This window comes from Caproiciproducens lactatisolvens, assembly GCF_052443335.1.
In the GTDB taxonomy this organism is placed as follows: Bacteria; Bacillota; Clostridia; order Oscillospirales; family Acutalibacteraceae; genus Caproiciproducens.
The window spans coordinates 2,702,751-2,759,757 of sequence record NZ_CP195750.1 but is presented as its reverse complement, the minus strand read 5'-3'; the positions used below and the strand labels follow the sequence as shown (position 1 = coordinate 2,759,757).

The window sequence follows — 57,007 nt, the reverse complement described above, 5'->3', positions numbered from 1 at the left end:
GGAGCGACTTATATTCGATATGTTAACTTGCCTTGTTCAATAATTTCAATCCACGCTCCCGTGTGGGGAGCGACCTCAGAAAAGCATGGAGATAGGCTTGTTTAGGGTATTTCAATCCACGCTCCCGTGTGGGGAGCGACTGAACCTAACGGAGTTCCTACTTTGGAAAAAGTATTTCAATCCACGCTCCCGTGTGGGGAGCGACAATACAAGTGCTGCGTTTGTGGCAAATCGATCAAATTTCAATCCACGCTCCCGTGTGGGGAGCGACTCATAGTGCTTTACGGCGCGATACATTGTTTTCATTTCAATCCACGCTCCCGTGTGGGGAGCGACGGTAAGACTGTTGGAGGTAGTGGAATGACAGACATTTCAATCCACGCTCCCGTGTGGGGAGCGACAAAGGGATTTACCGTTTTTCTTGCCGATGATTAATTTCAATCCACGCTCCCGTGTGGGGAGCGACTGCATCGTACCGCCCGGCCCGTTTTGGGAGAATGATTTCAATCCACGCTCCCGTGTGGGGAGCGACCTATCTGGCAAAGAAATTTCCAAAGGCTATACCAATTTCAATCCACGCTCCCGTGTGGGGAGCGACGTGTCAACACGAAGGTGTTTTCAGGTGCAATAGCATTTCAATCCACGCTCCCGTGTGGGGAGCGACTTGTACACCAATTGTGACTTTATCCGGTCAGGAATTTCAATCCACGCTCCCGTGTGGGGAGCGACGAGTACGACTCAATCAATTACGCGGTCAAGAATATTTCAATCCACGCTCCCGTGTGGGGAGCGACCGTTGTATTCTATTTGGTGTTAAGTCAATCGAATATTTCAATCCACGCTCCCGTGTGGGGAGCGACCCCATGCGAGCGCTGCCCGTGCATCCTGCGGCAAATTTCAATCCACGCTCCCGTGTGGGGAGCGACCAAGTGTCGTACAAGTGTCGTACGGCAGGAAATTATTTCAATCCACGCTCCCGTGTGGGGAGCGACTTATTGCCGTGAATCCTATGAATGGGATTATGAATTTCAATCCACGCTCCCGTGTGGGGAGCGACCAATACGACCGGCAGGAAGGACCAGACCCTTCTGAATTTCAATCCACGCTCCCGTGTGGGGAGCGACCTATCGACTTCATTCGCTATGTCCTGCGCGGAATATTTCAATCCACGCTCCCGTGTGGGGAGCGACCGTGGACGGAGGAATCTGCCTTGTGGTCATTAATTATTTCAATCCACGCTCCCGTGTGGGGAGCGACGGATGTTGTTGGCAAGATCAGACCACGCCTGTGCATTTCAATCCACGCTCCCGTGTGGGGAGCGACATATTGTCCCGATTGTGCTGAAAAGGCCGTCAAATTTCAATCCACGCTCCCGTGTGGGGAGCGACTCATCCAGTGCGGAAGATGTGTTTCCCATTGCATTTCAATCCACGCTCCCGTGTGGGGAGCGACGATGGGATTATAGCTACTATATATAATATATATAATTTCAATCCACGCTCCCGTGTGGGGAGCGACCTCCGCTGCGGGGGAGGTTCATCCTTTTGGTGTAATTTCAATCCACGCTCCCGTGTGGGGAGCGACCTCATGGGTCTGCGGTTTCGCCGTAACCTTTTGCATTTCAATCCACGCTCCCGTGTGGGGAGCGACGAAAAAGCGCCCTGGTCTGACCCTTGAATTAATATTTCAATCCACGCTCCCGTGTGGGGAGCGACTATTGATCGAGGTGGAGTGGCAATAGGCAAAGAATTTCAATCCACGCTCCCGTGTGGGGAGCGACAATAAAATCCCTGCATAACACCATGCCGCCTCCAATTTCAATCCACGCTCCCGTGTGGGGAGCGACCTCAATTTTCACTTTTGAGAGTGCCATGCAACACATTTCAATCCACGCTCCCGTGTGGGGAGCGACCTGCTTGCTGGTCTTCATCGACCATCGGTCATATATTTCAATCCACGCTCCCGTGTGGGGAGCGACTGAAATTCCTCTGCAATTTTGCTGCTTGCTTTAATTTCAATCCACGCTCCCGTGTGGGGAGCGACCTACGAGTAGAAGTGCTACGGGAACAGAAAAACATTTCAATCCACGCTCCCGTGTGGGGAGCGACGCGTATATTCACGCTCAAAATTGGCCGTCGAATTATTTCAATCCACGCTCCCGTGTGGGGAGCGACCTGTGGTTAAGCCGCAAGCCATAGAGCAATTCAATTTCAATCCACGCTCCCGTGTGGGGAGCGACGTATGTTACGCCCTGTACGCAGTCATCACTTTTCATTTCAATCCACGCTCCCGTGTGGGGAGCGACTTGTGTTGCATGGTTCTTTTGGAAGCAATTTTTCATTTCAATCCACGCTCCCGTGTGGGGAGCGACGCGGTGAATGATATTTTTCTCCGCCAGTAGTGACATTTCAATCCACGCTCCCGTGTGGGGAGCGACGGGAATTAGAGTTATTGACAAAGATGGAAATATTATTTCAATCCACGCTCCCGTGTGGGGAGCGACACAACAGCTATTCAAACTGACAGTAAACAGATTATTTCAATCCACGCTCCCGTGTGGGGAGCGACGGGGCAGGAGTCATGATGTTGTTGCTCATTTTCCATTTCAATCCACGCTCCCGTGTGGGGAGCGACTATCCATCAAGTCGAGAATTGCATTGGTATCATAATTTCAATCCACGCTCCCGTGTGGGGAGCGACGGGTAACGGCAGAGGTTCTTCCACAAATTCGTCATTTCAATCCACGCTCCCGTGTGGGGAGCGACAGCAAAAAGTAACAAATGAATCGCATATTATCAAGAAAGATAGCAGCGATTTTCCTATAAATTGGCTGGAGATCATATCAAAAAATCAGAATATAATTCCTAATAAAAATAATAATAAAACATTAGAAGGTGCGAACGGCAGAGTAAAAGCATGTGTGCTTACCGTTCGCACTTTATAAAATAAGCGGTTCCGTAACATCAAAAGAGGGTTTTGCTCCCATGTGTTCGATCTTTGTTTTGTAGTGATCGCCAAGGTAGTAAAAACGGAGGCTGTCTTTTTCCGGGTTGATTATTTTTTCGAGCTGATGCTTGACCGTGCAGCACAGGGCGGCGTCCATAATACATTCAAATACGGAATTTTGGACGCGCTGTCCGTAATTTACGCATACTTTTGCGACCTTGCGCAATCGTTTTTGCCCGGCTGGGGTTTCCGTATTTACATCATAAGTAATTAATACGAGCATATGACTTCTCCTATTTCCATAAAAACGGCGGATAAACATCCATGTCTCCGCGCAGGTACCGCGCAAGAAGCAAAGCCTGCGAATACGGGACAAGGCCCCACTCCATTTTTTCTCCAAGCATTGGGTGGGTGATCTGTTCCTGTTTTTTCTTTTGCCAGGCAGTCAGAATGGTTTTTCGCGTATCATCGTCCATCAGGACGGCGCCGTTTTCTTTCTGGATAAAACCTCCGCCGTTGACCTGCTTCGTATTGATCAGAGTCAGAACAAAGCGGTCTGCCAGAACCGAACGGAACTCCTCCATCAGATCCAGCGCGAGGGAAAGCCTTCCCGGCCGGTCGCGGTGCAGAAACCCGACATAAGGGTCCAGCCCCACGGTTTCCAAAGCGGAGGCCGTATCGTGGGCGAGAAGGGTGTAGACAAAGGATATCATCGCGTTGACGTTGTCCATGGGAGGGCGGCGGTTGCGGCTGCGGAAGAAGAAGTCGTCCTTCTGCTGCAGGATCATATCGTCCAGCACGGAAAAATACTGTGTCGCCGCTTTTCCCTCGATCCCCCGGATATCCTCAAGTGTTTCCACACGCGGAAGGCTTCGGATCGCGTCCGCCAGAGAAGCGGAAACGCCGCTCAGTTTTTCCTTGTCCAGTCTCAGGGGATAATCCCGGGCGGCCCTCTCGACAATCCAGCGGGAATTAAATAGTTTTCCGGTGATAAAACCTCGGGCGATCCCCGCGCTTTGCGCCTCGTCATCGGAAAAGCGGTACTGGGTTTTGCGCAGCAGCACGTTTCCCTGTTCCGTTCCCGATACGCGCGCCAGAAAACGCCCGTGCATGGTGAGAAAGGTCAGCGCGACGCCGCGTTCGGCGCAGGCCCCCATCAGGGCGGGGCTGGCGCCCGTATAGCCGAAGGTGACGATTCCGTCCAGATTATGCAGCGGAATCCTCCGGGTTTCGCTTTCTTCCCTTTGTATGACCACGTTTTCACCGTCCAGCGCCAGATAGGCGTCCTGTGAAGTAACATACAGCGTGTTTCCCAATATCTTCACGAAAATTCCTCCAGACGCTTTTTCAGATAATCCGCCGCAGAACCGCCGCGGCACAGCTTTGGCAAGCAAAGCCCCTTCAGTGAGCAGGCGTTGCAGCTTTTTGCCGGCTTTACGCGCGGTGTATAGTTCCGGCGGGAAAGCTCGTGCATTTCCGAAAGCATGGCGGAAACTTTCCCGCGCAGGACTTCGTCCAAAGGAACGGCTGTCCTGCGGGCGGTTTCTCCGTAATACAGATAGGCCTTTGGAATTTCTCCGCACAGGAGCATTTCTTCCAGGCACATGGCCTGACAGCACAGCTGCAGACGGTCGGCGTCGTTTTCTTTCGGCGCCCCGCGCTTATATTCCACCGGCACGGGAAGCCACTTCCCTTCGCGGCCAAAAATGGGCACGCCGTGGGGAGACGCGTGAAATTCCACGATGTCACAGACTCCGTTTACGCCGAGTCTGCGGGAAAACACAGCCATCCCGCGCGAAATAATCCGGTCCCCGCGCTTTTCAGCGGAGAAGGAGTCGTGCGCGTTCTCGTGCAGGATGTGGCCCTCGGCGGTGCGCAGGTTTTCGTTCCACTGCATCTCAAGATAGGCGAGCGCCCACTGGCGGCGGCAAAAAGCGAAATGCTGGAGGCCGGCGATGCTCAGAAATTCCTCCTCGCTATATTCCATCGTAAATTTCAGGGGTGAGTCCGTCCAGCGTATCGACCGTGACGGTATAGTAATCCTCCATACGGAAAGGCAGATTGCCGCCCGGGGCCTTTTTGCCTTCGATCTGGTCAATGTGTAGGGAACGGTGCACCTTGGCGGAAGAGTACTGTCCGGTTTTACAGTTGTGCTTCCACCAGAATACCTTGCAGATTTCCATGCTTCCGTCCGGCCGCGCCGAAGAGCTGTCGTTTTCAAACAGAGAAATCAGCGCTTTGCGGATGAGCTCCGCATCCTCTTCCGTAAATCCCGTCTTTTCCGCCAGCTGGCAGTTGATACTGCCGTAAAACACGTAGACGCCGAAAGGAACGCAGTGCTTCATCCCCATGGTGTCGGAGGATTTCTTATCTCCCGTCACGCTGTTGACGCTTTTGGTGATCTGGATGCTGGCGATGTCGATGGGGTCGACGCTGAAGGCCGGGTGGACGGAAACGGGACCGCGTACGCCGACGGAGACGTCGTTGCCTTTGAAAGCGAAGACCTGCCCGAAGGAACGCACATCCATCCATTTTTCACAGGCGATTTTCGCATAGAGCTCACTGTCTTTTGTCTTTTTCAGCTCGTCTACGGAATCCGCGCGTTCCTTCAGGCTTTTGAAGCCGTCCGCGCGTTTGTCGTCGGACTGGACGAAAACAGGCTGCCCCATGTCCATCAGGCGGTTGCGGATTTTCCGTTTGATGCATACGTCCGAAATTTCGCCGATGCCGTCATAGGTCTCGCGGGGACGGTTGCCGTTCAGCGGGTCGCCGTTCGGGTTTGCATTTTTTACGGACAAAATTACCGCGAAATCAATCTTGTTGGCCAGTGTGCTCATTTATTTTCCTCTCCTTTTGTACTGCTTTCAGCAGCTTCCATTTTTTTACGGATGTTTTCCTGCTTTTCCTCATGAAATTTCTGCATCTGGCACGCATAGCCCAGCAGATAAATTTCGGAGAGCGAAGCGTTTGAAAATTCATTGACGGGAATACGGGAAATCACTTCGTCCAGCTCCTCCCGGTACCGTTTCCCCCTGTCGCCGAGCTTCTGCAGATAGGGCAGAAGCTGATGGTATAACGTTTTCCATGTTTTCGCGGGGTGCTGGCTGAACGCCGCCTGCACCCGCTCCGCGTTGGTGCTGCGGGATGTTTCCGACAGCCCGAGCGAATAGCTTTCGATCTGTTGCGCGTAGGCGAGCGCCCTGCCGAACAGGTAGCTTCTGTCGTTTTCCTCCGGATTCAATGCCATGGTCCAAACCTCCCTGTATGTTTCATCCTTGATTTGTTTATGGTTGATGCGGTCGTTACGGTATTTGCGGATTAAGGCGCAGGCGACCCCGAGCGTCATTCGGTATTCCCCTTTGTCCATTGCCTCGGGGTTGGAGGCGCGCCGGGCCGCGCAGAGCATCAGGTCTCCGGGCAGGGACGCGCCGTCCACGATACACGGCAGCAGGCGCTGTACGGCGCTTTTCATAAGCTTGTCGTCGACACGGCTTCCGTAGGCCGCTTTCACGATGGATTTTGGGGAAGGCGCGCCCCGGAAAGGCATCGGCCTTGTTTTTTCGCCCGTCTTAAAAGCGGCCTCAGGAAAGCCGTACAGCTCCCAGGAACAGGTGTCATGCCAGCTTTTCACGCGCGTAAAAAGGTCCTTCGCCTGCATTTCACGGTAGTAAAAAACGGAAAGCCGGCCCGGTGTGGCGGAGTCCAGCCCGATGACGCACATGTCCTCCCAGCCTTTCAAGTTGCCGCCGTATCCTGCCATCGCTTTTGTAAAACGCGCCGCGAATTCCTCCCCGGTCGTGACCGGCGGCGGGTCGGGCTCAAGGTCGAACAGCAAATCCAGCGCTCCTTCGCACGGGTCGATCGCTTTGCTGCCGTCCGTCCTCCACGAAAGGATGACCTGGTCCCCGTTGACATAAGCCTGCCGGGGAATCAGCCATTTTAGGGCGTTGTGGGCTTTTTCCGTCGTTTCCCGCCCGACGCAGAACGCCTGGGAAGGCGTTTCAAATCTGCCGCGGTAGGTGAAACCGCCGTCGTCGTTGGCGGAAATCAGCTTTGCGCCGTCGCCCGGCCGCCGGATATATTTCGGGCTGAAGGAAGATACGGGCATCTCTTTTCCTAAAACATAGCAGTAGCCCCGGTCCGCCTGCAGGCTGTTCTGATAGTCGATAAAGCTTTTCCAAACGGTTTCATCCTCCCATGGCCGGCTCTGCAAATCCTCCGAGCCGTCCGCCGGAACCACCCAAAATCGGACAAAGGCATCGGCCTGGTCCTTGGAGCACACTTTGAAAATGGGAGGGGTATCTTCTTTTTTGCCGTCCCAGCTTTCCGGCAGCCGCCCGGATTCCTCCCGGTATAAAATATTGTCGCGAATCAAATCGGCCATCAGCGTTCCCTTTTTCAGATATTCCAGAATGGCGCGGACCTTCGGATGGACGTACGGCGAACCGCACCATGCGGAAAGCTGCTCAATATATTCGGCGTAGTGGCTGCTTTTCGGGTCACGGTAGTTTCCGTAGTCCCCCGCAATGTATTTCAGACCGTCAAACAGCGGGTGGGGTACGGGGCCGCTGGTTCTGACGGACGACTGTTCCGTACAGGGAATCAGCGTGGCCCGGTCCCTTTTGTCGGCCAGGACCTTCGCGCGGCCGGGCCGCCAGCAGCCGTTGGTGTCGATGACCGCTTCCACGTGCGCCTGCTGGATGGTGTGGTAAATGGGCATGAGGGGAGGGAGCTCGCCTTCCTTTACGCCCACAAGGCTCTGGCAGTTTTCATAGGTTTCATAGAGTTTCTGCATCCAGCCCATTCGGTGCCGCCTCCTTTTCCGGACCGTCGCAGCCGGACATGTTCTGCCCGATTACAAACGCCTTTGGCTTTTGCTTTTTAATGACCCTTACCACGGGGCAGTCCCCGGGGGTACAGAATTCGATGACGCCGTTTCTCATTTTCGGATACCAGAAGCGGCTTTCCAGCTGATTCCGCCCGGTTTCGTCGGGATAATTGAATCCGTGGAACATCAGGCCGAAGGAAAGCTCGGGCGTATCGCGGTAATATCCTTTCGCCGTATCGGAAAAACCGGCTTCGCAGGATTCGACATACGCCTGGCATTCCCTTGTGCCGAGGAATACGTCGCGCCGCCCGCCGCGTTCGATCATGCGCTTCGCGATCAGGTAATGCTTGTTTTCATTGCGGTCGCCCGAAAGGTCGGGCCTGTTTTCGTTCCACTCAAAATGGGCTTTTACCTCATAGGCGACGTCGGTCAGGTACGTGTAAATGGAAAGCGTGTTCCCGCCGGTATAACCGATGGGGCGGATCCCCTCCGACCGGCTGCAGATGGGGTTCATGACCCGCACCGCGTCCACATGCCAGATAAAGGTCGGTTTCCAGTACACGGATTCCAGAATACCCTTGAGCGCCTGATAGGTCGGTACCTGATAGCTGCACTTTTCCCCTCCGGCCCTTGTGACCGGGTCGCTGAAAAGCGCCATTTTGCCGGAAACCAGAAAACTTACGCTGTTTTCATATTCCAATGATGATTCTCCTTTCTGTAAACAGATTATTCGATCAGTGTGTCCATTTCCGCGCGGCGTGTCTGTACGCCGAGGTCGGGGTGGTAAAACCCTTCGCGCAGAATGGCCGCGCCGCTGTCGGGCAGGATACGGATCGCTCCCAGATTGCTGAGCTTTCGTCGCTCGCCGTCGAACAGGTGGACGGTAAAACGCTGCGCCCGCCGGATCAGCCCCGGCAGCTCGCGCAGATCGGGTTCCGCGCACAGCTCCGCGATCAGGTTTTTTCCTTCCCCATACGGAACGATCACGTCAAGGCCGCCCTTTTCAATGGCTTCAAAAAGCTTTCCCGCCGTTTCAAACGCCTGATGCATCGGGTGCGGCGGGCGGGGAACACGGTTTTCCGCACTGCTTTTTCGGGACAGGGAATTTTCGGATAAGAGATCGAACAAATCGGTCGGAGCGAAGAGCTTGGGATCGTCTTTTTCGCTGACGGGATAAGAAAGCTGCTGATCCTGTAGATGATAGTAGTCGTGGTAATATCGCCTGACCGCCCGGGGGGAAAGCGGATCGTCCCCGAATTGCCCGGAATTGATCCGAGAGGCGTCCAGCACTTCGGCGGCGGCCTCTTGTGCCTTTTGGATATCCGGAAGCGAGGAGAGATTTTCATCCGCGCATTTTACAATGAAAATATCGCGGCAGGCGCTTTCCCCGTGGCGGTTGCAGCGCCCGGCGGCCTGCGCAATGCTGTCCAGCCCGGCGAGAGAGCGGATTACGCACTGGAAAGACAGGTTGACCCCGGCCTCGATCAGCTGGGTGCTGACGCAGACCATCCGGCCGGCGCCCGGAGCCTTGAGCCTGTCGCGGATTTCCCGGATCCGGTCGATCCGGTGCTGCGGGCACAGGCTGGTGCTCAGAAAATAGACCGGCACACGCTCTTCCTGCGAACGTTCCTCCATGCGGGTCTGCAGAGCGCGGTACAGGGAAGCCGCGGCGGACTTTGTGTTCAGAATTGCCAGCAGGTTTTCGCAGCCGGTCAGCCTGTCAGCGCTGAATTCCGCCAGCTGATCCGCGGAAAAAGCGCCTTGGGCGGTTTTGTCCACGACCCGGGTGCGTCGGAAGGCCGCGAACGTCTCTTCCAGATTTTCGGTCATCTGCGCTGGCTCGCCCGGAATAACCGGAACTTTTAGCTCCTCCGAACTCGGCTGGGTCGCGGTGCAGAGAACGACCGCGCAGTTGCAGACGTACGCGAGAAAATCCAGCGCCGCGTTGAGCAGAAGCGTGCATTTCACAGGGATCGCCTGAACCTCGTCCAGAATAATCACGGAATTTGCCAGACTGTGCATGCGTCGTACGCATCCGGTCCTCCCGTCGAAAAGCGTGTTGAGAAACTGTACCGTGGTGGTGAGGATCACCGGCGGCGACCACCGCTGGGTCAGGAGCTCGCGGCGGCCGGCCTCCTCCTTTTCCTCGTCGTCAACAACCACGTCGCTGTGGTGTTCCAGCAGGATTCTGGCCGTCTGTGCATTCTCGTCATCCAGGCCGAGGGCGGCCCGGATATCCGAAGCGTTCTGCTCCAGAATGCTTTTATAGGGGGCTATGTAAAAGACGTGCTCCTTGCCGTTTTCCTTTGCGCAGTTCAGGGCGTAGCGCAGGGAGCTGAGCGTTTTTCCGGAGCCGGTCGGTACGGACAGCCGGTAGATTCCGCTGCCGTTTTTGCTGAACCGAAGGCATTGCCCGGAAATTGCCCGGCGCTTTTGGTCAATGGGAGCCCGTCCGGAGAAGCCTTTCAGATGATCCTCCAGTTTTTCGGCAAGCTCCCGCCATAAAGCGTGCAGATCCGGCGGCTGCGGTTCCTGCTCGTTCGCTTCAAATAAAAAGGTGTCATACCGGTCGGCGTCGATCAGGCAGCTCAGCAGATACCGCTGGACCATTCCCAAAAGAAAGCAGAACGCCTTCTTTCTGCCGCCGGCAGGAATTTTTTCACAGAGGCTTCGGATGGAATTTCCGAGCTTTCCAACCTCCTGCTGCGCTTTCAGAAACAGATCGTCCAGTTCCCGGGGAGAGGAACTTTCCTGAAAATAGTTTTGTAAAGCCTCTTCGTAGCTGATCTCCTTTTCGGGCCACGCGCGCCGCCGCAGGCAGTCGTCCCCGGTAACGCCCGTTACATCCGGCAGCCCGCCGTGGTGCCCGCAGACAGCGGCGGCAAGAAGTTCCGCCGTAAGGCCCTTGACGGAGCCGTCCAATCCCCAGTTTTCATAGCAGTACCGGGCTCCGCAGAAGGAGTGGGGGATTTTCCCCCGCTGCGACGCGTCTCCGCCGCGCAGATAGCGCTGGAATTGCATCGTTCCCTTGCCGCTGTCATGCAGGAGGCCGGCCAGCAGCCCAAGGGAAGAAAGCCCGATTTTTTCACAGGATTTCCCGCAGGATGCGGCCACGTTCCGGCTGTGCTCCGAAAGCGGCTGTTCGCGGCCGGTTTTTTGATCGATGTGTGCTAAAATGCGGTGATCTTCCATTTGCCCACCTCTGAATTTTCGTGTTTAAAAGGGATACTTTTTTCCAGTATACTTCCTGAATATAAATATATCAATAATAAGCCGACAAAATTTTGGTATTTTAACTATAATTTTACATATTGCAAGTTGATTTTTATCATAATATTAAAATCCATCATGGCGTCGTAATTTCAGGATGCCTTCCTTCTTTTTAAAGTGAATCATTTTTTAAGCCCCTGACCGTTTTGACGACGATAATAAAGAAAAATCATGCGGACAGCAATGGAAAACATTCGCTCGCAGTCTGGATCATAGGGTAAATCGAAAGCGCAGGAAGTTTTCTTCCTGCGCTTTCGATTTATCGGGGGCGGCCCCTTTGATATGACGGCTGTTCTCTCAAGAAAATTGCGTGAAACATGGGACTAAAAATCTCTGGCTTGCGGCAGAGGCTGGGAACCCGTTCTTAAAAATCTGTGAGTAGAATTATATTTTATTGGTGGTGAGAATCTCGTTGGATTTTTCCATCGCAACCGCAATGGCCATGTCCATTTTACGAGCCAGACTGATATAAAGACTTTCGATGATGCAAAGCGCGGGAATACGTTTTGTCATGATTTCTCCGATAACGTTTTTGACATAGGCTGCGGTGATCAGAGAAATGTTGGACAGCTTTGCCAGCGTCGACATCGGGAAATTAGTAATGCTGATGATGGTTGCGCCTTCGCCTTTCGCCGCGCGGACAACATCGATCACCGTTTTCGTCTGCCCGGAATGCGAGATTGCTATCACTACGTCCCCTTTATCGAGCTGGGAAGCGGAAATCAGCTGAATATCGTAGTCCTGTGAGAATATGGCGTTGATGCCCATCCTGCTGAATTTATAGTACCCCGTCATCGCGACCGTCGACGCGTCGCCCGCTCCGATGAAGAGGACCTTGCCGGCTTTTTGCAGGGCCCCGACGGCCTGTTCGTAGTGGGAAATGTCAATGATGTTCAATGTATCGGAAACAGCCTGAATTGAGGTCTGGAATACTTTGCGGACGACATCCATTTCATTGTCTTCCGAAGAAATCGCTTCATAGAGCACGTCGCTGTCATTTTTTGTGCGCAGCAGCGATCCCTTCAGCTCCACGTATCCGCTGAATCCGAGCTTGCGCGCCACCCGGACAATCGTAGCTTCGCTGCACCCCGCCTGCGCGGCCAGATCGACGATGGTGTTGTTGGCAAATTCCAGAGGATGGTTGAGCATGAAGTCAACAGCTTTCATTTCCGCCGATTTGAGGGATTTGTAAACCGCGTTGATTTTCACGAGGCATTTATGCGAGATGAGCGAATTCGGGTCATTAATGTAAGGCACGAGATCTAGCATTTTATCACCAGCATTCCTGTTTATGATTTAAATCTTTTAATAATTTGTAAAGTCCGGTATAAATTTGATACTTGTCATGATACCTTGCGTGGTTCTTTTTGTCGGGATCGTATGTTTTATCCGATTGGACACGGCTGACGGCGTCTGTAGGACCGTCGTACGCCCCAACCCCTATTCCCGCCAGGAAAGAGGCTCCCAGGCAGGCCGCTTCCCGGATTTTCAGGGTTGAAACCGGAATTCCCAGAATATCTGCTTTCAGCTGCAGATCAATCGCCGAGCGGGCTCCGCCGCCTACGCAAAGAAGGCTTTCGATCCCGACTCCGGTTTTTTCCATCCTCTCGAGGTTGCCCCTGAGCTCAAAAGCGGTGGCTTCCATCAGGCTCTTTGCGATGTCGAAGCGCGTGGATGCCATCGTCAGCCCCAGAATCGCGCCCTTTGACTGCGTGTCACAGGTCGGCGTTCCGCTGCCGTTAAAGTGGGGAAGCGCCAGCAGGGGGGACGGCCCGGGCGTGGCGGTTTTGGCTATCTGCTCAAACGGGCGCTCTCCCAGCCGTTCGGCCTGCGCTACTTCCGGAAGCCCCAGATTATCCCGATACCATTTCATCAAAATACCCGCCGTATGGTTGAGCCCAAAGGTGAAATACATTCCTTTTGCCGCGTATCGGTAACATGGGAAATAGCTTTCGTACATAATGTCGCTGAGCTGCTCTTTTCCAAAAGCGGTCGATACGACTTCCGCGGTGCCGTGGGAATCAAGCGCCATGTTTTCCCCGGCGATTCCGGCTCCCAGCGCCGCGCAGCATTGGTCGTGGCCTCCGGCCGTCAGCTTCGCCCCTTTTCGTATGCCGAGCTCGCTGCAAAGCGCGGGGGACAGCTCTCCGACCACGGTCCCCGATTCGACGGGACGGCTCAGCCATGAAATGTCGATTCCGGCTGCGTTCAGGATTTCCGGGCACCATTGTTCCGTTTTCAAATCCAACCCCATGCTGCGGGAGGCCATTGTAAGATCCATTACCGGTTCGTCGCTTCCCATTTTAGCAAGAAGAAAATCGGAATAGGTGACGAATTTCCAGACTTTTTCACACAGTTCCTTCTGATGGCGCACAATCCACATGATTTTTACCATGGAATTCATGGGATGCGGCCGCATGCCCGTGATATCGAAAATATGCCGGTCGCCCAGAAGAGCTGAAATGTCCGCCGCTTCACGGGTTCCGCGATAATCCATCCCCAGATGCGCATGTCCCAGTGCGTTTCGCTGCCGGTCCATCGGGATCACGGCGTCCCCCTGCGTTGAAATGCTGATGGCTGCAATATCATCTCCGGACTGCCTGGCCGCAGCCGCCATGACTTCTTTCGTATACTTCCAGACGAGCTCGGCATCCTGTTCCGCCAGGCCGTTCTTTTTGCAGATCACGTCGTATTCATGGAAACCATAGCCAAGCATATCGCCCTGCAGATCAAATACTGCGGCTTTCACACCGGTCGTGCCAACGTCAACACCCATTAGTTTCATTTTTTATCCTCCAGACGACGGCATATTTTAAAAGAGATATTCCCGAATGGTATTATTCAAAATAAAAGTTTCTTGTTTTGCGTTCCTGCTCCTCGTCGTAGAAATCGGGACGTACCCCCTTTATGTAGGTCAGCGCCTCGAGCATGACCGGCAGCAGATTGCCGTGAATGCCCACGGCATGATGAACATACGGGCCTTTGACGATCATGGATTCCACTTTCGGCCAGTTGGGAACTTCCACCCACAGGTAGGTTCCGTTCGTATACGGCCCCTCGATACCTTTGGCATTCCCCATGAGCATTCCGTACTCGCCGTTGTCGCCGTCGAAGCGGAAGAGGGAGATCGGCCCGCCTTTGATTTCTGCGGATACGGAGCCCGGGCAGTGCTCGGGGAAAGCAAAGGGCCTGCCGAGCACCGGTGTGGATTTTGCCAGCGAAAGCGGCCAGGGACCGCAGTGCTGCAGCAGTTCGCCGTTCGGGTTGCTGGGATGGCGGACGGACCAGTCGACGAAGAAGGACGGAGTTTTTCCCATGCCGGCGGCCATCGTCATGATGGAAGTCACGGCGCCGTGAATATCGGTTTCGCAGGCTACGGGAATCCCTTCTTCGGTAAGAAGGGCATTCGCGCAGCAGGGCATCATATGCAGGGCCTGCTGCAGGGCATCCCAGCACTGAATCGCAACCGCGTTGCAGCCGTTTTCAACTGCAAACAGCTTCATGGCCGTCTTGAGCGCGGCAACTTTGCGGACGTCTTCCTCGGGAATGCAGACCTTCATTTTTTCGTGAATCAGGGAAACCGTCTTGTCCACTTCTTCATTCTTCGACGCCGCGAGTTCCTTCACTCTTTCGGTGAATTCCACCATCGTGATCGGGAAAAGCTGAATCCCGAATTTTTCAAGAAGTTCGCCCTCGTTGCAAATCATCGTCCAGAAATCCGTCGGACGCGTTGCAATCTGGAGAATGCGCGCTCTGCGGAATTCCTTTACCACATTGGCGGCAGCGACAAAATTCCTGACGCCTTCCTCAAACTGAGGATCGCCGACGTTGCAGTTGGGAATATAGGTGAAAGGAACCTGCATCCGGCGCAGGACCTTTCCGGTTGCGAAAAGGCCGCACTGGGTGTCGCGAAGCCGGCTTCCGTCCTCCAGCGGCGCTTCGTCCCTCGGACCCCAGAGAAGGACGGGGACGTTCAGGGCGCGCGCCACTTTACCGCAGCTGTGCTCGGAACCGAAATTGCAGTGCGGGATGAACAGCGCGTCAACTTTAGCCGCCCTGAATTTTTCAATGACAGGCTCGACATCTTCGGCGCAGCGGAGCAATCCTTCTTCGTTGATGTCTTCAATGTCCACGAATTCGATCTCAAGCTCGCTGAGTTTGTCTCTGATAATCTTTTTGTACTTTAAGGCGTCCTCTACACTGAAAATTCTTCTGCGCGTGGGAGCATATCCGATGACAACTTTGTGATCCATGATACAAATCCTCCTGACGTATTATAAATTAAATTTTTATTTCCCCATTAACTGATCCTGCATGCGGCGGAGCTGCAGAAGCACGGAATTGTTGTTCAGCTCAACCATATCATAGGTAATGACTTCATCGCGCTTCAGGTCGCATTTCATCACCGCGCCTTTGGCCAGACCGACCGGGAGCATGTTGCTCTTGCGGGCGACGTCCGCAAGCTCGATGCTGCCGCGGTAGCAGTATTCGCCGATTGCGTCGAGCCTTTCGCCCTTTTTGAGATCCTTCTTCGCGATGGTGATGCATTCCGAAACCAGATGGTCCATCGGATGCGCGGTGGATTCTCCGTAAAGTACGGCCTGAGCCACGGTGATGGGCGTTTCAATGGAGCAGAGATGATAGGGACGGTAAAGCAGGTAGTTGGGGCCTTCGCCCATGTCGCGCTGTACAAGGCCGTCGACGATCCTCTTCTGGTCGGTGGTGACTACGACAAATACGCCCGGGTTGATGTTGCCGATACCGAAATCGACCACGCCCTCCCTGTCAAGGATGCCTCCCTGGGATTTCAGGCTGAACACGGTTTTGAGGTCTTCCACGTTGCAGTGCGGGCCGTGCATTCCGCGGCAGTCGGGGACAAGCCCGGTGGCGTTGGAAACGGCGGTCATCTCGATCATGGTTTTGGAACCGTCCACGAACTCAAGCAGCATACGCGCGTTCATGTTGCGCGCCGCGGCTTTGTCCTGCCACTCTTTCATGCCGGGGTTTGCGTAGATGTCGAGCGGATTGTTCTTTCCTTTTCCGGCCGCGACGACTTTAAAGCCGAGCGCCTTTGCGAAGCGGTAAACCTCTACGATGGAGCCGGGCTCGTCGCCGGCGGTAAGGGAATAAACAATGCCGGCCTGTTCGCAGAGCTTGCGGAGAATGGGACCGATGGTGATATCGCATTCCACATTCATCATGACAATGTGTTTTTTGAAGAAAATGCAGTCCATTGTAATGTGAGCGCCCATCTCCGGGGACCCGGTTGCGTCAATGACGCTCTGGATCTGGCTGGTTTCGACTGCGACCCTGTAGTTTGTAGAAACTACCTTCTTCCCATCGGCAATCGCCTTCTGAGCCTCCGCGGCCGTGGAAACCTCTACGATGTCGCCCTCGTATCCCGACTGAAGATAAGCGTCTTTGGCAATTTCGGGGGTAAGATCCACAACAACGTCGCATTCCATGCCCTTCATTTTTGCAATCTGGGCGACAATATCCTTGCCCATCTGCCCTGCACCGATCAGACCTACGTGGATCGGCCTGCCCTCTTCGTGGAGTTTTGCCAGTTTGGAATCAATTTCATACATAATTATATACCACCTTTATTGATAATCAAAATGTTATTTTAACCAAGGATCAATAATCACCTTCAGCGCCTTTCCCGAAGAAACAAGTTCCATGCCCCCGACAACCCCTTCAAGCGGCACATGCGCGCTGATGTACTTTTCCGCGTGTATTTTTCCGGAATGGATGGCGCTCAGCGCGTCGGCCAGCCCGGTAGCCGGATATGAGAAGGCACCCAGCACCATAATTTCGTTGTAGTGAATCAGATTGGAGTTCAGCTGCGCGGTCTGTTTTGTTTTGGCAACGCCGCCGTAGATGACAACCCGTCCGCGCTTTCGCACCATTTCGAGCGCCTGTTCCTGAACCGCCACCGAGGGCACGGCACAAATTACGATATCCGCGCCGATTCCGTCAGTAAGCTCCAGTACGGAAGCCTTCACTTTCTCCTGGTCGGTGTTCTTAAAAAGATAATCGGCTCCGAAGCTTTCGGCGAGTTCCAGCTTATCCATACCCACCATAATTACTTTTTTGGCACCCCTTGCCCGCGCGACCTCAATGTGAAGGCATCCCACAGGGCCGTCCCCGATGATGACTACCGTATCCCCCAGCGAAACATCGTTGTATTTCTGGCAGGCGATGACTGCGGAAGCCGTTTCGGCAAAAGCCGCGTGGTCAAAGCTCATCCCGTCCGGTATTTTTTCGATGAAACCGCGGTGCATTACATCAGAGGGCAATGCGATATACTGCGCGTAACCGCCGGGGAAATGCGTGCCGAGCATCCGGTGCGAAAGGCACAGGTTGACAAGCCCGCGTTTGCAGTACCAGCACTGGCCGCAGCTTACGTCGGGGGCAAGCGCCACCCGGTCGCCCGGTTTGAACCGTGTGACCGTGCTGTCCGTTTCCACGACGACGCCCGCGATTTCATGCCCCATAATCTGGTTTTTGATGCCGTCTTTGAGCCCGTTGTGGTAATTCCTGACGTCGCCTCCGCAAATTCCGCAGGCCACGACTTTGACAAGCATCCCATCCCGGGGACATTCGGGGATGTCGCGTTCTTCAACAACGATGTTTTCTATGTCCTTAAAAACTGCCGCCTTCATCTTTCCTTCCATAATACCGGTTCCTTTCTCTATGTCATTCTTGAATAGGGTCGTCCGTTTTGCCAAGCAGCCGGTCGCCCACGGCCCCTCCCGGATGGATGACTGCAAACTGTTCGCGCGTATATCCTTTGTACTGCATCAGCGCAATGCAGATTGAATCGAAAACGGCGATCACCGCAAGGGTGCTTGCTGTGGCAAGCATGTTGAAGCGGCACGGTTCCCGGTCAACCTTTACCATTAAGAGAAGATCGGCGGCCCGGCCGATTTTGGACTCCGGGTTTTCGGTTACGCCAATCAGCATTGCGCCTTTGGTGCGGCAGGCGCGAATCAGGCTGACGAGCTCGTCCGTGTTGCCGCCCTTGCTCACCAATATAAGGATATCTTCCTTCTGCAGCACTCCAAGCCCGCCGTGCACGGCGTCGGACGGGGTGAGAAACAGCGCCGGGCACTCAATACAGTTCAGTGAATGCACCGCCTTTTTTGCGGCCATAGCCGAGGTCCCGCAGCCGGAAATTACAATTTTCCCCTTGCATTCCGCGATCGCTTTGAGCGCCGCGAGCATTGCGCCGCAGTTAAGCGTTTCTTTCAGTTTCAGAACGGATGCCGCTTCCATCTCAAGGGTGCGGTTGATTTCGGAGATAATTTGCTTATCGTCCATTTTTTCACCTTCACTTTTCAATTTTCATTATTTAATTTGAAAAACAAAAACAGCTGCATATAATAGATCATTGAAATACAACCACTTTTTACTAAGATTATAGCATTTTATTTTAAAATTGCAACTACTCTTTACAGTTTAAAGATATTATTGTGAAAAATACATAAAATAATAATTTTCATTTTTTCATATTGATCAATTGAATTATGAAAATTTGTGATGTATAATACAGGTGTTATAGAAAAACGCACAAATTATCAATCGCAATTTCGAATAAAAATGTAGATTAATTATTTCATTTATGTCATTACAGGATCGATTTTTCATTATTTTTCAAAAAAGAAATAAATAAAACGAAATATAGGTGATATTATGAATCAACCGGATCGGGCTGAAATGGAGCTGAAACTATCCAGAGTCCGTACATATATGAAGCGTTCGGGACTCACGGGGGTGGTGCTTGCCCGCAAGGACAATTTCAGCTGGCTTTCATGCGGCGGAAACAACCGCGTTGTGGTACCTGTACAGGAGGGCGTAGGCGCTTTGGTGGTTACGATGGACCACCTTTATCTGGTCGCCCAGGTCATGGACGGCCAAAGGCTGCTGGACGAGGAGCTTGCCGGAATTGAGCTGGAATATGTACCGCTTCACTGGTATGAAGGTCCCATCATGCAAAAAGCGCTTGCGCTTGCGGGCAGTGCGCCGGCGGCGGATGTTCCGGCGGACGGAGCGAGGGAGGTCCTTTCCGATCTATATGCGCTGCATTATCCGCTCACGGAAAACGAAATCAGCAAGCTGCGGTGGCTGGGCAGAACGGTGGATGAAATTTTAACCCGTACCGCCTATAGGATTCAGCCGGGGATGGTCGACTACGAAGTCGAAGCGATTCTGCTGGGGCAGTTTGCTTCCCAAAATATCCAGTGTGACGTTCTGCTGGTCGGCACCGACGAGCGGATCGCGAAATACCGCCATCCCAGCCCGGCGGGCGCCAGGCTCGGAAAGTATGTGCTGCTGCATCCGGCGGCCCGGTTTGAAGGGCTTCATGCAAATGTGACGCGCAGCGTTTATTTTGGTGACACGCTTCCCGAAGAAATTGAAAGGCCCTACCGCGCGGTAATGGATATTGAAGCAGCCTGCATTGCTTCCTGTGTGGCCGGCAGACGCTGGAGCGATATTTTGGAAATGCAGAAATCCATGCTTGCCGAAAGGGGTTATGAAGAAGAATGGCGCGGACATTTTCCCGGCGGACGCACCGGATATCCGGTGTGCGAGGCGGATTTTTCGCTGGACCCGAAAAAATGCATTGCCGACAGAGAAGCATATGACTGGTTTATCACCGTCACCGGCGCAAAAGTGGAGGAACTGAGCCTTTATTCGGACGGCAGGCACGAAGTGCTTTCCGCCGCCGGAAACTGGCCCGTCAGAAAATATGAGATAAATGGAGAGGTGATTGAGTTGCCCGATATGCTTCTGCGTTAGCGGGGTACGGCGGCCCTTTTCTTCCTGATATTAATAAAAATGAAAGAGGTGAGCCCTGAATGGGTGTGGAGTACATACTTCAAACTTATGATATTTGCAAAGTATTTCCGGGAAATGTAGCACTCCAGGACATCAGTCTCGGCATTCAAAAAGCTTCCGTTCATGCGCTGATTGGTGAAAACGGAGCAGGCAAATCCACGCTGGTCAATATCATCAGCGGCGCATGTCCTGCGACTTCGGGATATTTTGAGTTTGAAGGCAAAAAGGTTACGCAGCTTACCCCTCATGAAGCACAGAAAATCGGAATCGGCGTCGTTCATCAGGAACTGAACCTGATTCCGGAGATGACGGTGGCCGAGAATATCTTCCTGGGCAGAGAGATAACCGGCAAGGCCGGAAAGATCGACTGGAACGAAACGAACAGAAAGGCGAAAGAGCTGCTGCGCTCGTTTGATATCTCTTTTGATGAAAAGGCAAGAATCAACACGCTCAGTGTTGCCGAGCAGCAGATGGTTGAAATTATAAAAGTCATTTCGATGGATTCCAAGCTGATTGTCATGGATGAGCCGACCGCGGTTCTGACGGGCAAAGAAACCGAGCAGCTTTTCAAACTGATTCACCGCCTTAAAGAGGAAGGAAAGACCATTATTTACATATCGCACAGGCTTGACGAGCTGAAATATATCTGCGACATGATTTCTATTTTCCGTGACGGGCAGCTGATCTATACCGGCGGCATTGGGGAGCGTTCCAAGGAAGAGATTGTGCAGATGATGGTGGCGCGCAAACTTACGGAACAGTATCCGTATGCGGAATCCGTCCACGGCGATGTTGCGCTGAAGGTTGAAAATGTCTGTCAGGGCAGTTTCTTAAAAAATATTTCCTTTGAGGCCCATAAAGGAGAAATATTAGGCCTGTACGGCCTTGTAGGGGCGGGAAGAACCGAGCTTGCACGCTGTGTGATGGGGGCCGACCACAAAAGCTCCGGCACAATTGAGGTTGACGGCGAGCGCGTCCAGATGAAAAACCCGACGGATGCCATCAGGCACGGCGTGGCTTACATTACGGAGAGCCGCAAGGAGTTCGGACTGATGCTCGACATGCACGTTGGATTTAATACCAGTATCTCCGTGTTGAAAAAATGCCTGAACAAATTCAGGGGAATTGACAGAAAGACCGAAAATAGCCGGATTGTCAATATCATACGCGAGCTCTCCATTAAGACGGAATCACCACGGAAAATTGTGCGGGAACTCAGCGGCGGAAATCAGCAGAAGGTCCTGCTGGCAAGATATATTCTCACGAAGCCGAAGGTGCTCATCATCGACGAGCCGACGCGCGGCGTCGATGTCGGCGCAAAGGTCAGTATCTACCAGATCCTGAACAAGCTGAAGGAAGAAGGGGTGTCCATTATTATGATCTCTTCCGATCTTCCCGAAGTGGTGGGAGTCAGCGACAGGGTGCTGGTAATGTACAATGGCGCCATCACGGGTCAGTTCAGCCATGAAGAGCTTAGTGAAGAAGCCGTCGGCTTGTGTGCATTCGGAAATGAGAAGGGATGAGTATAATGGAAAACACTTCAACTGTTGAAAAGCGCGAAAATGTATTCAAGAAATTTATGAACAACGATCTGTCAAGAACACTGATTATCTTCCTGCTGCTGTGTGTGGCGTTGGGAATCGCGCGCCCGGCAACTTTTCTGACGGTCAGCAATGTAATCAATGTCCTTTCGCAGATTTCCGTGAACGGAATCGTTGTGATTGGAATGACTTTTATTCTGCTTACGGGCGGAATCGATATTTCCGTAGGTTCGGTGGCGGCATTTACCTCGCTGATTACGGCGATGCTGCTCGTCAGCGGCAATCCGTTCGGCAGCAATATTGTGGTCGCGCTTGCCGCAGGCATCGGCATCGGCGTCCTGGTCGGGGCGGTTTCCGGCTTCTTTATCAGCAAAATTGAATTGCAGCCTTTCATTGTTACACTGGCTATGATGACTATTTTCCGAGGGATGACGATGGTGGTTTCGCAGGGCAACCCCGTTTCACAGTTGGGGGAAACCTTCAGCTTTATCGGCGTGAAATATCTTGGGCCGATCCCGATCAACGTCATCATTATGATTTCGTTTTACGCAATCGCCTATTATGTTCTGGAGCACACCTGCTTCGGCCGGTATGTCTATGCGGTCGGCGGCAACAAGGAGGCCGCCCGGCTGAGCGGTATCAACACCACTAAAATTATTATGGGAATCTATATGATCTGCGCGGCTACAGCCAGCATTGCCGGCATGATTCTTGCCTCCCGTGTCAATTCCGCAACGCCGACCGCCGGCAACGGGTCGGAAATGGACGCCATAGCGGCAGCGGTAATCGGCGGAGTCAGCCTTACCGGTGGAAAAGGAAAAATTATGGGTGCGCTCATCGGCGCGTTTATCATCGGCGTGCTCAACAACGGACTTGTGCTGCTCAATATAGATGTTTACTGGACACAGGTTGTAAAAGGCGTTATCATCCTTCTCGCAGTTGTAGCCGATGTGCTCAGCAAGCGCAAAACGGCAAAATAATCACTGATTCAGCGCATTATTCAAAATTAAAGATAAGAAGGAGTTAAATTGAAAATGATGAGAAGATCGACAATGAAGAAAAGATGGGCCGCCGTATTGTCCTGCGCAATGGCGTTCATGATGGTCGCGGCAGGATGCGGCACATCCCCCTCTGCAAGCACCCCGGCGGAAAATTCCGGCGCTGCGCCGGCAAGTACGGCTCCCGCGGCATCGGGATCCAAAGAAATCGGTATCGTGTTTACCGACCTGAACAATCCGGTTTTCGTCACGATGAAAGAGGCTATGGAAGCTAAAGCAAAAGAACTCGGCTACACCACCACTGTTCTTAACAGCCAGGACAACTCTGACACCGAACTCCAGAATGTGCAGAACTTAGTTTCCAAAAAGGTTGCGGCGATCTGCCTGCTGCCGAATGACGCCAATTCTGCCATAAACACCGTCAAAGTGGCGAACGACGCCAATATCCCGATCGTCGGCTTCAACCGTGTCATCGACACGAAGGATCAGTGCAAATTTGTGACCCAGGATGTTACCGACAATGTTACCGGCGCTGTTGACGCGGGTAAATATGCGGTGGAACTGCTCAAGGATGTCAAAGATCCTAAGATCGTTATCCTCAGGGGCACCTCGGGTGTTGATGCAGACAAGCAGAGGTATGAAGGCTTTATGCAGGGCATCAAGGGCAGCCCGCTTGAAAATGCAGTCGTTGCGCAGGTGAACGGTCAGTTTGACACCCAGACCGGGTTCTCCGTTATGCAGAACGTAATTCAGGCGCAGCCAAAAATCGATCTCGTCTACGCAGAAAACGATACGATGGCCCTGGGTGCTCTGCAGGCTCTGGAAGGCGCCAATAGAAAAGACGTTAAGATCATTGGATACGACGGCTCTACCGAATGCGTACAGAAAATAGTTGAGGGCAAAATTACCGCCACTGTCGCACAGAAGTTCAAGAGTCTGGGCACCACCGCTGTTGACTGGGCGGTAAAAGCCGCTGAGGGTAAGGCGAACGATGCTCCTCCGACCATTTCCATCGGCACCGAACTCGTTACGCCCGACAACGCGAAAGGCTATGTGTTCCAATAATTTCCTTGCACGGCATCCCAAGAATTCACCTGCAAAACTGGCACCGAAAAACGGTGCCAGTTTTCAATATTTTTTCTTTTTCAAGATATAAAGTTCAAATAATGGCGTTTAACGTTTGGAGATGCAGAGATCAATGTTAAAAAATATGAAAATAGGAAAGAGATTAATCCTGACCTTCACCGCAGCGGTACTGATCTCCGCGATATCCGGGATATCCGGTCTCATTGAAATGAACAGAATGGACAAAAGCTATGGAGAAGCGCTGACGATGTACGGCTTTTCCCAGGGTGATGTGGGGATTTTCAATACTGAGTTCAACAACAGTCAGACCGTTATCAGGGATGTCATCAACGCAGGCGATGAAAACAGGAGAAAGATGTCCCTGAATCAGATGGCAACGTCTATTGCCAAAACCAATATGTATTTTGCGGCCATAAAAGGCAGCATGGTCACCAGCGAAGAGCTTTATTATTATAATGATATCAAGGGAAATCTGGACAGTTTCAATCAGATTAAAGACCAGATTGTTTCCCTTGCCGATAAAAAGGATAAAACAGGCGCGGAGAAACTGCTTACGGATCAGTTGGGTCCCGTCGCGGAGAAGATCCAGGCGTCAACGGCCGCCCTTTTAACGGAAAAAAGCACGGCGGGAAAACAGATTTCGCAGGAGCTTGAGGAAGAAGGGTTCAGAACGAGTCTGCTGATGATCCTGATCATCCTGGGTTCTCTTGTCTTTTCCCTTCTGATCGCCCGCAGCACTTCCCGAAAGATCAGCAGACCGGTCAATGAAATGTCAGGTGCTTCTTTGAAGATGGCGAAGGGAAGCCTGGATGTCCGGGTAAACGGAAGCTCAATCAAGGAAATCAAACAGCTCGGCGATTCCATCAATCAGTCTGCGGAGTCGATTCGCGCATACATAGCGGATATAACCAACCTTCTTGATGAAGTGAAAGACGGGAATTTATGTGCGGATTCCAGTCTGGAATATATCGGAGATTACGCAGAACTGAAAAATGCCTATGAGGGCATCGTGTTTTCGCTGAACGACGCTCTGAGCCGGATCAACCGGGCTTCGGAGCAGGTTTCAACCGGAGCCGGCCGCGTCTCGCGCGGTTCGCAGATCCTTTCGCAGGGGGCCGCTCAGCAGGCGAGCTCCATTGAAGAACTTTCAGCCGCCGTTTCGGATATCTCGGAACACGCGGAAGATAATGCGTCCTATGCGGCGGAGGCCGGCAGTAAAGTCAGGAGCGTTCAGTCGGATTTGGAGCTGAGCGACAAAAGCATGGGTGAAATGGTCGCCGCGATGTCCCAGATCAACGGTTCCTCACTGGAGATTGGGAAGATCAATAAAACGATCGATGAGATTGCGTTTCAGACCAACATTTTGGCACTCAACGCAGCCGTCGAAGCGGCGCGGGCGGGATCGGCCGGAAAAGGCTTCGCCGTTGTGGCGGATGAAGTGAGAAATCTGGCCGGAAAGAGCGCCCAGGCGGCGAAAGATACAAGCAAGCTCATCGAGAATTCTCTGGAACAGGTGAGAAACGGTGCGAAAATCGCTGATGAAACTGCCGGTGCCCTTCGGAAGGTTGTCACCAGCACGCAGAGCGTTTTGGATGCGGTCGGTCGAATTTCCAAAGCGTCGGACCACCAGTCGGAGGCCATCAATCAGGTTCGGATGGGGTTGGATCAAATCACGGGTGTGGTTCAGACAAATTCTTCAACAGCTGCGGAGAGCGCCGCGGCCAGCCGGGAACTTTTTCTGCAGTCCCAAAATCTGAAAGAACTTGTTGACCGATTTAAGCTTAAACCATTAGATGAAGAATTAACAGCGGAAACGGAAGCCACATTATAGATACCGTTCCCGACAAAATGATCCCATTTGTGCAATTAGTCCCACAAGAGATTCGGGCGACTATCATCGCTAACTAAAAAAGCGCTGCGCAGCCCGAAAATACCAGTGGGGCACCGATTACAATCGGTCCACGCGGTCATGCCGGCCGCGTGGACCGACTGATAGAACCCATCACAGCCGAATCCTTTTTCCTGGGAATGTTTGTCATCGGCTCGGAGGGATCAGAAGAACTTTTCCTTTTATCCGTTCATATTTCAATGAAAATGACATATACTTGATAGGAATGTTTTGTTGGCCTATAAAAAGCTTAATGTAATTCAGGCACATGGGAGAAAACAAAGAATAGCTCCTTCTATGTGACCATGTGCCGATTGAGTTACACTTATCATATGAATAGCAACCTTTTATAAAAAGGTCTTGACATTCGCTATTTGGAATGGTATTATAGTTAAGCGCTCTAAACAAGGCATCACCGCTGAGTTTAGAGAAGATGCACAAATAGATATCGCGGAGTGGAGCAGTCCGGTAGCTCGTCGGGCTCATAACCCGAAGGTCGTAGGTTCAAATCCTGCCTCCGCAACCATATTGTGCAAGTAAAAAAGATAACTTGCCGGAAAGCCCAGAAACCGCAGCGGTTTCTGGGCTTTTTCGTGTCCGCTTTTTCAAGTGCAAAAAAAAGATAACTCTGGCTATTCTCCCCTGTTGGTAGGGACTTGAACTAAATTCTGTGCTCTTTTGCCCCTTCGCAGAGGCTGAAATCCGTAATGCAGCCCCATATTCGCAAAAATAATTTGTTAATTTTTTGTGTCTAAAAAGGTCTGTATCACAAAATGATACAGACCAAAACATAGTGACTATATTTTCATTGAGGCCGGTATTCAGAAATGGATACCGGCCTTTTTTACGTTCTGTGAGAAAACGACTGGAGGTACATTATGAAATCAACCGACAACACAATACAAGGCAAATACTTTCAGGAAGCGAGCATCCTTCTCGCACACGAGGGTTTCGATACGCACGCTGGTGATGGCGAGTTGCTCCCGGTTGCTTTTAAGGGCAGCCCACTCTGTCAGATTACCATGAACGGAGGCGTCCGGTATCGGTCTGAGGATGTTGACACGGAAGCCATGTCCGATGCTCTTGACAGGGTGACAAGTATTGCCGCTACTACTGCCGAATACATGAGGCTAATGGAAAACGCGCCTCCCCTGAATGCGTCAACCCTTGACGCGCCATATAAGCAGTTGCTGGATTTCAACGGATATGTCCTCGGCGGCATGGAGAGCAAGTATGGCGTCCAATTCACCACATGGCAATGGTCATATGACAGAGATGGCCTCGTTTACGGTCATTACTGCGACAGCAACTACGCTGCTGCAAAGAAGGACTTTGCCCTTCGCGCAGGACTTGTCCCAGAGGAAAAGCAATTCACGCCCGAGCAGCTCATCGAAATCTACCGATGCTGCGCTGATACGCTCAGCCAGGATTATGAGCTCACCTATGAACAGGAACAACGTATTGATGCAATCCAGACGAAGATCACGGAGATGGTGCCGGACTATGCCGAGCGGATGAAAACGGCTCTGGAGCAGGACGCTTCCCAGCAGCAGATGACGTGAAAGAACGAGGTGAATCATGACCAAACAAGAATTCGAGTATTGGCAGGCAATCACCGATGGCAGCGCCCACCGCTGGGTCGAGGACAGCATTACCCGACTCAATGGAAACGGTGCCTTGTACTACATAGGCGGCGAGGACGGTGTCTATATGAGACTGTCCCCGGTCGGCAAGTTGACAGTCGGCACATATGAGGGCGCATTTCCGCATATCGGCGAGGCAGTTTTCTCGTCCAAAATGGAGCGTCAATACGATGACATCAACGGTGCTTTTGAGGCGGCTTGTCAGATTGGCGGGAAGCAGTTCCTTGTGGATATGCTCTCACTGGATGCCGTACCGCAGATAGGGGTTCACGATGATGAACCCGGAATGACCTTTGAAAAGACGATGTAAGGAGGCACACATATGCAGTATCAAGCAGTTTTAAGCAATGCCCAGCACCCAGAATACGGCGTTCTTACCGTACCTTTCCCCATCCCGACGGAGCAGTACGATGAGATCATCGAAATGCTGGATGCGTTGGAGATTGGCGATCCATTAAAGCATGACTGTCGAGTTGATGAGATTTCCGACCACTGGCCGGTTCTCAAGAACACGGAAAGGACAGTAACCAATATTGATGAACTGGACTATCTCGCCAAACGGCTGGACAGCTTTGACAAGTATGAGAAAACGCAGTTTCAGGGCATGGCCTTCCGGCTGGATCTCCACGGTATCGACGAGTTCATCAATCTGAGCTTCTGCTGTCAGGAGGCCACGGTGGTCACGGATTTCAACGACCTGGAGACGCTGGGCCGCAGGCACTACCTGACCATGAACGGCGGCTGCGCTTCCACCGAGGAATTGAGCAAAGTGGACGGCGAGGCTGTTGTGGCACGGCAGCTCCTTGATCAGCAGGCCGGACGCGTCACGCCCTATGGCGTGGCTTATAATAACAATTTCGAGATGACGCAGCTCTATAACGGCCACAGTTTTCCGCAGTACCGCTATGAGGACTGCCTGATGGAGGTGGAGATGAGTTCACGCTATGCGCCTCCTGACAGCCCTGCTGCCTATCTCTACTTGCCTGTATCGCAGACGCAGATCGAGCGCACCATGCTCCGCGCCGGCATCAACAACTACGGGGATCTGTGCCTGCGCTTTCTGGAAAGCAGCCTGCCGGAGGAAATCGACGCGACGCTTAATTTTAAAAATGAAAACCTGTCCGCTCTTAACGAGATGTGCCGCGCTGCTGAGCAGCTAAGCCCTGCTGACCGCGAAAAGCTGGGCGCGGTTGTTTCATTTGCCAAACCGGAGCAGGCCGGTGAGATCGCAAATCTGGCGAAGAATCTGGAGCAGTTCGACTATGTCCCAAAGGTGCGCACGCCGGAGGAATACGGCAAGCACATGATCATGGAGTCTGGTCATTTTGAATACGACGAAAACCTTGTCGGGTATATCGACTTTGCCAGATACGGTGCCGAGCGGATGGAGCAGGAACAGGGGCAGTTCGTTGACCGAGGCTATGTGGCTTATCAGGGCACGCTCCGTTTGGACGAGCTGATGCAGGGCGACCCTGCCGAGAATATGGGGCCGCAGCTGAAGATGGAGTAATACGGGCAAAGAAACAGCCGAAGGATCAATCCTTCGGCTGTAAATGCATTTTTCGGGTTAAGCCATCGGCACTGGTGCGGTACTGCTCCGGCGAGATGGCTCCGTGTTCGAGAAAGCTCTTCAGCATGGCCATCTGACGGCGGTATAAGTCCACGTTGGTCAGCGGCGCTTGTTTTATGAATTTCAGATCATGATTCAAGGCGTATTTCCTTCCTTGGTAATCTGCTCGCAAAACGGAATTTGTAATGGGTAGATTACAGCCACACAGCCCAGTCATCATAATCAAAAGTGCCGCTCCCGTGATGCAATTTCCCTTCAGTGTCAAGCTGACGAAAGGCGTCACGCATACGAATGAGTATTTCAGGCTGTATATCCAGAGTATGATGTGCCGGAAAAATCCGTTTTGCCGACAGTGCGGCAATCTTTTCAAGGCTTTTCAGATAAGCTTTCGGGTCGGTTGACGGATAATACGCAAAAAGCGTGTCCTTGTAAACAAGATCTCCGGTAAAAAGATAACCGGTTTCAGCTTCCCAAAAGCACATATGACCGGGTGAATGCCCAGGCGTATGGAGTACCGTTACTGTTCTTCCACCAACATCTATCGTATCACCATCGTGAAGGAGGCGTGTTGGGTTTCCCTGAAAAAACTTATAGGTGCTGACATTGTATCCCTCCGGCAAATCACAGCGGTCAATGACCATTCCGCGAATCGTTTCCATATTTAACGGGAATTCGCCGTTCAGCCAATTCAGTTCTGCCTCATGTGCATAAAAATCAGGGAAGTATTTATGCCCACCGATATGATCCCAGTGAATGTGCGTCGCAACTGCCGTTACGGGCTTGTCTGTCAGCTTTTTGACCTCCGCTGAAATATCGCAGATGCCAAGCCCCGTGTCAATCAGTAATGCGCGGTCATCGCCTTCAAGGAGATAGCAATGCGTTTCTTCCCAATGGCGATATTCGCTTATAATATGTGTGCTGTCATCAATTTTTTCTATCGTAAACCATGGCTTCATTTCTAAGCACTCTTTTCTACTACCTTGGCAAATTCCGATTTATCTGTGACTTCAGTATAACATTTGTACCCGACCCGTGCAAGAATCAATAGCTATTGCCGCCACGCTGTGGTATGTTGTGTAGCTATAAAACACAAAGGAGATGAAACCCATGCGCGTAAACGCCTACGATGAAAGCTTCGAGTATATTGAGCTGTTCGGCAAGCCAGCGCTGCTCACCGAAAACCGCATTCAGACCGACACGATACCGAAAGGTTGGTACTGCTACGACCTCCGCGGCAGCGACACGAATCCCAGCGAGCCGGTGACGGTAGAAGTCAATGTCACCGTCAACCACGCCGGAACCATTTTGACCCACGAGCCGGTCACGATCCCAAAATCAGGCTACCGCTCCCTGAAAGGTCGATTGGACTTTCTCGGTGAGCGGTATTCCCTCAAAGAGTTCTGCGAGGTGCGCGGCATCAACTATCCCAATGATCCAAGAAAATATGCGCTTCGACCCGCTTCTGTATCAGAGGCGGGCCTTTTTTATGCCATGACGTCGGAGAAAGACGCGGAACTTGGCTGCATCGGCCATGTCCGCATGGACTTTGGCCATGGCGGCAAAGAATTTTGGCACACCTGGTGGCCCCGCGGCGACGAGACGTTAAACTCGCCGGAGTTTAAAGCAGAGCTGAATGGCGTGGTGGATGAATTTCGGAAAACCGTGTTGAAGGACCTGCCCTCCATGTCCAACTACTGCTACGACAACGGTTGGGAGTTAAGCAAGAATTCCGGTCAGTACGGCTATGTGGCGGAAACCGAGCATTACCGCTACTGCCTGCGCTGCAATCCCAAGCCCGGAGACTATCAGGCGTACCTGTTATGTGCTTAAGCACATAACAGGTAATATGTGACGGGTTTGTCCCGAGAGTGGAATGCGGCGGAAAGCCTTGAAAATAGGGATTTTGTCATAAGAACACCTCACATAATTTTTCGTTATTTCTTTTTCTTTTTAAGAAAATCCGGATATTCATTACCTTTAAGACTTTTCAGTTCTGCCTCGGTAAATTCCGGTATCTTCCTGTTGTGCAGGGTTTTGTTAAGTATGGCCTGGCTTACTGTGGCATAGATTTCTGTCGTCTGTATTGAGGCATGTCCCAAGAAGTCACGTATATAAACTAATTCAATGCCAGCCTCCAGCATATGAACAGCTTTGCTGTGCCTCATGCTATGAGGGGAATAAGCACTTTCGTGAAATAAATCCGGGCGCGCAGCTTTGCCCTTTGCAACGTATTTATGAATCACATTCCGGATACAGGCGGGCGTTATGGCTTCGCCTCTCTGGTTTTGAAATAATGGAGCCTCTTTATTTGCAGCGTCAGGCGCTTTCTCAGAAATATATTGCCGAAGCAGCTTTGCCGGCCTCTCCATCAACGGGACAATTCGATTTTTACCGCCTTTTCCATGTAAGAGGACATTGGTGGGTTTGGAAAAACGAATGTCTCCAAGTCGTATTCCGCATAATTCTTGAGCTCGAGCGCCACTGTCATAAAGCAGGCTTAGCAAGACCAAATCTCTGCGTTCCAATGGCTTCAACGGATTTGGCATTTGAAGCAGAAACGCCAATTCTTCCACTGAAAAATATGAGAACACGCTGTGCGGAGCCTTCTTTGGCGGGATGCTCGCAATCGCTGCACAAATCTTGAGCGCAGGGATGCTGCGCTGCGAAGCATATTTGAAAAAGGACGAAATAGCGGAAAGCCTTTGGTTGCAAGTAGCAGGACCGCAATGCCGTTCGGTTTCGAGCCATGCAAGATAAGCAAAGATCATTTTGTCCGAAAAATGCTTATAGTCCAATAAGTACGGCTTTATATGGCGTTGCTCAGCCATGAATTCAAGCAGTAGTCTGAATGCGTCCTGGTAGGATGCAATTGTATTGGAACTATAATTTCGCACTTTGGGTAGATATTCTTCAATGTAAGTACCGAGATGTTGAGAAAATGCAGTCGTTTTCATGGCAGCACCTCCGGAAACACACTTCCCGCATATGCTTCGGACTGCTTCAGCAGAGCCGCATGGTATTCCGGCGTGAGCCGCAGATATTGCTCGGTTCCATAAATATTTGTGTGTCCCATGTAGGTTGAAAGAATCGGTATTGAATAGAACCGATCTATATTTTTCTCGTTCTGCAGTTGAAGGGTATGAACAGCAAATGTGTGTCGAAGGCAATGGACACAGACTCCGCGAGTGATTGCAACTCCTTGGTTCCGGTCAATTCCAGCTTGTTCGAGAACATGCCGCATCCACATATACGGCCTGAGTGTTGGATACGGGTTTCCATTGCGGCTGTGAAAGAAATAATCGTCAGGTTTTGGATCAGTGTGTGCGACCGTATAATAATCTCGACAGACAGAGCCCAGGGACCGACTCATTGGAACAAGCCGGTCCTTATTCCCCTTTGCGGCTCTAATGAGAAGAACATTTTCTTCCCAGTCGATATCTCTATTTTGCAGTGAGACTGCCTCTCCAACGCGCAAGCCGCACCCATATAGCATGCGCACCATTACCGGAAACCACAGCGGTGCGTCAGTAAGCGGGCTACGGCTGACAATGTTGTCGCTGGCTTCAAAAATACGTCGCAGTTCATCCTGGGTGAATATATGGGGCACATACAGGCTTCTGCCCCTGTGAGAAGGAGGAACATATGCAGGGTAGCCAAATCCATGTAGATATTCAGCAAACATACGATAAATAGACACATAATTTTTCTTTGTTCTTTCTTGTCCTTTTATGGATGCAATCCAAGTGTCAACACTTTGTGCTTCAATAATTTTCTGATTCAACCCCATGCCGAGAAAAACATCGTCAAGCGTTTTGAGAACATACGGCTCTTGCACCCCCTTTCCGCCTCCGGCAATTCTGTATTTCAGGAAGCTATTAATTCCTGAAGCGAAGATGCTTTCGTATGTATAAACAGGAGGCTTTCTCAAGACCGCACCCCCTTGCCCAGAAGTGTTGCGAAGTTGCCGGATGGCCGTGGGACTTCAAGCGCACAATCCCTTAACTGAGTAAAATCTATTTTCGTATAGTACTTGGTTGCATTCGGACTACTGTGCCCCAACGCTTTTTGTATGACAGGGTAGCTGACACCTTCATTTAGAAGAGCACTGGCAAAACTGGATCGTAGAGAATGTGTGCCTCGTTTCTTGCCTTCCGTATTGATATTTGCATCTTTCAGCAGTGTCCGGAGTTCGTAGTCTAAAGTCGTGTTCCGCAGCGGCAAGTGCGGTGCCCTATGACGCAGAAAAATTTGAGGAAGGTCGCTCTCGGGACGCACTTCGATATACTCATTTAAAGCAGCCTGCACATCTGGTAAAAGCGGGAGTGTTAAAGGAATGCCTGTTTTGCTTTGAACAATTGAAATAACCTGCTTTGCGTGGTCAATATTTGAGAATTCCAATGAACACACATCCGAATTTCGTAACCCTAATCTGGCACAGAGCAATAATGCGGCATATCTTCGTCTTCCGCTCCTTGTTGTTCGGTCAACTACGGCCAAAAACTTCTCGATTTCAGGCTTGCTGTAAACAGTTGGAACCGTTTTGTGTCGGCGAACCTTTGGCACAAAGCTGCTTAAATCCACCGGAATCCATCTCATATCTGCTGCATATGTCAGGAATTCTCGCATTGTACTCCTGAAGTGGGGTTTATCCACAGAATTTGCAAAGGCAGATGCGATATGGTCTATATTGACTTCCGTTAAGGTAAATATATTTTGCGATTCCAAATATGCAAAGAACATGGAGAGATTTTGTACTCTTGTTTTGATATCCGCTGGGTTCTTGAGCCGCCTGCGGATTTTTTCTTCAAACAAGGGTAGCATCCAGTCGAATTGTGTTGCCTTTAGAGAAACCGTCAGCAAATGCCGTAATCGCATTTCCTGTCCGTAGGCCACATCCGACAGCTTATGGAATGCGATCTCGTACTGCTCCATGAAGCGAGGTCCTTTAGTGGACAAAATCTTCTCTTGCTCATGTAAAAATTCTTTAATTAGCGCATCTGAATAAACCGTTTGCCCTTTACTGTGAGCATACTGGATCAAGCGTGAGTATGCTCTTTCGTGTCGAATTACTGTGCTCTCTGAGTTGCCCCGTTCCCGGAGTACCGCTAATACATTTTCAACTAACAATTCAAGTTGGCTGGTCTGATCCATTTTCTATAACCTCTTTCATTAAAGATACTTTGCTATATTCAGCAAGGTATCTTTAATTATTTAAGGAAAGATGACTTTAGACAAGCCATTGAAAAATATTATGTGAGGTGTTCTTATGACAAAATCCCTATTTTCAAGGCTTTCGGCCGCGTTCCATTCTCAGGACAAACCCGTCACATATTACCTGACCTGCTTTGATAAGCGCCAGCAGGAGCTGGACATGGCGCAGCAGGAGCCGCCAGTCATTGGCAGGGTCAGCTTTGCCAGCGGTGAAACGCTGGCCTACACCGATCCGGCCACCTTTTTGCAGGTCATCCGCGACGAGCTGCCATACAAGCCCACTTCCGGCTTTCGGTACGAGGTGCTGACGGACGATCCCACCGTCCGAAAAGGCGCAGACGATATTCTCTACGATCTGTTCGGCGAGGAAAACCCGCGTCCGCTGGAGGATTACGGCCTGACGCAGCGTGGCCACGAGGCGCTTAAAAACGCGGAGAATCCGAATCTGCCCCACAGCTACCGCTGGTTCGTGGTGGAGAACTTCGCCTGCGAGGGTGAAACTCGGCATGACACCGATTCCCTCACCGGGGCAATCGACCGCTTCAACGGCCTTGCCTGCGACAGCAAGCGTCTGTGCGTCACTAAGGATGACATCGCCACCGTCTATCTGGCAATCGCCCAGGACGGGAAAACGCATCTGGACGAGGGTTGGCGGGACAATCCCCGATTCGCCGCAGACAGCACCGTACAGGAAGCGGACGCGCGATTGCAGCTCAGCATCGCGGGGCTGGAGCCGTCCGGCCTGACTATGACAATGGGAGGAATGTAAACATGAAACTTCAAAAGGAATGGATCAATTTTCTGCGGGAGCAGTACCCGCATGGCAGCCGCATCCGCCTTCGGGAAATGAAAGACCCATACCACCCCATGGAGCCGGGGACGATGGGGACGCTGGACTGCATTGATGACGTCGGCACATTCCATGTGAAGTGGGACAACGGCAGCGGCCTTGGACTGGTCATCGGCGAGGACAGCTTCACCGTCCTGCCGCCCGAAACGCATCTCCTCAAGCTGTATATGCCCATGACCGTGGATTGTTACGAGAAAAATGAATGGGGCGACACCGAGGACGAGCCCACGGAGTTGGACAACCACACGGCGGCAGGCTATGCGGACCACATTGTCGCCGCGCTGATGCGGGAGCGGCTGTCCACCGAAACGGAACGCGGCCTCATGCACTATTACGATAAAAACGACAGCGTGGAGCAGAAGGTCAAGTCCTGTGATTTCACCGCCGAGGTGCGGAACGGCAGGCTCTGGGGCGTGGCGGAATGTCAGGTGACGGGCGAGCTGACGCCGAAGGAGCTGTACACGCTGAAGGAGTACATCTCCGGGCAGGCCAGTGACGGCTTCGGCGAGGGCTTTGAGCAAAGAGAAATCAAGATCGGCGACTGTGAGCTTTACGCCCATCTCTGGAGCGATGAGAACAACTGGAGCATCCAAACTGAACAGGAATGTTTCGCCCCCAAGCTGGCGAAGGGACTGCCGGAGCTGTGCTTCTCCACGCTGCCCGGTACCGGCGATCTCATCTGCATCAAGCGGGGCGAGAGCGGCTACTACAAAAGCGATTGGAGCACTGACAGCAGAGAGGGAAATCAGGAACTGGCCGACTACAACAACGAACGCCTCGGCGTGACGGCGGCCCAGCGACAGGCTATGGAGTGCGGCAGCATGGCTGGCTGGTCAGTCCCCGGCGCGGACCCGAAAGTCTATGAACCGGAAGGACCGAAGATGGGAGGAATGACGCTTGCGTAAGATTCTTAATGTGTACCTTGCCAGAGCCAACACGCCGTATAGCGAGGCGTATGCGGATCTGGATCTGCCCGCTTCGCCCTATGAGCTGCTGGACGCGCTGGACAAGCTGCGGCTGGACGAGGGCGAAGCGCCCTATCTGCAGATCAATGAATACTATGATTTTGAGGAATTGGCACCGCTGCTCTCCGGTGACGCCGGTCTCTACGAGCTCAACGCCCTGGCGCAGAAGCTCTCAGAGCTGGACGAGCGGCAACAGGTTTCCTTTAAGGGTCTTGTGCAGATGGAGGTCAATAAAAAGCAGGGGCTCATTCCCATGCCGCGGCTCATTGACCTCGCCTACAATACGGACTGCTGCCATGTGACAGATGTGCCGAACGATTCCCAACTCGGCAGATTCTACGCCGAGAACGGCTTTGTGCCGGAGGTGGAGCAGCTCCCGGACAAGGTGTTCGAGCTGCTGGATTTTGAAAAGATTGGACGGGAGGCCCGAATCGGCGAATGCGGTGTGTTCACTAAACAGGGCTATGTGGTACAGCATACGGAACTGAATGAGGCATTTCAGACCCTGGACCTGACGCTGAAGCAGCCCGATTATCAAATCCTGATGGAGTTGACAGACGGCGGTTTTCTGGAATTGCCGCAGACCGCACTGCCCGATACCCCGCCGCGCCGCTGTCTCGACTGTCGGATACCGCTGCTTTCGGGGGCGATGGACAGCGTAAAAGACGTTAAAATACTTAACAGATTCGCGGAGAAATTGTCTACTATGACCGGAAAAGAAATGCTCCGGTATAAGGCCGTTCTTACCGCAACGGAATGTGGCGACCTTCAAAGCGCCGTATCTTTGCTGGACAATCTGGATCACTATATGCTGGATACAAAAATCTCCAGCCCGGAGAGCGCGGCATTGGCGGAGCTGAATTTCATGGTAGACGGCAAGGATGTGGAACGGCTGCAACGGTATGTGAATCTGCCTGCGTACGGCAGGGATCTGCTGGAACATGATAATGCCGTGATTACCCCCTATGGACGTATGGATCGCGATGATTTTCAGCCCATGGCGGCGACCTTTCAGAAGCCCGCGCAGGGCGGAATGGAGATGCTGTAAATGAATTGTATGGAACGGCTGAACACGCTCCCTGCCACAGCGCAGGAAAAAGCATGGCTGGAGGAACGGCTTGCGACGCTTTCGGGAAAAGAATCTCTGGTTCTCAACGCCGCCATACTCAGATCGCCACCCGAATCCGCCACCGAAGCCATCAACCACCTGCTCCGCCTTGAAGATTATGAGGTGTGCTGCCCGGCCGGGAGTTATGAGGAACTCGGCCGGTTTTATTTGCGCAGCGAAACAACGCTTCCGGAAAGCCTCTATCCATTCACCGATCTGAACCAGCTTGGACGCAATTATGAGAATGCGCACTCCGGCCTGTTTGTCGGCAACGCTTATGTGTGCTATCCGACAGAAGAACCAGACTTCCACTATAACGGCTCCAACCTCGAATCCTGTGTGGATAATGATTGGAGCGTCAAGCTGAAGCTGGCATCACAGCACACTCCCGATGGTGTGTGGCTGCGGCTGCCGGATTACGAGGAATTGAACGACGGTAAGCCCGACGAGATACGGATTGCGCTGGATGCGCTGGGCGTAGAACATATCGATGAATGCACACTGCTGGAGGCAAAGTGTATCCTGCCCGAGATCAGGAATTTGACACAGCAGTATGACCGCATTTCCGATCTGGTCTATGACGGGCAAAACCTTGGATTTGTACTGGATGAGCGCGGCCAAGGAGTGCGCAATTTTTTGGAGCTGTACGCCGCTGCGCTGGAATATGAGGACTGCAGCAGGCTTTCGGCGGCACTTGACATCGCCGAAAACCTGAACCGCTATGATCTGGTACCGATGTCCGGACTTCGGGAATATGCCGAGAAAGACCTGAAAAGTCAAGGTATCTCCATCCCCGAACTTGCCCAAAGTACCTTCGGCTTTGAGGAATACGCCGTTGAACTTCTGGAAGAACGCGGCTTTTCCCTATCCCGTAACGGAAGCGGCTATATTTGCAAAGAACAATCGCAGCGGCTTTCAGAAATGTCTATGGAATAAAAAAACGTCCGTCGAAACGGACATTCTTTTATCTGATCTCCAACAGCTTTTCGATTGGCACATTCAACGCTTCCGAAATATCATATAGAATTGCAATACTGGGCGCGGCTGCGGCGGTTTCGACGCGCTGTATCTGGTTTCGGCTGTACCCGGTCATCTCGGCCAACTGGAGCTGCGTAAGCCCCTGTTCTTTCCGATAATGCAGGATGTTCAGACCAATCTGAATGTATTTCTTATAATGCTTATCGTCCATGGCGCACCTCCTATTAATAGTTTATCCAGAATTCACATGAAAAGCGTCAACCCCAATCGCGCAAATACTCGAACTGTGTTGCATTATGCCCGGATCAATGGTAAAATACCATTTGAAACGAGCAATTACGCGAGAGGTGATGTATATGCAGACCAATGACTTTGAACAGGCGTTCAGCGATTTTCTGGATCGCCGTGAATACGATCAAGCGGAAAACGCGCTGTTCGCCATGGTGCGCATCGCCTTTCTTGCCGGGTGGAAAGCGGCAGGCGGCGATCCGCCGCAGCCGCAGAAGATATTTCAGATCGTACACAAGAAGGACATCAGCGAGAGTGCCATTGAAACAGATATAAACCTGAAGAAATAATGACTGCTGCCGTTTCTCTAAGCGGCATCAATCCGAAGGAAGAGTAATTGAACCATGAAAACGTTGAGTGAATATCTTAATGCCATCTCCAAGCGTGGGGACCGTTACGGCAGAAATGGGGGCATCCTTGACCTGCTTCTCTGGTGTGATAAGCAAAATACGCAGCAGGTCACCATTGAGGAGGCTCACCAATTCTATGAAGACCCAGATTCACCATATCAGAAAACGCAGAAGTAAATAGTGTAATTACATAGCAGGGGCCGTTTTTCCGAAAGGGACAACGGCCCTGCTCTTTTTATGCCCTTTTTCGGAAAAGCGCGCCGGAAAAGGAGAAAAAATGCTAAAAAGTGAGCTCGCAGGGTACATGGAAATTTTTCATTGCGGTGAGCAATACGCGGCCGTCAGCCGGGAGCTTGAAATGGCGTTTGGCATTAAAGGAGCAGAATTGCGCGCACTTATCAATGCCTTGCGCAGGGACGGTGTTCCGATCTGCAGCAATGAAAAGGGTTATTTTTACGCGGAAACGGATGCGGAGCTGCTCCAGACTATCAGACACATGTCCAGTCGCATAGCCGGCATCAGCGGCGCGATCCGCGGGCTGAAAAAAGCGCGTACACGGTTCGATCCCGGTCAGATCTCCCTGCCCATGGGCGGAGGTGATGACCTATGAACAGTTTCATGAGCTGGATCGGCGGGAAAAAGGCCCTGCGCGACACGATCCTTCCCTTGTTCCCGCTGTACTATGAACGTTACATTGAGGTGTTCGGCGGCGGGGGCTGGATACTCTTCGCAAAGCCGCCCGGCAACGATTTCGAGGTCTACAACGACTTCAACGGCCTGCTCGTCAACCTCTATCGCTGTGTGCGGGACAAGCCGCGGGAGCTGATGGAAAAGCTCCAATACGTCCTAAATTCCCGAGAAGATTTTGAACTGGTCAGGGATAGCCTCGCCCGAGATAGCCCCGCGTCCGATGTGCAGAAGGCGGCGTGGTTTTACCAGCTTATCCGCTTTAGCTACGCCTCCAGTCTCGACAGCTTCGGCAGTCAGCCCCATGATATGCGGGCAAACTTCCCACTCATCGAGCAGGCACATCGGCGGCTGGCAAAGGTCGTGGTGGAAAATAAGGATTTCGAGAAGCTCATCCGGCAGTACGACCGCCCGGTGAGCTTCTTCTATTGCGATCCGCCCTATCACGCCACCGAAAGCTATTACAAAAATGTCGGAAAAGAAGGATTTACAGAAGAAGACCATGTTCGGCTTCGGGACGCGCTTCTCGGCATACAGGGCAAGTTCCTGCTCTCCTATAACGACGACGAGTTCATCCGCGAGTTGTATGACGCGCCTGAAATTCAGATCCTCTCCACCACCCGCATCAACAATATCAAGCAGAGATATGACCCCAACAGCCAGTTCGCGGAGCTGCTCATCGGCAATTACGACCTCGGGGAACGGGCCCGCTGCGAACCGAGTCAGATGACCCTTTTCGATTATGGGCAGAAAACAGAAAATGATTATACGGAGGATGCACTATGAAAAACACTCAGAACACCACGAAAAGAACTGATCTCAGCATGACCATTCCTTCTCCGATTCTGGAGGGTTCTGGCATCGCGGAGGCAAAATGCGCGGAGCTGCACCAGCTCCGGCACTGCGTCGCCGTCCTGCAGGGAAAAATGACCACCTATGAACTGATCGAAGCCATCGAATCAATCTCAGGACTGGCGGAGTCCCTGACGACGCACCTTGCCGACGTCTGCGGCATCTGCGGTGGCTGCGACGCCTGCAATGAGACGCTGGAGGGCGAACAGGAGATCAAGATCCCGCCCGAGCTGCTGGACGAGTTGAATATTCCCCGCAGCGCCAAGCTGGAGGCTTACGCCGACCCGGACGAGGGTCTGATCCTCGTAGGTCGCGCCAATTATGAGCATGACATCTCCGACTTCCCCGACGACCTGCTCGAGATGCTGGTAACGGCGGGCGTCTGCGTCTGCGAACTGGAGGAACATCTGATGGAGGACGATGTCATCTATGGTGAATAACACCGGTCTCTACCCCTACTCTCTCGAGGAAGCGCGGCGGCAGAAGGAAATAAAGCTGTGGCGGGAGAGCAGAAAAGCCAACGCCGACTGCCGCGCGGTCATCGAAGAAACCATCAGCCGTGACTTAAATGGCAAGAATCTGAATCCGGGATGCGTGCAGAGCGTGCTTGCCGAGTTCGGATATAAGCGCGTCAACTGGGTGCTGGCCACAACCCTGCTGGTCAATGGCGCTGACGGCCGCTATTCTCCGGAAAACATGGCATGGGCGCGGCGGACTCCTGTTCGGGATCTCGGCTGGGAGAAAAAGCCGGAGATTATCTGCGTGGATGTCCGCCCTGAACTTCTGAAACAGTTCGTCAATCAATACCGTGAAGCGGTTCAGGCCCTGGGCCTGCTCGATAGTACAAGCTGCGAGTCGGACACCGGTAAGCTGGATTTTACCGGCAAGGTGCTGGTACTCTCGCCGGATATTCTGAAGGAGGAATGCTGGAGACCGGAGGATCAGCTCTGGTATGCCCACGACGGTTTCGGCTGCAGGCCAAACGCCATTGGCCGTTCCGTCCGCTGCACCTGCCTTGGGAACGGAGAGGAAACCCGTTGGAACCGTCATGACTTTATCGGCGCACTCCGGGATGAATGTCTGCCGGATTGGGCGCGGGAAAGGCTGGCGGAGCTGACCGGGCAGACAGCGCCTGAGATCGGAGGAATGACCATGAACTAAGGAGGTGGATGCCGTGTCAGGCATTGAACAGAGAAACGGCTGCGTCTGGTACTACGGCAATCCGGCTGGATATATTGACCGGGATACCGCCGTGGTGGACACCATGTTTCAAAACGATGAGCTGAATCGCTGGCTGTCAAAAAACAACCTGTCGCCTCGTTGGATGGACGGCGTATACGAGCGGCTCTCCAGCGGTCATTCACCATCTGTTGCGGAGGACGCCATTCCCGCCATCCTGAAAAGCTGCCGTATCTGGCAGCTCAAGCCCGGCGCGGCGGCATGGAAAGACATCGTCACCTTCGGAAGGCCCCTGCCGGAGCCGAAGATAGAGAATTACGCCGTTGTCTACGACGGGCAGCTCGACACCAACGATCTGGAGGCGATCTATGACAAGTTCACCGAGCGCAGGCCGCCCGGCTTTTCAGGCCGTCCGATGTCGGTCTGCGACCTCGTGGAACTCTACGATAGCGGCGGCAGCGATTTCTATTATCTCGACCGCACCTGCTTTCGGCCTGTTGAGTTTCCCGGTCTGGAGCAGGATTTCGGGATGAAGATGACCTTGTGACCCAGCACCCGGACGGGGCGCTTTTTTATTATCCAAAATTATAAAGGAGGGCATTTTCAATGGCAAAAACACAGACTCAAGCGACGGAGCAGGCCACCCCGGAGAAAACCGCAGGGCAGACCCCCGTCAACTATGACGTCCGGATCTTCAACGCAAAAAGCAGCGGCACCCAGAGAGCAACAGCCAGCGTCAACATCAACGGTGCCTTCGCTGTGCGCGGCGTGAAGGTGCTGGAGAGCAACAAGGGACTTTTCGTGGCGATGCCTCAGTACAAGGTCGGAAGCGAATACAAGGATATCTGTTTCCCCTGCACAAAGGAGTCCCGCGAACAGTTCAACGCTGCCGTCATGAAAGCCTATGAGCAGGCGCTTTCCCAGACACACACGCAGGCGGAAGCGCCCGCGCCCCAGCGGACCCAGGCCATGTCCGGCCAGTCCATGTAAGCCACACACCATCTAATTATAGGAGGAAAACGATTTATGAAAAAGACCATTAATGCCATCATGACCACCGTTGAGAACGCCGCTTTCACCGTCCGCGCAAAGGCGCAGAACATCCTGTCCCGCAGCCGCGCGTTTACCCATCGGGCCCTTTCCGGTAATTCCGGCGAGGGCTACATCGACACTGCTATCAAGATCCTGATCGCCGTCGTTCTGGGCGCTCTGCTGCTGTTCACCCTGTATAAACTGTTCGGCGACACCGTTCTCCCCAAGCTGGAACAGTCCATCAACGACATGTTCGGTTATGGCGGCGCGGTCGACCAGCTCGGCTGATTCATGCCGCAGCTGATCAGCATCTTGATGTTTGTCGGGCCGCTGGTTTTCGCCGGTGTATCCGACCTGCGCAGCAGGACGATTCCTTACAGCGCATGTATCCTTCTCGCTTTGGCGGGGCTGATCTCTTTCAGCCCCGCCAATCTTTTTGGACTGCTCCTTGCGGTCCCGTTTTTCTTTGCGGCGGGCCGAGGCAGGGGCGGCGCGGGAGACACCTTGCTCATCGCCGCCGCTTGTTTTGCGCTGGGGTTCTTGTCGGGGCTTGCAGGACTGATTCTCGCGCTTTTCCTCTTCCTGCTGTTCGCTCTCGGCGGTAGGCTTATCCGCCGAATCCGAAAACAAGGGGCCGCGCCGGGAAGCTACCCGCTGGCCCCGTTTCTCGCTGTCGGCTTTACCGCCGCATATTTCATGATTTGAGGAGGTTCTATTTTATGAGCATTTTCAAAAACCGGACGGTCGTCGGCGTCATCTGCATCCTTGCGGCGCTGGTAATCTGTTTCGGCATCACGCCGCTTTTTAACAGAAGCATCAGCCAGAAAGAAGAAATTGTCCGCGTGACCAAGACCATCGACGCCGGAGAGCAGGTTACGGCGGACATGGTGCAGACCGTGGAGGTCGGCGCGTACAACCTGCCGGACAACATCCTGCACGACACTGCGTCCGTCGTGGGCAAGTACGCCGCGGCAGACCTTGCCGCGGGCGATTATATCCTGCCGTCCAAGCTCTCCGACGCGCCTGCCGCCGAAAACTCCTACCTTTACAATCTGGACGGGACCAAGCAGGCCATGAGCGTCACCATCAAGTCTTTTGCGACAGGTTTGTCCGGCAAGCTCCAGAGCGGTGACATTGTCAGTGTGCTTGTCGCGGATTATCAGGAGAGCGGTAAAACCGTCGTGCCGCCCGAATTGCAGTATGTGGAGGTTATCAGCGTGACCGCTTCCACCGGTTATGACGCCAACACCGGCGAAGCGACGAACGAGGATGAAAAAGACCTTCCCGCGACCGTGACCTTCCTCGTCAGTCCCGAGCAGGCGAAGGTGCTGGCCGAGCTGGAACAGGATGCGAAGATTCACCTGGCGCTCGTCTATCGCGGCACGCAGGACGTCGCCAACGCGTTCATCAAGGCCCAGGACGAGCTGATCGGAAAGCTCTATCCCGCCCAAGAGGAAAAAGCAGATGAAAGCGAGGTTACTGATTCAGCCGCTGAGAACTCGCCGGAAAGCGAGGCGGCTTCAAACTGATGAACTTTAAGAAAAAAAGCATTTTTCACCGCGGCGCAAACGATGAACCGGAACAGGAGGTACAGGCCGAAAACGGCGGAATGCTCGCGGTCTGGGGCAGCCCCGGCAGCGGGAAAACCGTTGCGGCTGTAAAGCTGGCGAAGGCTCTCGCCGACAAAAAGAAAAATGTTGCGCTCCTCCTGTGCGACATGACCGCGCCCATGCTGCCCTGCATCTGTCCGCCTGTGGAGCTGGAATGCGAACGGTCCCTCGGCGGTATCCTCGCGGTGCCGCATATCAGCGACGCGCTCATCAAGAACAACTGCGTCACCCATAAGCGGATGCCCTATCTCACTATACTCGGAATGAAAAAGGGAGAAAACGAATACACCTATCCACCCTATACGGAGCAGCAGGCTACGGAACTGCTGGATGGGCTGCGGAAGCTTGCATCCTATGTCGTTGTGGACTGCGGCAGTTATATTGCCAACGACATCCTTTCTGCCGTGGCGCTGATGGAGGCGGACAGCGTCCTGAGACTCGCCAACTGCGACCTCAAATCCGTTGGATATTTCTCCAGCCAGCTCCCGCTCCTCAAGGATACCAAGTGGGACGCGGACAAGCAGTACAAGGTGGCGTCGAACGTGAAGCCCCAGCAGGCCGCCGAGCATATCGGAAAGGTGCTGGGCACGGTGGCCTTTAAGCTGCCTTATTCGCAGGAACTGGAGGAACAGTACCTTTCCGGGAATCTCCTCGCCGACCTCACCATGAAGGATAGCCGTCTGTTCCGAAAGGAACTGGATCGAATTCTGAAGGAGGTGTTCGGATGTTAGGAAAAAAACGAAGCGCCTCCGTATTCACACCGGCAGCGCCGGCGTCGCCTGTGCCAAATCTGGAGGAAAAGCACACGGAAAAAGCGGTGGAAGCCATTGCCGCACCCGCAGCCCTTACCGCAATCCCCAGCGAAGAAGCACCCCCTGCCGAGGGTAAGCCTGTGTTGACCGGACGGGCGCATTCTCTTTTCTTCACGCCGGAGGATGACTCCCGCGAGTTCCCCGACGTGTGCCATGAGGTACAGGGCTATATCGCGGCCAATTATTCCACCCTGATGACGGGAGGATCCGACAGCCGGGAGCAAATCAAGCGATACGCGGCAAAGTACGTTCAGGACAAGCGCATTGCCGTCAAAGGCATGACCATGGACGAGCTGATAGACGCCATCTACTCCGAAATGGCGGAATATGGCTTCCTCACGAAATATATCTTCGGTTCCGGCATCGAAGAAATCGATGTCAACTCCTGGCGGGACGTGGAGATCCAGTATTCCAACGGCCTGTCGGAAAAGCTCAAAGAACACTTCGACTCTCCGGATCATGCGATCAACGTCATCCGGCGCATGCTGCACACTTCCGGCGTCATACTGGACAACGCCAGCCCCGTAGTCACCGGCACGCTCAGCCAGAATATCCGCATCGCCGCCATGAAAACGCCGGTAGTGGACGCGGACGTGGGCGTGGCCGCCTCCATCCGTATCGTCAATCCGCAGAACATGACCAAGGCCGACTTTGTGGACGGCGGAACGGCCACGGATGAAATGCTGGATTTTCTTGCCGCCTGCCTGCGTTACGGTATCTCCATCTGTGTGGCGGGAGCCACCAGCTCCGGCAAAACCACCGTGGCAGGCTGGCTTCTGACCACCATACCGGATAACAAGCGTATTTTCACCATCGAAAACGGCTCCCGTGAGATAGAGCTGGTGCGGGAGAAGAATGGACAGGTAGTCAACTCCGTCGTTCACACGCTCACCCGCGACAGCGAAAATGAGCGCCAGCGCATCACGCAGATTGGTCTTCTGGACATTGCCCTCCGTTTTAATCCCGATCTCATCTTTGTGGGCGAGATGCGCGGCGAAGAGGCAAACGCGGCGCAGGAGGCGGCCCGAACCGGCGTGGGCGTACTCACCACCATCCACTCAAGCTCCTGCGAGGCCACCTATCGCCGCATGGTCTCCCTGTGCAAGCGCGCGGTGGATATGGCCGACTCGACCCTCATGGACAATGTGACCGAGGCATACCCGCTGGTGGTCTTTTGCAAGCAGCTCGAGAACAAACAGCGCCGTCTCATGGAGATCATGGAGTGTGAGATCCTGCCAGATGGGACACGGCGATACAATTCCATTTACCGATACCACATCACCAAGAATCACTACGAAAACGGAAATTACACCATTGAGGGGTACCATGAACGGGATATGGATATCTCGCAGAGCCTGCAAAGACGGCTGGTCGACAACGGCATGCCGGATACGCAGCTGCAATTATTTCTCAGAAAGGAGGTGGAGACCGCTTGACCACATTACTCTTAGTTGCCTGCGCCGGCATGATCGCCGGCGCTTTTCTTATCTTTCGTGTTTCTCCTATGGACTTTACCCAAGGTGTCTTCCAGCGGCTGACCTCCGCGCCAAAAAACATTCGCACAGAGATCAACGAGAGCACGCACCGCCGGAAAAAGTCCTTCCTGCGCCGGGAGATCGAGGATACGCAGGCCATTCTGAATGCAACCGGTAAAGAAGCCCGGTTCCCGGTAATTTGCGCTGCATCCCTGCTGCTGTTCACCATCGGCGCGACGGTCGCCATTATCATGGGCAACTTTTTCCTTGTGCCGGTGCTGGCGGTGGGCATGATGTTCGTCCCGTTCTGGTATATCAAGCTGACCGCAGGACATTTCAAGAAGGATGTCGCCGCCGAACTGGAAACGGCACTCTCCATCATCACCACGGCTTATCTCCGAAGCGAGGACTTCCTAACGGCTGTGGAGGAAAACATCAACTACCTCAACCAGCCGGTCTGCGGCGTGTTCCGGAATTTTCTGAACAGAGTCGAGCGCGTCGACCCGGATGTGGACGCCGCGCTCATGGAGCTTCGTGGCTCTATCGACAACGAGGTGTTCCGGGAATGGTGCGACGCGGTGATGGCCTGCCAGTACGACCGGGGGCTCAAGACCACGCTAACGCCTATTGTCGCAAAGCTCTCAGATATGCGGATCGTCAACGGCGAGCTGGAAAGCCTCGTATTCGGCCCACGGAAGGAATTTATCACTATGGCGGCGCTGGTGGTTCTGAACGTCCCGCTGCTCAAGTTCATCAATGCGGATTGGTACGCGGCGTTGATGCATACCGTCCCCGGCCAGATCGTCCTCGCCGTCTGCGCCGGCACAATCTTCGTTTCCTTTGCGTTTGTTGTAAAGCTGACGCAGCCCATCGAGTATAGGAGGTAACGGGCGTGACATTCTTATTGTTTTTATTCGGATGCGCCCTCGCTGCTGGTCTGTTCTTTATCGCAGCGGATATTTTGAAACTGCCCCGGCTCTCAACCGAGAAGGCCCTGCTGTCGGCTGGCAAGGCGGAGCATAAGCGGATGAAGTCGCTGGATGCACTGTTTCTTGGCTGGGCTATCAAGCTCTCGAAGTTCATTCACATGGACGAGTATAAACGGGCGCATATGGCGCGGGTACTGAACGCGGCGGGCATGGACATAACGCCGGAGGTCTACATGGCTTACACCATTGTCAAGCCATGCGCCATGCTCCTGCTGACGATCCCGTGCCTGCTCGTATTTCCTCTGCTGGCGCTGCTGGTCGTGGTGCTTGCCATCCTCACGTATTTTAAGGAATACTGCAAAGCGGACGAAAAGGTGGCAGAACGGAGGGACAAGATCGATTCGGAGCTGCCGCGCTTTGTGGCCACTATCGAGCAGGAGCTGACTTCCAGCCGCGATGTGTTGACCATTCTGGAGAATTACAAGAACCACGCTGGTCCGGAGTTCGCCGCGGAGCTCGATGTTCTCACGGCGGATATGCGCTCGTCCTCCTATGAGGCTGCGCTGGTGCGCTTCGAGGGCAGAATCGCTTCGCCCATGCTCTCGGATATCACGAGAGGGCTCATCGGCGTATTGCGCGGCGACGACGGACGTCTGTATTTCCAAATGCTCAGCCATGACCTCAAACAGCGGGAGCTCCAGCGACTCAAGGCAAAGGCGGCGAAGATTCCGTCCAAAATCCGCGTCTTCAGCTTTATCATGCTGGCCTGCTTCATGCTGACCTATATCGTTGTGCTTGCCATGGTGATCCTCAATTCCATGGCAATGCTGTTTTAAGGGGGATGACGATGCTGAAAAGGCTGAAAGCCGGGAAATCCGGCGAGAGCTATATCGATGTGGTCGTGCTGATTCTCTGCGCCATGCTGGTGATCGGCTTTGCCGTGAAAGTGCTGCCTGTTTTTATCGCCAAGCACAATCTGGATACTTACGCCACTGAGTTGGTGCGGGAAGCCGAGATCACAGGGCAGGTCGGCAACGCCACCAGTACCCGAGCCGAGATCCTGTCGGAGCGCCTGGGCATCTCGCCGAACGTGAGCTGGTCAAGAACCGGGCAAATCCAGCTCAATGAGGAAGTGGCGGTCACGGCAACACTGAAGATGGACATCGGCTTCGGGGGGCTTGGCTCCTTCCCGGTGGAGTTGACAGCGCAGGCGACAGGCAAATCGGAGGTGTACTGGAAATGAGCAGGATCACTCCCTACCCCCTCCGCATTGTCAAATGCGCCAAAGATGCGATCCACAAACCGGTAAAAAGGCAGGTAGTTCAGAACGGAAAACGGCATCCTCTGCTGAAGGGCAAGCGCGGCGACGGATTTCCGATGACCATCGCCGTGACGTTCTGCCTACTGCTCATTTTCTGCGGCATTTCGGAGTATTTCCGTGTGACCATCATCGTCCAGGGTGTCCGGGACGCTGTGCAACAGTCGGTCATCAGCACGATCAACGACAATTTCGACGACGTCTATCACGCCGTCCGCGAGGGCTATGCGGCGGGATACGCACCGACCGATGATGAATCCTGGGCGGAAAGCCTCGATACCGGCAATATATACGGTCAGTTGGCCGCTACCCTCGGTCTGACCTCCACCGGTACGGATTCCTATTCGAGCTATGCCGGGGATAAACTTGAGTACACGGTTTCAGGCCTTTCCGTGACCCTTTCCAACAACGGTCTGGCCAGCGGCGAGAGCGAGGGTTATCTGGCGGACGCGGCGCTGGTGCTGGAAGTGCCGACAAGCTTCGCAGGGTCCGTGCTGCCACCCCTGCGAATGCAGCTTCGGGTTCAGGCAAAATATATTCCAAAGTTTTGAAAACTTTGGAATATCAATAGACTTTCGCATTCTTCTATGGTAGGGTGCGAATTAGAGGGATAACCACAGAGAGCAGAAAAAGGAGGCAAAACTCTATGAAAGATAAGACAAAACGCACATGGTTGATTGTTCTGGGATCGCTGGCCTGCGTGGCCCTGGTTATAGTCATCGCAGGACAGTTCGGCAGCAAACGCGCCGCCGATCCCGTGCAGGAAAAGGCGGGATCATCCGAATCCACACCGCAGGTAAGCATTGAAACGACGACGCCCAGCGTCCAGATTGCGGAGGGCTCAGCAAGTGAGACATCCGATCCCGGTGCGGGCGCGGACAGCGACGGCACGGAGCAAACGATCCAGGCAGACCCCGTGAAGCCGGAAGCGCCGGAAAAACCCACAACCGTCGCGGATGACCACACCGGCGAGGATGTGCCGCAGGAGGAACGGAACGCGGAAACGCCGCCAACTTATACAAAGGAACAGACGACGGTGACAGGTCCGTCCGAGCCAGAGGCCGGGAGCACGAATTCGGGCGGGCAGGTTTATGTGCTGGGATTTGGATATGTGGATAATGACGGCGGCAATCAGGTGGTTGAGGACAACAGCATCTATGAAAACGGAAACAAAATCGGAAGCATGGGCTAAAAACCCCGCTTCTCAGGCGCAGCCGAAAGGCTGCGCTTTTTCTTTGAAAAAAGGAGGCGCCATGAAAAGAATCTTTACGATCTTTCTCTCCGTGTTGCTCCTGTTATCCGTTGCCGTACCCGCATTCGCAACAGGAGATCCGAACATCGACGGCGGAGGTGGCGGTATGGGCGAAGGCAGTTCCTCAAGCTATTGGAACCCAGGCATGGACGGCGTCCGCGTTTCCGTGGTAAACGCGGAAACACACGCTGTCGTCGGAAGCGTCATTGACCTGACTAACCAGAATCCCGGTACTTCCCTTGTCCATTTTGGAAAAGTATGCAAGCTCTCCTATAACGGGGGACGCGCTCTCTCGCCGAAAGTTGGCGGATACAGTTGCATCCGTCCGTCGCAATCGCTTCCGCGCATTATTTCATCCGGCTCTTTTCCCGCGAGCATCAGCGCCATCCGTAGTTATTTCACAGACGAGCAGACAATACGCGGGATCTCCGGATATGTTGGGATTGACTTTGAAAAACTTGTTGGCGGCAAGTATAAAATCGTCATTGAGCCGATCGCGTATTTCTTTTTCAACGGCTTGCAATACGCCATGACCGCCACGGAAGCCGCTCTCTACGATCAGCAGGTCAACGGCGGCCTGCGGGCCAAAATGCTCTCGCTGACGCACAAAAACCTTCCGCTGGCTATTTTCCTGGAAAAGGCCGACCTCGGATATCCGGCTTGGAGCGGTAGTACAACGCAGAAGGTCAGTAATTCCGATATCATTTCAGCCCTCGGCATCGGTGTTGTGCGCTTTAACGATATTACGGAATCTCCCGTGGTGAATTCCTTTGATTACGAGTATCGCGTAGACACCGACGTCATAACTTCTGTGGCGGTTAGCGGCGGTCAGTCCGATCCGGATAATCCCGTCAGTGTACAATTCAACATCCAGGGTACGACCTATACCGTGAGCAATGTCTACTATCCGGATGGCGACAGTCAACTGGTATGGGTGAGGTGGCACACGCCGACCGAACCCTGCGTCATCACAATCGATGTGTCCGTGGTGGGAGGCGGTTCGGCGAAGAGCACCGTTGTCTGCAACATCACCGATCTTGCCGGTAAAGATCCGCCCAATCCCATTGCCACGGACAGAAACGACGCCTACGCCGCCAGCCCCGTGCCGACCAACATGGAAGCAACCTCGGCAAGCTGGGGCATTTGGTCTCCGCGTTGGCACGAGAATTGGGAATGGGTGCCCAATTGGGAAAAATGCTGGCACACGGATCACTGGACCGACGCGGACGGAAAGAGTCATACTGATCATTGGTATCACTGGGTGGACCGCGGTTGGTGGGAAGATCACGGCTGGTGGGAGTTTGACTGGAACGGCTATACGGCAACGCTAAACGCGCAGATGGACGTCACACCGGACGATAAATCTCCCGCCGCGACCGGCAATACCACCAAGAGCGGCTACGGCGTTCAGGAAAACGTGACAGCCCATGTTTGTACCAACCAGTCTGCTGCAGTCACCGCCGCACAAAACGCCGTGACCTACTTCCCGGAGTTCGGCTATAAGACCTACTGGCGGCTGCTGGAGCCGACGATCATCGGAAAAGAATCATCGTTTGTATTCAGGCAGAACCGGTACTCCACCTATAACCGTCGCACCCATTTCACGCCGATCTGGTTCCCGGACGGCGCATACACGCCATACACCTGGCTTCTCGACTGCTGGACGCCCGCGGGGATGCTCAGCATGAATCTCACGGGCAGCGTCACGATCCGGGGCAACCTGTGGGAGGAATGGCATATCGCCCCGGCAAACCCGTAAGCAAACACAAGGCCGCTGAGAGTCCTCGGCGGCCATTTTATAACGAAAGGGTTGAAAGTTTATGAAAAAGAAAAGACTGATTACCATGCTCTGCCTCGTTCTCATCGTCTGCGTCCTCATGGCAACGCCCGCCTTCGCCGCCGGAGATGTGGCCGGGGCGATTGAAGGTACCTGGAACGACGCTTCCGGTCAGATCAAGCAGGTAGTCAACAAGGTTGTGTTCCCCGCGATCGATCTCATCCTGGCCGTGTTCTTCTTTGCGAAGCTGGGTATGGCGTATTTCGATTACCGAAAGCACGGCCAGTTCGAGTGGAGCGGCCCCGCGATCCTGTTTGCTTGCCTCGTTTTCACGCTGACCGCGCCGCTCTATGTTTGGAGCATCCTCGGGATGTAAGAAAGGACGCGTTTATGCTTAATCTGACATTGACCACCCAGAGCGGCAAAACGCAGGATCTAAACCTGCCCCTTCGTGTGGAGGACATCGTGCAGAGGCCCATGCCGTTTTATCTGGCATACGGAAAAGCAACCGCTACTTTTGAAACGCCGGACGCCGATCTGAATGAAAAGCTGGGCAGTCTCATGCCGAACGCCGTCGAGGGCGGCGTTCAGGAGTTGAACCTTCTGGCATATATCCTCGACCGAATGGACGAAAAGCGGCTCGCTCTGCTGCGGGGTAATCTGCCGGACGAACCCTGCGACATCACAGAGCTGACACGCCGGGCGAACTACTTCTGCGACCGCTATCTTGACAGGGACGGCAATCCAGATCCCTATGTCGTGCCCTTGGAGAGATACCGCGAAAGCTCCAGTTTGAGTGAAAAGCTCCAGCGGGAGTTCCGGATGAATCTCGAAAAGCAGCGAATGACCGGCGGGCAGCTCTTCGACAGGATCATCGAGCAGGCCAAGGAAAACGGCGATCTCGCCCGTTTTGATGCCATCGATGAATACATTCTCGACGATACGAGCTACAAGGGCAAGCTGTGCAGTTATGAATTCGACCTGCTCCCCGCCATGAACTTCGGCGGCTCCGAGGGGATCTACATCGACTGCTATCTCAAGGGGAAGTTCGATGAAAGCGGCAGGGATTCGCTCCATATCGGGACGATCAAGACGCTCGACACGAACCTCGACGCCTGCAAGGTCATGGGCGAGCTCTGCGGCGCGCTGATGTACCATGAAAACCGGTTTGTCAATGAAAATCTGTATCTGTTCGACTCCACTGAGTCCATTGAACGCATGATCACAAAAAGCATGGAAATTGAGCAGCAGATCACAGACCCAGAAATGCAGATGGGACAGCAAATGTAAGTGGCCGCGCCGCTGTGAAGGGAGGTGATTTTGCAATTGTTTATATGGGACTTTTTACTCGGCGACGTGATGGATCAGATCATCGACTGGGTATACGGCCAGGTGGTCGGATTTTTGGGCGACTTTTTCTCTCAAATGGGCAGCATGGGCGTGGAACTTTTCGATATGCCGTGGGTGCAGTCCATCGTCCTCTTTTTCAACTACCTTGGCTGGACGCTCTTCGCTGTCGGCCTCGTGGTATCCGCATTTGAAACCGGCATCGACTATCAGAACGGACGCGGCAGCGTGAAAGAGTCGCTGCTCAACGCGCTCAAAGGATTTCTTGCCGTCAGCCTGTTTACGACGGTGCCGGTGGAGTTGTTCAAACTCTCCGTCAGCCTGCAGGCCAGCCTGACCTCTGGGATCACCGGTTACGGCAGCGGTATCGACACGCTGGCGACACAGATCATTGACAAGCTCAACACGGCCGGGACGGCGTCGGAGGCGGCCAGCTCCGGCGCGTTCGGCGGGTTGGGCAGCATCACCAGCCCGATCATGGTGCTGTTCATCATCATTATGATGGGCTATGCCGTGATCAAAGTTTTCTTTTCCAACCTCAAGCGAGGCGGAATCCTGCTCATTCAAATCTCGGTTGGCTCCCTGTATATGTTCAGCGTCCCGCGGGGATATATGGACGGCTTTGTCCAGTGGTGCAAGCAGATCATCGGTCTGTGCCTGACCACCTTCCTGCAGGCGACCATCCTTGTGGCCGGGCTTATGGTCATTCCGGATCACTGCCTGCTGGGACTCGGCCTGATGCTGGCGGCCGGAGAAGTACCGCGCATCTGCGGCGCGTTCGGTCTGGACACCAGCACGCGCGCCAATATCATGAGCGCCGTCTATACGGCGCAGGCGGCAGTCAACACGACGCGGACCATTATTCAGGCCGCGCCGAAATAAATGGAGGAAACATGAAGCTCATTTATGTAGCGTCCCCCTATGCCGGGGACATTGAACGAAATACGGAATTTGCAAAGGATGCGTGCCGGTTCGTGATGAACGAAGGGCACGCTTTTTTTGCACCTCATTTGCTGTATCCGCAGGTGCTGAACGAACATGACTCCGACGACAGACGGCTCGGTCTCGATATGGGTAAAGAGGCGCTGGCTCACTGTGACGAGCTGTGGGTTTTCGGCGATACGGTATCCCGCGGTATGCAGAGTGAGATCGACGCCGCCCGGGAACTCGGCATACCCATAAAATATGTGGCGGCACAGGAAATGGCAGAAAGAGAAAGGCCGTTTGCGGAAAGGCATCCCTTCTGCTCAATGCGGCTGTAAGCCATGCTGACGATGGGAAGCCTTTTCGATGGGATCGGAGGCTTCCCTCTGGCGGCAGTCCGCAATGGCGTCGTGCCCGTCTGGGCCAGCGAGATCGAAGCCTTTCCCATCGAGGTAACGAAGCTGCGGTTCCCGGACATGGTTCACGTCGGGGATATTACGAAGCTGAGTGGTGCCGAGCTTCCGCCCGTGGATATCGTCTGCGGCGGCAGCCCATGTCAGGATTTGTCTGTGGCCGGAGCGAGAGCCGGGCTGGCCGGCGTCCGTTCCGGCCTTTTTATGGGACAAACCCGTGTCGTAAAGGAGATGAGAGATGCAGACAGATTGCGAGGCCGAACAGCTCACCTTGTTCGGCCCAGATTTATGGTGTGGGAAAACGTCCCCGGAGCCTTCTCCTCGGCAGACGGCGAGGACTTCCGGGCGGTCCTCGAAGAAACCATCCGAATTGCGGACGACAGACTTTCAATTCCTCGACCTGCGTCCGGGCGGTGGGAATCTGCTGGGGGCGTGCTGGGAAACCAATGCTCCCTTGCTTGGCGAGTACTGGACGCTCAATACTGGGGCGTCGCCCAAAGACGCCGTCGAATCTTCCTTGTCGCGGATTTTGCAGGAGACAGTGCCCCGACGATACTATTTGAGCAAAACTGCCTGTCTGGGAATCCTCCGCAGGGCTGAGGAACGCGGCAAGGATTTACCGCCGCAGCTTGAAGCGGCACTGGAACGGCAGGCTGGTATAGCAAAAAACGCCACATCCTCATTGCCAAGTCGAATTGACTCCCATAGTGTAGCCGGATTCTGCGCCGGGGCCGGGCCGTCTGCCGGGACCATCGGGTATCAGGAGGAACGCGCGCCCACGCTGAAAGCCTCAGCCAGCGGAAACATGATGCCGTCCATTCTGTGCCTGAACGACCAGGGTGGGCAGCGTATGGATCTGTCTCTCGACCGCACCGGCACACTTCGTGCCGATGAGAAAGGGCATCAGCCTCTGGTATACGAAAACCACGGAATCGACGCCAGATATACCGGCCCGCACAAGGTCGCGCCCACCATGTCGGCCCGGTACGGGACCGGGGGCAACAACATCCCGCTGGTTTCACGCGAACCGGATGCCATCTGCATCACTGGCAATGCCATTGACCGGCAGCCGCAAAACGGCGGCAACGGTCTCGGCTGGCAGGCGGATATTTCCTATACCCTGACAGCTACCGATCATCACGCAGTCTTCAATCGGCAGCGAGTGGATAAGTTCGTAGAGCAGGATGTTGCCAGCACGGAAAGCGCGCGCCAGCACAAGGACGCCACCGACCTTGTCTGTCAGCCGAATACCGAACAGCGGCAGCTCATACGGCGTCTGACGCCTCTGGAGTGTGAACGCCTCCAGGGCTTCCCGGACGGCTGGACAGATATCCCCGGCGCGTCGGACAGCGCCCGTTACAAGGCGCTGGGCAACAGCGTTGCGATCCCATGCGTGACCTTCGTCCTGCGCGGCATCGCCGCCGTATTGAGAGCGGCGGGCAGTGGGTAATATGCTTCACTTAGCCCATATTCTTCGTTGGCTCTGGTCATAGCTATTACGCCGCGCTCCCGCTATACTTGGCTTGCAAATCAGGAAAGGAGCTGTCACCGTGGAAACGACAAAAAACCTCTGCGCTCAAATCCCCGAGTCCCTGCACGCCAGAGTGCGGACAGAACAGGAGCAGTCGGGCCAGACGCTCAGCCAATACGTCACCGCGCTCATAACCGAATACTACAATCTGAAAGAAGGGCAAAAAATGGAAGGCACCAGAACCATGGCGTTTCAGATCCCGGAGGAACTGTTCCAGCGGATCAAGCGTTACCTCGACAGCGAGTCGGAGCGTACCGGCAAGAAGGTAAGCCAGCGGGAGTTCGTGCTGGGGCTGATCCAAAAAGCGCTGGACGACGCGAACATCGCATAATCAAAAATGACCGCGCGGGGTTGCCGGGAGGCGGCCCCAAAACTTTTGGAGGCGAAATACTTGTATCTATACCCTGACAACCTGAAGGCCAAGGCAACGCTGTTCCTGTGGGAACTGCGGGATGTGGGCATCATCGGCGTGGGACTTCTGCTTTCTGTCTTTGCGCTGGCCCAACTCCGCTTCTTCCTTCCCATTGTGGCAACGGCGGTATATGCTTTTCTCACCATCCGCTTTGACGGGACCAGCATCCGCGATTTTATCGTGAACGCCTTCGGTTTCTTTTTCGGGAAGCAGCAGATCTACTACTGGAGGATAAAAACATGAGCAGAAAAAAGAGGAACGCCGAGCGTGAGCGGCAGTCCACACGTCAGCTCATCGGCATCGACGGGATCTCCGAATACAGCCTTCTGACCAGCCATGGAGAGCTGGTCTTTTTTTCAATCAAACCGACCAACATCAGCGTTCTGTCCGACGCCAGTGTGGCGGCGCGGATCTACGCCCTGATGACCGTCCTCAAAGGCCAGACGGAGGTGGAGATGCTCTGCATCAACAGCCGGGAAAGCTTTGAGGAAAACAAGAGCTTCCTGAAAGCGCGGACGAATGCGGAGAACCTGCCCGCTGTGCGGAAGCTGCTGGAGCTGGACGCAGTCAGTCTCGACCGCCTGCAGGTGCAGATGGCAACCGCCCGTGAGTTTCTTATCATCGTGCGCCTGAAAAGAGAAAAGGAAACGGATGTGCGCTCTCACCTGATGACGATAGAAAAATCTCTCAAAGATCAGGGATTCACCGTGCGTCTGTGCGAGGGCGAGGGCATCAAACGGCTCCTCGGCGTTTACTACGAGCAGAATGTCACGACAGAAAAATACGAGGACAACGACGGAGATCGCTGGATCATCCTCGGCGAATAAGGATCAGGAGGTAACCCAATTGGGTAAACACAGTAAAAAAAGCGCGGCCCCGGCGCAGGAAGCGCAGATCAAGGAGTTCCTCGACATGATCTCGCCGGGGATCATCAAATTCAATGTGGATCACTTCCTATGCGGCAACACCTATCGGTGTGTATGGGCGCTGCGGGAATATCCCACCGCTACGGACGAGCAGGCGATCCTGCGGCATCTGGGCGAAAAGGACGGGGTGACGCTCCGCATCTACACCCGGCAGGTCACGCCGAGTGAGG

At 53.5% G+C, this 57,007-nt stretch carries 58 protein-coding genes, 1 tRNA gene, 1 pseudogene and 1 CRISPR repeat array (2 of these 61 only partly in view); of the genes and pseudogenes, 41 read left to right on the top strand and 19 right to left on the bottom strand.

Annotation, left to right across the window (positions count from 1 at the left end):
- Nucleotides 1-2,765: direct repeats of the CRISPR family, unit length 32 nt; unit sequence ATTTCAATCCACGCTCCCGTGTGGGGAGCGAC; it reaches 2,672 nt to the left of the window's first position.
- 173 nt (nt 2,766-2,938) lie between these two features.
- From cas2 to ACRQV7_RS13475, 13 genes are all read right to left on the bottom strand, one after another.
- Complete coding sequence (gene cas2, locus ACRQV7_RS13535) at nt 2,939-3,229, bottom strand: CRISPR-associated endonuclease Cas2 (RefSeq protein WP_444660294.1); 291 nt, start codon at nt 3,227-3,229, stop codon at nt 2,939-2,941.
- Nucleotides 3,230-3,239: 10 nt separating this feature from the next.
- Nucleotides 3,240-4,271: a type I-C CRISPR-associated endonuclease Cas1c gene (gene cas1c / locus ACRQV7_RS13530; protein WP_444658580.1), complete on the bottom strand. Its 1,032-nt coding sequence runs from the start codon at nt 4,269-4,271 to the stop codon at nt 3,240-3,242.
- Nucleotides 4,268-4,933, bottom strand: a complete 666-nt coding sequence (cas4, locus tag ACRQV7_RS13525) for a CRISPR-associated protein Cas4 (protein WP_444658579.1) — start codon at nt 4,931-4,933, stop codon at nt 4,268-4,270. The genes cas1c and cas4 overlap by 4 nt, the downstream gene beginning before the upstream one ends.
- Nucleotides 4,923-5,783: a type I-C CRISPR-associated protein Cas7/Csd2 gene (cas7c, locus tag ACRQV7_RS13520; protein WP_444658577.1), complete on the bottom strand. Its 861-nt coding sequence runs from the start codon at nt 5,781-5,783 to the stop codon at nt 4,923-4,925. The genes cas4 and cas7c overlap by 11 nt, the downstream gene beginning before the upstream one ends.
- Nucleotides 5,780-7,750 (bottom strand): type I-C CRISPR-associated protein Cas8c/Csd1, encoded by a 1,971-nt coding sequence (gene cas8c, locus ACRQV7_RS13515; RefSeq protein ID WP_444658575.1) that lies wholly within the window; start codon nt 7,748-7,750, stop codon nt 5,780-5,782. Before cas8c ends, cas7c begins: the two co-directional genes overlap by 4 nt.
- The gene (cas5c, locus tag ACRQV7_RS13510; RefSeq protein WP_444658574.1) at nt 7,725-8,474 is read right to left on the bottom strand and encodes a type I-C CRISPR-associated protein Cas5c; all 750 of its coding nucleotides are present in this window, start codon (nt 8,472-8,474) and stop codon (nt 7,725-7,727) included. Before cas5c ends, cas8c begins: the two co-directional genes overlap by 26 nt.
- A 26-nt stretch (nt 8,475-8,500) precedes the next feature.
- A complete protein-coding gene (cas3, locus tag ACRQV7_RS13505; RefSeq protein WP_444658573.1) occupies nt 8,501-10,966 on the bottom strand; it encodes a CRISPR-associated helicase Cas3' in 2,466 nt (821 codons plus the stop codon).
- A gap of 462 nt (nt 10,967-11,428) precedes the next feature.
- Nucleotides 11,429-12,313: a MurR/RpiR family transcriptional regulator gene (locus ACRQV7_RS13500; RefSeq protein WP_275713496.1), complete on the bottom strand. Its 885-nt coding sequence runs from the start codon at nt 12,311-12,313 to the stop codon at nt 11,429-11,431.
- Nucleotides 12,314-12,317: 4 nt separating this feature from the next.
- Nucleotides 12,318-13,829: an FGGY-family carbohydrate kinase gene (locus ACRQV7_RS13495; protein ID WP_275713498.1), complete on the bottom strand. Its 1,512-nt coding sequence runs from the start codon at nt 13,827-13,829 to the stop codon at nt 12,318-12,320.
- A gap of 52 nt (nt 13,830-13,881) precedes the next feature.
- Nucleotides 13,882-15,297, bottom strand: coding sequence for an L-fucose/L-arabinose isomerase family protein (locus ACRQV7_RS13490; RefSeq protein ID WP_444658571.1), 1,416 nt, complete (start codon nt 15,295-15,297; stop codon nt 13,882-13,884).
- 36 nt (nt 15,298-15,333) lie between these two features.
- Nucleotides 15,334-16,632, bottom strand: a complete 1,299-nt coding sequence (locus ACRQV7_RS13485; RefSeq protein WP_444658570.1) for an NAD(P)H-dependent oxidoreductase — start codon at nt 16,630-16,632, stop codon at nt 15,334-15,336.
- Nucleotides 16,633-16,665: 33 nt separating this feature from the next.
- The gene (locus ACRQV7_RS13480) at nt 16,666-17,721 is read right to left on the bottom strand and encodes an alcohol dehydrogenase catalytic domain-containing protein (RefSeq protein WP_444658568.1); all 1,056 of its coding nucleotides are present in this window, start codon (nt 17,719-17,721) and stop codon (nt 16,666-16,668) included.
- Between the two features lie 22 nt (nt 17,722-17,743).
- Nucleotides 17,744-18,367, bottom strand: a complete 624-nt coding sequence (locus ACRQV7_RS13475) for a KpsF/GutQ family sugar-phosphate isomerase (RefSeq protein WP_275713505.1) — start codon at nt 18,365-18,367, stop codon at nt 17,744-17,746.
- A 396-nt stretch (nt 18,368-18,763) separates the two neighbouring features.
- Between ACRQV7_RS13475 and ACRQV7_RS13470 the strand changes: the two genes are divergently transcribed.
- The 9 genes from ACRQV7_RS13470 to ACRQV7_RS13430 all read left to right on the top strand — a co-directional run bounded on the left by ACRQV7_RS13470 (nt 18,764) and on the right by ACRQV7_RS13430 (nt 28,551).
- On the top strand, nt 18,764-19,846 hold the full coding sequence (locus ACRQV7_RS13470; RefSeq protein ID WP_444658566.1) for a M24 family metallopeptidase: 1,083 nt from the start codon (nt 18,764-18,766) through the stop codon (nt 19,844-19,846).
- A gap of 59 nt (nt 19,847-19,905) precedes the next feature.
- Nucleotides 19,906-21,408, top strand: coding sequence for a sugar ABC transporter ATP-binding protein (locus ACRQV7_RS13465; protein WP_444658564.1), 1,503 nt, complete (start codon nt 19,906-19,908; stop codon nt 21,406-21,408).
- 56 nt (nt 21,409-21,464) lie between these two features.
- Nucleotides 21,465-22,406 carry an ABC transporter permease gene (locus ACRQV7_RS13460; protein WP_444660293.1) on the top strand — a complete coding sequence of 314 codons (942 nt, stop codon included), beginning with the start codon at nt 21,465-21,467 and terminating at the stop codon, nt 22,404-22,406.
- Between the two features lie 72 nt (nt 22,407-22,478).
- Nucleotides 22,479-23,489, top strand: a complete 1,011-nt coding sequence (locus ACRQV7_RS13455) for a sugar ABC transporter substrate-binding protein (protein WP_444658562.1) — start codon at nt 22,479-22,481, stop codon at nt 23,487-23,489.
- Nucleotides 23,490-23,622: 133 nt separating this feature from the next.
- Nucleotides 23,623-25,341: a methyl-accepting chemotaxis protein gene (locus ACRQV7_RS13450; protein WP_444658560.1), complete on the top strand. Its 1,719-nt coding sequence runs from the start codon at nt 23,623-23,625 to the stop codon at nt 25,339-25,341.
- Between the two features lie 506 nt (nt 25,342-25,847).
- A tRNA-Met gene (locus ACRQV7_RS13445) sits at nt 25,848-25,924 on the top strand.
- A gap of 352 nt (nt 25,925-26,276) precedes the next feature.
- Entirely contained in the window at nt 26,277-26,960 is a 684-nt protein-coding gene (locus ACRQV7_RS13440) for a hypothetical protein (protein WP_444658559.1), read from the top strand.
- A gap of 16 nt (nt 26,961-26,976) precedes the next feature.
- Nucleotides 26,977-27,351, top strand: a complete 375-nt coding sequence (locus ACRQV7_RS13435) for a hypothetical protein (RefSeq protein ID WP_444658558.1) — start codon at nt 26,977-26,979, stop codon at nt 27,349-27,351.
- Nucleotides 27,352-27,363: 12 nt separating this feature from the next.
- Nucleotides 27,364-28,551, top strand: a complete 1,188-nt coding sequence (locus ACRQV7_RS13430; RefSeq protein ID WP_444658557.1) for an antirestriction protein ArdA — start codon at nt 27,364-27,366, stop codon at nt 28,549-28,551.
- A 25-nt stretch (nt 28,552-28,576) separates the two neighbouring features.
- Here the strand turns inward: ACRQV7_RS13430 and ACRQV7_RS13425 are convergent, their stop codons facing one another.
- Nucleotides 28,577-28,750 carry a hypothetical protein gene (locus ACRQV7_RS13425; RefSeq protein ID WP_444658555.1) on the bottom strand — a complete coding sequence of 58 codons (174 nt, stop codon included), beginning with the start codon at nt 28,748-28,750 and terminating at the stop codon, nt 28,577-28,579.
- 55 nt (nt 28,751-28,805) lie between these two features.
- Nucleotides 28,806-29,567, bottom strand: a complete 762-nt coding sequence (locus tag ACRQV7_RS13420) for an MBL fold metallo-hydrolase (protein WP_444658553.1) — start codon at nt 29,565-29,567, stop codon at nt 28,806-28,808.
- 151 nt (nt 29,568-29,718) lie between these two features.
- Here ACRQV7_RS13420 and ACRQV7_RS13415 point away from each other — a divergent pair, with 151 nt between their 5' ends.
- On the top strand, nt 29,719-30,441 hold the full coding sequence (locus ACRQV7_RS13415) for an LPD28 domain-containing protein (RefSeq protein WP_444658552.1): 723 nt from the start codon (nt 29,719-29,721) through the stop codon (nt 30,439-30,441).
- Between the two features lie 104 nt (nt 30,442-30,545).
- Here the strand turns inward: ACRQV7_RS13415 and ACRQV7_RS13410 are convergent, their stop codons facing one another.
- From ACRQV7_RS13410 to ACRQV7_RS13400, 3 genes are read right to left on the bottom strand one after another with little or no spacing between them, the layout of a single operon-like run.
- Entirely contained in the window at nt 30,546-31,565 is a 1,020-nt protein-coding gene (locus ACRQV7_RS13410) for a tyrosine-type recombinase/integrase (protein WP_444658551.1), read from the bottom strand.
- Nucleotides 31,562-32,539: a tyrosine-type recombinase/integrase gene (locus tag ACRQV7_RS13405; RefSeq protein WP_444658549.1), complete on the bottom strand. Its 978-nt coding sequence runs from the start codon at nt 32,537-32,539 to the stop codon at nt 31,562-31,564. The genes ACRQV7_RS13410 and ACRQV7_RS13405 overlap by 4 nt, the downstream gene beginning before the upstream one ends.
- Complete coding sequence (locus ACRQV7_RS13400) at nt 32,536-33,762, bottom strand: tyrosine-type recombinase/integrase (RefSeq protein WP_444658548.1); 1,227 nt, start codon at nt 33,760-33,762, stop codon at nt 32,536-32,538. The genes ACRQV7_RS13405 and ACRQV7_RS13400 overlap by 4 nt, the downstream gene beginning before the upstream one ends.
- A gap of 115 nt (nt 33,763-33,877) precedes the next feature.
- On the opposite strand from ACRQV7_RS13400, the gene ACRQV7_RS13395 reads away from it, so the two are divergent.
- Genes ACRQV7_RS13395 through ACRQV7_RS13380 form a run of 4 tightly spaced genes read left to right on the top strand, consistent with a single transcriptional unit; the run spans nt 33,878 to nt 37,681 of the window.
- Nucleotides 33,878-34,591 (top strand): hypothetical protein, encoded by a 714-nt coding sequence (locus ACRQV7_RS13395; protein ID WP_444658546.1) that lies wholly within the window; start codon nt 33,878-33,880, stop codon nt 34,589-34,591.
- 2 nt (nt 34,592-34,593) lie between these two features.
- A complete protein-coding gene (locus tag ACRQV7_RS13390) occupies nt 34,594-35,577 on the top strand; it encodes a DUF4314 domain-containing protein (protein WP_444658544.1) in 984 nt (327 codons plus the stop codon).
- Nucleotides 35,570-36,685 carry an antirestriction protein ArdA gene (locus tag ACRQV7_RS13385; protein ID WP_444658543.1) on the top strand — a complete coding sequence of 372 codons (1,116 nt, stop codon included), beginning with the start codon at nt 35,570-35,572 and terminating at the stop codon, nt 36,683-36,685. The genes ACRQV7_RS13390 and ACRQV7_RS13385 overlap by 8 nt, the downstream gene beginning before the upstream one ends.
- Nucleotides 36,686-37,681 carry a hypothetical protein gene (locus ACRQV7_RS13380; protein WP_444658541.1) on the top strand — a complete coding sequence of 332 codons (996 nt, stop codon included), beginning with the start codon at nt 36,686-36,688 and terminating at the stop codon, nt 37,679-37,681. It begins immediately after the preceding gene.
- Nucleotides 37,682-37,709: 28 nt separating this feature from the next.
- On the opposite strand, the gene ACRQV7_RS13375 is transcribed toward ACRQV7_RS13380, so the two are convergent.
- Complete coding sequence (locus ACRQV7_RS13375) at nt 37,710-37,934, bottom strand: helix-turn-helix domain-containing protein (protein ID WP_040660386.1); 225 nt, start codon at nt 37,932-37,934, stop codon at nt 37,710-37,712.
- Between the two features lie 145 nt (nt 37,935-38,079).
- Here ACRQV7_RS13375 and ACRQV7_RS13370 point away from each other — a divergent pair, with 145 nt between their 5' ends.
- The 27 genes and pseudogenes from ACRQV7_RS13370 to ACRQV7_RS13240 form a co-directional block, all read left to right on the top strand.
- Nucleotides 38,080-38,301 (top strand): hypothetical protein, encoded by a 222-nt coding sequence (locus tag ACRQV7_RS13370; RefSeq protein ID WP_444658539.1) that lies wholly within the window; start codon nt 38,080-38,082, stop codon nt 38,299-38,301.
- A gap of 337 nt (nt 38,302-38,638) precedes the next feature.
- Complete coding sequence (locus tag ACRQV7_RS13365) at nt 38,639-38,971, top strand: hypothetical protein (protein WP_444658537.1); 333 nt, start codon at nt 38,639-38,641, stop codon at nt 38,969-38,971.
- A gap of 8 nt (nt 38,972-38,979) precedes the next feature.
- Entirely contained in the window at nt 38,980-39,834 is an 855-nt protein-coding gene (locus tag ACRQV7_RS13360; protein ID WP_444660291.1) for a DNA adenine methylase, read from the top strand.
- Nucleotides 39,831-40,340 carry a hypothetical protein gene (locus ACRQV7_RS13355; RefSeq protein ID WP_444658536.1) on the top strand — a complete coding sequence of 170 codons (510 nt, stop codon included), beginning with the start codon at nt 39,831-39,833 and terminating at the stop codon, nt 40,338-40,340. Before ACRQV7_RS13360 ends, ACRQV7_RS13355 begins: the two co-directional genes overlap by 4 nt.
- Complete coding sequence (locus tag ACRQV7_RS13350) at nt 40,330-41,061, top strand: DUF3849 domain-containing protein (protein WP_444658535.1); 732 nt, start codon at nt 40,330-40,332, stop codon at nt 41,059-41,061. Before ACRQV7_RS13355 ends, ACRQV7_RS13350 begins: the two co-directional genes overlap by 11 nt.
- A 13-nt stretch (nt 41,062-41,074) precedes the next feature.
- A complete protein-coding gene (locus ACRQV7_RS13345) occupies nt 41,075-41,626 on the top strand; it encodes a YodL domain-containing protein (protein ID WP_444658534.1) in 552 nt (183 codons plus the stop codon).
- A gap of 59 nt (nt 41,627-41,685) precedes the next feature.
- Entirely contained in the window at nt 41,686-42,069 is a 384-nt protein-coding gene (locus tag ACRQV7_RS13340) for a SpoVG family protein (RefSeq protein ID WP_444658533.1), read from the top strand.
- Nucleotides 42,070-42,105: 36 nt separating this feature from the next.
- On the top strand, nt 42,106-42,399 hold the full coding sequence (locus ACRQV7_RS13335) for a DUF6133 family protein (RefSeq protein ID WP_444658531.1): 294 nt from the start codon (nt 42,106-42,108) through the stop codon (nt 42,397-42,399).
- A gap of 3 nt (nt 42,400-42,402) precedes the next feature.
- A complete protein-coding gene (locus ACRQV7_RS13330; protein WP_444658530.1) occupies nt 42,403-42,816 on the top strand; it encodes a prepilin peptidase in 414 nt (137 codons plus the stop codon).
- A gap of 14 nt (nt 42,817-42,830) precedes the next feature.
- Nucleotides 42,831-43,640, top strand: a complete 810-nt coding sequence (gene cpaB / locus ACRQV7_RS13325) for a Flp pilus assembly protein CpaB (protein ID WP_444658529.1) — start codon at nt 42,831-42,833, stop codon at nt 43,638-43,640.
- Nucleotides 43,637-44,452, top strand: coding sequence for a nucleotide-binding protein (locus ACRQV7_RS13320; protein ID WP_444660289.1), 816 nt, complete (start codon nt 43,637-43,639; stop codon nt 44,450-44,452). The genes cpaB and ACRQV7_RS13320 overlap by 4 nt, the downstream gene beginning before the upstream one ends.
- Nucleotides 44,446-45,969, top strand: a complete 1,524-nt coding sequence (locus ACRQV7_RS13315; RefSeq protein ID WP_444658527.1) for an ATPase, T2SS/T4P/T4SS family — start codon at nt 44,446-44,448, stop codon at nt 45,967-45,969. The genes ACRQV7_RS13320 and ACRQV7_RS13315 overlap by 7 nt, the downstream gene beginning before the upstream one ends.
- Complete coding sequence (locus ACRQV7_RS13310) at nt 45,966-46,895, top strand: type II secretion system F family protein (RefSeq protein WP_444658525.1); 930 nt, start codon at nt 45,966-45,968, stop codon at nt 46,893-46,895. The genes ACRQV7_RS13315 and ACRQV7_RS13310 overlap by 4 nt, the downstream gene beginning before the upstream one ends.
- 5 nt (nt 46,896-46,900) lie before the next feature.
- A complete protein-coding gene (locus tag ACRQV7_RS13305) occupies nt 46,901-47,773 on the top strand; it encodes a secretion protein F (RefSeq protein WP_444658523.1) in 873 nt (290 codons plus the stop codon).
- Nucleotides 47,774-47,784: 11 nt separating this feature from the next.
- A complete protein-coding gene (locus ACRQV7_RS13300) occupies nt 47,785-48,180 on the top strand; it encodes a DUF4320 family protein (protein WP_444658522.1) in 396 nt (131 codons plus the stop codon).
- Nucleotides 48,177-48,806: a hypothetical protein gene (locus ACRQV7_RS13295; protein WP_444658520.1), complete on the top strand. Its 630-nt coding sequence runs from the start codon at nt 48,177-48,179 to the stop codon at nt 48,804-48,806. Before ACRQV7_RS13300 ends, ACRQV7_RS13295 begins: the two co-directional genes overlap by 4 nt.
- Before the next feature lie 95 nt (nt 48,807-48,901).
- Nucleotides 48,902-49,447, top strand: a complete 546-nt coding sequence (locus ACRQV7_RS13290) for a DUF6550 family protein (protein WP_444658519.1) — start codon at nt 48,902-48,904, stop codon at nt 49,445-49,447.
- A 61-nt stretch (nt 49,448-49,508) separates the two neighbouring features.
- The gene (locus ACRQV7_RS13285) at nt 49,509-51,266 is read left to right on the top strand and encodes a hypothetical protein (protein ID WP_444660287.1); all 1,758 of its coding nucleotides are present in this window, start codon (nt 49,509-49,511) and stop codon (nt 51,264-51,266) included.
- Between the two features lie 61 nt (nt 51,267-51,327).
- Nucleotides 51,328-51,660 (top strand): DUF3852 domain-containing protein, encoded by a 333-nt coding sequence (locus ACRQV7_RS13280; protein WP_312613927.1) that lies wholly within the window; start codon nt 51,328-51,330, stop codon nt 51,658-51,660.
- Between the two features lie 14 nt (nt 51,661-51,674).
- Entirely contained in the window at nt 51,675-52,574 is a 900-nt protein-coding gene (locus tag ACRQV7_RS13275; RefSeq protein WP_444658517.1) for a hypothetical protein, read from the top strand.
- Nucleotides 52,575-52,610: 36 nt separating this feature from the next.
- Nucleotides 52,611-53,513 (top strand): conjugal transfer protein TrbL family protein, encoded by a 903-nt coding sequence (locus tag ACRQV7_RS13270; RefSeq protein WP_444660285.1) that lies wholly within the window; start codon nt 52,611-52,613, stop codon nt 53,511-53,513.
- An 11-nt stretch (nt 53,514-53,524) separates the two neighbouring features.
- Nucleotides 53,525-53,893: a DUF7768 domain-containing protein gene (locus ACRQV7_RS13265; protein WP_444658516.1), complete on the top strand. Its 369-nt coding sequence runs from the start codon at nt 53,525-53,527 to the stop codon at nt 53,891-53,893.
- Nucleotides 53,894-53,896: 3 nt separating this feature from the next.
- Nucleotides 53,897-55,418: pseudogene (locus tag ACRQV7_RS13260) on the top strand (DNA cytosine methyltransferase).
- Between the two features lie 100 nt (nt 55,419-55,518).
- Entirely contained in the window at nt 55,519-55,830 is a 312-nt protein-coding gene (locus ACRQV7_RS13255; protein ID WP_444658515.1) for a 4-oxalocrotonate tautomerase, read from the top strand.
- Nucleotides 55,831-55,890: 60 nt separating this feature from the next.
- Nucleotides 55,891-56,154, top strand: a complete 264-nt coding sequence (locus ACRQV7_RS13250; protein WP_444658514.1) for a hypothetical protein — start codon at nt 55,891-55,893, stop codon at nt 56,152-56,154.
- Entirely contained in the window at nt 56,151-56,738 is a 588-nt protein-coding gene (locus tag ACRQV7_RS13245) for a hypothetical protein (protein WP_444658512.1), read from the top strand. The genes ACRQV7_RS13250 and ACRQV7_RS13245 overlap by 4 nt, the downstream gene beginning before the upstream one ends.
- Before the next feature lie 85 nt (nt 56,739-56,823).
- On the top strand, nt 56,824-57,007 hold the 5' end (the start) of the coding sequence (locus ACRQV7_RS13240) for a VirB4 family type IV secretion system protein (protein WP_444660284.1). It continues 1,580 nt past the right edge of the window; the window shows 184 of its 1,764 coding nt (coding positions 1-184); it begins with the start codon at nt 56,824-56,826; the stop codon falls past the right edge of the window.

Excerpts from the sequence above, each read along its gene's own strand:
- ACRQV7_RS13410 (WP_444658551.1), bottom strand. The coding sequence starts at position 31,565 with ATGAAAACGACTGCATTTTCTCAACATCTCGGTACTTACATTGAAGAA.
- ACRQV7_RS13485 (WP_444658570.1), bottom strand. The coding sequence starts at position 16,632 with ATGTATGAAATTGATTCCAAACTGGCAAAACTCCACGAAGAGGGCAGG.
- ACRQV7_RS13380 (WP_444658541.1), top strand. The coding sequence starts at position 36,686 with ATGAATTGTATGGAACGGCTGAACACGCTCCCTGCCACAGCGCAGGAA.
- ACRQV7_RS13455 (WP_444658562.1), top strand. The coding sequence starts at position 22,479 with ATGAAGAAAAGATGGGCCGCCGTATTGTCCTGCGCAATGGCGTTCATG.
- cpaB (WP_444658529.1), top strand. The coding sequence starts at position 42,831 with ATGAGCATTTTCAAAAACCGGACGGTCGTCGGCGTCATCTGCATCCTT.
- ACRQV7_RS13275 (WP_444658517.1), top strand. The coding sequence starts at position 51,675 with ATGCTTAATCTGACATTGACCACCCAGAGCGGCAAAACGCAGGATCTA.
- ACRQV7_RS13475 (WP_275713505.1), bottom strand. The coding sequence starts at position 18,367 with ATGGACGATAAGCAAATTATCTCCGAAATCAACCGCACCCTTGAGATG.
- cas3 (WP_444658573.1), bottom strand. The coding sequence starts at position 10,966 with ATGGAAGATCACCGCATTTTAGCACACATCGATCAAAAAACCGGCCGC.
- ACRQV7_RS13355 (WP_444658536.1), top strand. The coding sequence starts at position 39,831 with ATGAAAAACACTCAGAACACCACGAAAAGAACTGATCTCAGCATGACC.
- ACRQV7_RS13335 (WP_444658531.1), top strand. The coding sequence starts at position 42,106 with ATGAAAAAGACCATTAATGCCATCATGACCACCGTTGAGAACGCCGCT.
- ACRQV7_RS13430 (WP_444658557.1), top strand. The coding sequence starts at position 27,364 with ATGCAGTATCAAGCAGTTTTAAGCAATGCCCAGCACCCAGAATACGGC.
- cas4 (WP_444658579.1), bottom strand. The coding sequence starts at position 4,933 with ATGGAATATAGCGAGGAGGAATTTCTGAGCATCGCCGGCCTCCAGCAT.
- ACRQV7_RS13465 (WP_444658564.1), top strand. The coding sequence starts at position 19,906 with ATGGGTGTGGAGTACATACTTCAAACTTATGATATTTGCAAAGTATTT.
- ACRQV7_RS13415 (WP_444658552.1), top strand. The coding sequence starts at position 29,719 with ATGCGCGTAAACGCCTACGATGAAAGCTTCGAGTATATTGAGCTGTTC.
- ACRQV7_RS13350 (WP_444658535.1), top strand. The coding sequence starts at position 40,330 with ATGGTGAATAACACCGGTCTCTACCCCTACTCTCTCGAGGAAGCGCGG.
- ACRQV7_RS13395 (WP_444658546.1), top strand. The coding sequence starts at position 33,878 with ATGACAAAATCCCTATTTTCAAGGCTTTCGGCCGCGTTCCATTCTCAG.
- ACRQV7_RS13470 (WP_444658566.1), top strand. The coding sequence starts at position 18,764 with ATGGAGCTGAAACTATCCAGAGTCCGTACATATATGAAGCGTTCGGGA.
- ACRQV7_RS13265 (WP_444658516.1), top strand. The coding sequence starts at position 53,525 with ATGAAGCTCATTTATGTAGCGTCCCCCTATGCCGGGGACATTGAACGA.
- ACRQV7_RS13420 (WP_444658553.1), bottom strand. The coding sequence starts at position 29,567 with ATGAAGCCATGGTTTACGATAGAAAAAATTGATGACAGCACACATATT.
- ACRQV7_RS13500 (WP_275713496.1), bottom strand. The coding sequence starts at position 12,313 with ATGCTAGATCTCGTGCCTTACATTAATGACCCGAATTCGCTCATCTCG.
- cas8c (WP_444658575.1), bottom strand. The coding sequence starts at position 7,750 with ATGGGCTGGATGCAGAAACTCTATGAAACCTATGAAAACTGCCAGAGC.
- ACRQV7_RS13295 (WP_444658520.1), top strand. The coding sequence starts at position 48,177 with ATGAGCAGGATCACTCCCTACCCCCTCCGCATTGTCAAATGCGCCAAA.
- ACRQV7_RS13330 (WP_444658530.1), top strand. The coding sequence starts at position 42,403 with ATGCCGCAGCTGATCAGCATCTTGATGTTTGTCGGGCCGCTGGTTTTC.
- ACRQV7_RS13280 (WP_312613927.1), top strand. The coding sequence starts at position 51,328 with ATGAAAAAGAAAAGACTGATTACCATGCTCTGCCTCGTTCTCATCGTC.
- ACRQV7_RS13480 (WP_444658568.1), bottom strand. The coding sequence starts at position 17,721 with ATGGAAGGAAAGATGAAGGCGGCAGTTTTTAAGGACATAGAAAACATC.
- ACRQV7_RS13365 (WP_444658537.1), top strand. The coding sequence starts at position 38,639 with ATGCTAAAAAGTGAGCTCGCAGGGTACATGGAAATTTTTCATTGCGGT.
- ACRQV7_RS13360 (WP_444660291.1), top strand. The coding sequence starts at position 38,980 with ATGAGCTGGATCGGCGGGAAAAAGGCCCTGCGCGACACGATCCTTCCC.
- ACRQV7_RS13400 (WP_444658548.1), bottom strand. The coding sequence starts at position 33,762 with ATGGATCAGACCAGCCAACTTGAATTGTTAGTTGAAAATGTATTAGCG.
- ACRQV7_RS13435 (WP_444658558.1), top strand. The coding sequence starts at position 26,977 with ATGACCAAACAAGAATTCGAGTATTGGCAGGCAATCACCGATGGCAGC.
- ACRQV7_RS13315 (WP_444658527.1), top strand. The coding sequence starts at position 44,446 with ATGTTAGGAAAAAAACGAAGCGCCTCCGTATTCACACCGGCAGCGCCG.
- ACRQV7_RS13245 (WP_444658512.1), top strand. The coding sequence starts at position 56,151 with ATGAGCAGAAAAAAGAGGAACGCCGAGCGTGAGCGGCAGTCCACACGT.
- ACRQV7_RS13290 (WP_444658519.1), top strand. The coding sequence starts at position 48,902 with ATGAAAGATAAGACAAAACGCACATGGTTGATTGTTCTGGGATCGCTG.
- ACRQV7_RS13450 (WP_444658560.1), top strand. The coding sequence starts at position 23,623 with ATGTTAAAAAATATGAAAATAGGAAAGAGATTAATCCTGACCTTCACC.
- ACRQV7_RS13300 (WP_444658522.1), top strand. The coding sequence starts at position 47,785 with ATGCTGAAAAGGCTGAAAGCCGGGAAATCCGGCGAGAGCTATATCGAT.
- ACRQV7_RS13490 (WP_444658571.1), bottom strand. The coding sequence starts at position 15,297 with ATGGATCACAAAGTTGTCATCGGATATGCTCCCACGCGCAGAAGAATT.
- ACRQV7_RS13460 (WP_444660293.1), top strand. The coding sequence starts at position 21,465 with ATGAACAACGATCTGTCAAGAACACTGATTATCTTCCTGCTGCTGTGT.
- ACRQV7_RS13285 (WP_444660287.1), top strand. The coding sequence starts at position 49,509 with ATGAAAAGAATCTTTACGATCTTTCTCTCCGTGTTGCTCCTGTTATCC.
- ACRQV7_RS13340 (WP_444658533.1), top strand. The coding sequence starts at position 41,686 with ATGGCAAAAACACAGACTCAAGCGACGGAGCAGGCCACCCCGGAGAAA.
- cas7c (WP_444658577.1), bottom strand. The coding sequence starts at position 5,783 with ATGAGCACACTGGCCAACAAGATTGATTTCGCGGTAATTTTGTCCGTA.
- ACRQV7_RS13390 (WP_444658544.1), top strand. The coding sequence starts at position 34,594 with ATGAAACTTCAAAAGGAATGGATCAATTTTCTGCGGGAGCAGTACCCG.
- ACRQV7_RS13370 (WP_444658539.1), top strand. The coding sequence starts at position 38,080 with ATGCAGACCAATGACTTTGAACAGGCGTTCAGCGATTTTCTGGATCGC.
- ACRQV7_RS13495 (WP_275713498.1), bottom strand. The coding sequence starts at position 13,829 with ATGAAACTAATGGGTGTTGACGTTGGCACGACCGGTGTGAAAGCCGCA.
- ACRQV7_RS13375 (WP_040660386.1), bottom strand. The coding sequence starts at position 37,934 with ATGGACGATAAGCATTATAAGAAATACATTCAGATTGGTCTGAACATC.
- cas2 (WP_444660294.1), bottom strand. The coding sequence starts at position 3,229 with ATGCTCGTATTAATTACTTATGATGTAAATACGGAAACCCCAGCCGGG.
- ACRQV7_RS13440 (WP_444658559.1), top strand. The coding sequence starts at position 26,277 with ATGAAATCAACCGACAACACAATACAAGGCAAATACTTTCAGGAAGCG.